Below are 42,246 nucleotides of genomic sequence, written 5' to 3'. Positions count from 1 at the left end.
CAATTGGATAACAATCAAATTGAAAGCCGGTATGGCCTTTGTCGCCAAGTTCATTTAGATGGTTGGCAATATTGTGGATATTCATATTTGTCCTTATTGACATATTATGTCTGCGTTTAAAGATACCATCTGGACATAATATGTCAATAAGGACAAATATGAATATCCACAATATTGCCAACCATCTAAATGAACTTGGCGACAAAGGCCATACCGGCTTTCAATTTGATTGTTATCCAATTGATGGCGATGTGGAAGTCTTGCAGGTTAACATTGTTGGCCGAGAAGAGATCCCGGTATTCCTATCGGTTACGGACAACCAGATCCTTTGCATCAGCTATTTATGGGGCGAGGATGAAGTGAATCAAGAGCGTCGTGCTGAGATGTTTGAGACCATGCTAGAACTCAACATCCCAATGCCACTTTCATCGTTTGCCAAGATTGATGACAAGTATGTGGTATACGGCGCACTATCAGTGCAATCAAGCATCGAAGAGATAGAACAAGAACTGTCTGTTCTGTCTGACAACTGTCTCGAAGTAATCGACGAACTCGCCGATTACCTTAAATAAAGGAGCCACATTATGGGCATTCTAAACAAGATTCTTACTGCTTTTCGCGGTGGCGCAACTGAAGTTGGCCAAGGTATTGTAGACGCAAACTCAACACGTATTTTTGAACAAGAGATCCGTGATGCAGAAAAACATCTGACTAAAGCTAAGCGTGACTTAACTGAAGTCATGGCAAAAGAGATGCAAGCGAGCCGTGAAGTTGACCGCCTAAAGCGTGCGGTTGCTGAACACGAAGGTTACGTAGCCCAAGCACTTGAAAAGGGGAATGAGGCATTAGCACTAGAAGTTGCTGAAAAAATCGCTGAACTCGATCAAGAACTTAATGACCAGCAGTCAGCCAACGACAGCTTCAGCGCACATGCTACTCGTCTAAAAGACTTAGTCCGTAAGACTGAACGTCAGCTCACTGATTACCAGCGCCAACTGACTATGGTTAAAACCACAGAAAGCGTACAAAAGGCGACGGCGACAATTACTAATTCATTTGCAGGCAGTAACTCAAAGTTACTTAATGCTAAAGATTCGCTAGAACGCATCAAAGCCCGTCAGCAGTCATTTGATGATCGCCTTAAGGCATCTGAGACGCTAGCTGAAGAAAACAGCGATAAAGCGCTACATGATAAGCTAGCGGAAGCAGGCATTGGTGAGCAAAAATCTAATGCTAATGCAGTACTTGATCGCATTAAAGCCCGCAAAGGCTAAAGGAGTATGACGTGGGATTTCTAAGGGGCCTATTTGGCAAGAAAGAGGAACCTAAACGTCAACTCGATCACCCATCAAAGCTAAACAAGGGAGATATGATCTCCCTTGATGATAGCTTTGCGCTGCCACCACAACTACGTGGGCAACAGCTAAGAGTTGAAGCGGTTAATACCTATGAGTATGAGCGCAAACAACAAACGGAATGGGTGCTTAAAGGGCACGGAAGTGACACCATCTTTCTCAGCTTAGATGAAGATGATGAAACTTACCTCGCATTGTCGTTAAAGGTTAATCGTGGTTTGGTCGAGCAGCTATTCGATTTAGAGCAATTTGGCACTATTTTTGAAGAACCTGGCAAAGCAGAACTAAGCACGAATGAATTGTCAGCGGAACTAGCAACTGAGTTTGAGCAGTGGTTATCACCTCAATATCATCAGGTCACATTTGCCGGTTTTGGGTACTTTCATCGTCAGGACTATCGTGGTAAAAAGCCACCTCAAGATGCTGACGGTGCCACAGGCGACCCCTTTGAGTCATATCAATTGCTAGATGACGATGAAGACAAAGCCATTGATATCGAAGTCTATGACGGCGGTGAAACAGATGTCATGTTGACACTTTATCGCCCTCTATCGGACATCAGAGATTATTGGCCTGGCGCATAATGAAAAGGTTCTAACGTTTTTAACGTTAGAACCTTTTTTGTTTCTAGCACTATGAGTGATAGCATTAACTTATAAAGCCGTTTCTATGGATAGGTAATACCTTACGTATGAGCAAGAAAAAGAATCCGTTGCCGGAACAGTGGCAGCAAAATCAAAAAGCCGCCAAAGCCACTCAAATTGCCTTTGATATGGATGAAAAGTTTCAATACTCCATCCGTAAAGCCGCGCTCGATACCGGTGTCAGCCCGTCAGATCAAATTAGACACATCCTTGGTTTAACTGTAACCAAGCGCCCTAAGCGCCCGCGCCTTACCGTATCTTTAAGCGCCCAAGACTATGCTTTGCTCGCTGAAAAGTACCACTTAAAAGCAGAGCAACAACTAGAAATAAAAAAGCATGTTCTAGATGATCTCATTCACTTCAGTAGCGAAAACTAAAGCCCCGAAGATTAATTTCGTTCCCGGTTTTAGGGAAAGTACCCAATAACGATGGATCGATAAATGACTAACGAAAAGCGCTGGATCATACAAGCTGAAACGCCACCAACCCCTTTTCAGCTCGCGATGATGCTACTGTCGTTGCTCTCTGTTGTTGTGGTGCTCGTGCTTACCTTTGCTAGGCTTGATAGCGAAACTAGGCGTTTACTGTTTTTTATTGATACCTGTATTTGCCTTCTTTTCATGTCAAATTTTTTCTATGGCCTATTCAAAGCTGAGAGCAAAAAAACCTACTTTAAGCATCATTGGATAGATTTAGTTGCCAGTATTCCGGCAATTGAAGCACTGAGAATGGCGCGACTTTTTCAGATCCTTCGTGTGGTCAGGCTTATTCGTATGACCCGATCCTTAATTGTGCCCATGGTCAAACAGCGTCGCCAAGCGACTCTGGCAAGCTTATTAGTGGCATTAGTGACGATTCTTACCTTTGCCTCTGTTTTGGTCTTAATTGTCGAGAGCGGGGTCGAAGGGGCTAATATTGAAACTGCCGAAGATGCCATTTGGTGGGCTCTAGTCACAATATCAACCGTGGGTTACGGTGACTATTATCCCGTCACCACAGCAGGGCATATCATCGGTGGCATTGTTATTGTTTGTGGCGTCAGCTTTTTTGGTATTATTTCTGGTTATATGGCATCTGTTTTTGTAGCCCCAGATGAAGCTGAAAAGCTTGAAATCCACAGTGAAGAGATCCGCTCAGAACTACAAATGAGTCTCGCCCGCATGGAAGCCAACCAACAACAGCTGCTTAAAGAGATTGAAGCGTTAAAATTGGAGATGAGAGACGGCAAAAAATAAGCCCACACATTGGCGGGCTTAATCATTATATATTGTTTTACAACAGCATTAACGCCAGTACGGTTCGTTCTGCATCGCACTACGGCGAGAAAACTCCATTGCCTGTACTAAACTGAGCTCCTTATTTTCAAGCCAACCACTAATATCGACATACGCTAACTCACTAATCTCTTTTAGTTGTCGGTAAGCCGCTAAGGTTCTAATGCCTAACGCAAGGTCTTGCCAAGGTGCTCTAAATTGATCACGTGATTTGTTTGAGTAAAGCTGACCATATGCCACACCGACAAACATGCTGTTATCTAATGCCTTGGCGACTGCAAGATAATCACTACTGCTCAAATCATTATTTAATGGCATAACATCCAAGATCTTTTGCCATGACTTTTCTTGTAGCTCATCGGCAAACTGCTTCAAACCAAGTGTTTTATCGATAACAACACGGCCATCACTGATTTGCATCAACAGATCGACAAGGTGTACTTGCAGTCGGCCATAGCAGAGATCATCTAGCAAGGCATCGAAATGTGCAGCGATATCGAGTTGCTGCAGTTTGGCGTTGGCAATATCCACCAAAGCATCCGACATCGATAATTTGGCGATAAGTGAGCCATTTTTTTCCACTATGGAAAAGAGACTCAACGACTCTTCAATGAAGTTAAGTCGACGTTCAATACAATCAAAGTCATCTTCAAAAGAACCAGCCAACAAGGTAAATTGCGCTAGCGTGCTTTTTAGTAAGCGAATACAGGCTCTAAGGCGGTAACAGAGCATAGGGAGTTCATGAGGATTCAGCGCAACATCAAGGATCATCGCTTCTAGCTTCTGCCATCGATCAAGACCAACTTCAAGTAGGTTAATAGCAACTTGCTTTAAGTCTTGCTCAGGCTTTAATGCAATAAAATCGAGAACTTCTAAGTTGAAAGGACTTGCTTGAGCCGCTAATTGGTAGCCTCTTTGCGCTTTACTCGCATGACCTAACCGAACCGGCACTTCTCGGCTAACGATCCCCGCTAAAACAAGCAAGGCGCTGGTATCACCTACGAGCAACTCAAACTCTAATTCGCAAATGGGTTCAGAGCGTTCATCAACAGAAATATGACCGATATCAAGCGCCACTTCCACCAAACTATCATCCACATAAATATGCCACTTCTGTCGTTCAAAATCAGTATTGAACAAACAACGCAGCTGTAGCTGCACTTGTTCAAGATCTGCACCTTGTGGCCAAATTTCTGGCGGGAATAAATTTAATTTAGGAAAATCGTGATCTATATCGACATTAAATTCAGGCCGAGAGTGGATGCCACCAACAACCTGTCCGGCGGTCTTAATTGTCTGCTCACGGTGTGTATTAACTCCCCGAACGCGCAGCCCCATGTCCCATTGACGCAAAGTAAGGTCGGGGGTTTCAAAATACCCATTAGTCAACTTCTCACTGCCTTTACTGTCGGAGTTATGTATGCTATCCAGCAGGTTTATAAGGGTTTTTCTCTCATTTTCATTGAATAAAAGTTTGAGCTCTATCTCGGCTTCCATCTCTGTACTATTCGCCTTGTCATTAAAATTTAATCAATCTGTCACTAATTATACACAGTGTAATATTTTTGTAATAAAAACGCCGTAGGATTCGCTTTGCAGTTAAGATATAACTCGTTAGAATAAAAAACTGTTTAGTTAAATTCAAAAACACAGTTTTCTTACGCGGCCGCTTGGGTTAACATGCGCCCGCTTTTTCCAATAGTGTAATAACCTAAATAGGTAAACGGCAATGCCAGTAAACTCTATTTTGGGCGTGTTTGCAAAATCGCCAATTAAGCCTCTTCAAGAGCATATCGACAAAGTATACGACTGTGCGTTGTTACTTGTCCCATTTTTCGAAGCTACAGCCTCAGGTGACTGGGACAAAGCTGTTCAACTGCGCAAGCAAATAAGCTTGGCTGAGCAAGAAGCAGATTCACTAAAACGTGAAATCCGCCTAACTCTGCCGGGTGGTTTGTTTATGCCAGTCGAGCGTACTGACTTACTGGAGCTACTAACCCAGCAAGATAAGATCGCTAACAAAGCGAAAGACATTTCTGGCCGTATTATCGGCCGAGAGCTCGTCATACCTCATGCAATCCAAGAACCTTTCATTGCTTACTTACAACGCTGTCTTGATGCAGTGGCGTTATCAAAGCAAGCAATTAACGAACTCGATGACCTATTAGAAACAGGTTTTAGAGGCCGTGAAGTGGATCTTGTCGCAAAAATGATCAGTGAACTTGATTCTATCGAAGACGACACTGATGTTTTACAAATTAAGATCCGTAGACAGCTTTTTGCTATCGAATCTGATTTTAACCCTGTAGATGTAATGTTCCTCTACAAGATAATTGAGTGGGTTGGCGACTTGGCAGATCTTGCCGAACGCGTCGGTTCCCGCCTAGAGCTGATGTTAGCTCGCGTCTAATCAAAAAGATTATCAAGGTAATAACATGGTTGATGTATTAGTCACCAACGGCCCATGGCTTATTGGCATAGCGGCTCTATTTGGTTTTTTAATGGCTTGGGGTATTGGCGCAAATGATGTAGCCAATGCAATGGGAACCTCAGTCGGTTCCAATGCGATTACAATTAAACAAGCGATTATTATCGCTATGATTTTTGAGTTTGCAGGTGCGTATTTAGCCGGTGGCGAAGTCACCAGTACAATCCGTAAAGGCATTATTGACTCAACATTCTTTATTGAACAACCTGAACTGCTGGTTTACGGCATGATAGCGTCTTTGCTAGCTGCTGGTATCTGGCTTATTGCTGCTTCAGCACTTGGTTGGCCAGTGTCGACCACTCACTCTATTATTGGCGCCATTGTTGGTTTCGCCGCAGTAGGCGTAAGTGCAGACGCGGTCGAATGGGGCAAAGTCGGTGGTATCGTTGGCTCTTGGCTCGTCACACCGGCAATATCAGGCTTTATCGCCTTTATGATATTCCAAAGTGTGCAAAAGCTTATCTTTAATACCGAGAACCCGTTAGAAAATGCTAAGCGTTATGTTCCTTACTATATGGCTCTTGCTGGCTTTGTAATGGCACTGGTTACCATTAAAAAAGGTCTGAAGCATGTTGGATTGCACTTTGGTAACTTAGAGTCTTACGCTTTGGCTCTCGCAATTGCTGCATTAGTGGGTATTGGTGGCATGATTGCTATCAAGCGCCTAAAAATGGATCACAAAGCGGATCGTCAGACCCAGTTTGGTAACGTTGAGAAAGTCTTCGCTATCTTAATGGTGGTAACGGCTTGTTGTATGGCATTTGCTCATGGCTCAAATGATGTTGCTAACGCAATTGGCCCACTAGCGGCGGTTGTTTCAATCGTTAACAGTGGTGGCGAGATCAGCAGCAATGCCGCGCTTGTGTGGTGGATTTTACCGCTGGGTGCTGTTGGTATCGTATTGGGTCTAGCTATCTTTGGTAAGCGTGTAATGCAAACCATCGGTAAGAATATTACCCACCTTACTCCAAGTCGTGGTTTTGCCGCTGAGCTTGCAGCTGCATCGACAGTTGTTATTGCATCGGGCACAGGTCTACCCATCTCAACCACACAAACCCTTGTGGGTGCTGTGTTAGGTGTCGGTATGGCCCGTGGTATTGCCGCAATCAATATTGGCGTAGTACGTAATATCGTTGTGTCTTGGGTAGTAACCCTACCTGCTGGTGCGGCACTATCAATCATGTTCTTCTTCATGATTAAAGGTGTTTTTAACTAAATACCTCGCTTGGTAGTGTCCAAAAACACTGCGATTCTATGGGGGAGTTTGATAAAATTTGTATCAAGCTCCCTTTTTGCGTTTTATCTCCCTTATTGCCACTTGCATTAAGTCCTCTAAATCCCTAGCATGTTGGCTAAATTTCATTGATGAGAATAGATTGGTGTTAAAAATTCTAACTATTGTGGGTGCGTTATTACTTTCCCCCTCTTTATTTGCAGCGAACCAAACAAGTTACATCTCTGATGATGTTTTTATCTATCTCCATGGCGGAGCTGGCACTCAGTTTCGAATTTTGGGCAGTGTAGAAGCGGGTCAAAAGATAACTTTAGTGGGTGAAGTGCAAGGTGACTACAGCAAGATAATCGATCACAAGGGTCGTGAAGGCTGGGTGCAAACAAAATTACTTAGCGCTTCAGTAAGCTTGCGGGAACAGTTGCCCGTAATTCAAGCAGAGTTGGCACAAACTAAAGCTGACTTAACCAATGCACTCTCAACAACCGATGCGAGTGTACAAGAGTTAAGCCAGATTAAGACGCAACTCGCCCAAGCAGAAAAAGCACTTGTAAGTGCTAGCCAAGCACGCGATAGCGCTCAGGTAAAACTTGCCAGCATGCAAAAGAATGAGCGTTTTGAAATGTGGAAGCAGGGTGGCTTTATTGCCGCTGGCGGCCTAATCTTGGGTATTATTTTAGTTTACTTACCACGACCACAGCGTAAACCTAAAAATCACTGGTAATTAATCCGTTATTTTTTAGTCTCTTCTAGCCAGTGTTTTCAAACGCTGGCTTTTTATTTTATAAGCTACAGCCCACACCTACCGAGGGCTAGCGCACGCAACCCTCAACACGAATCAAACACAGATCACACCACCACTCACAAAGGTGTCCCTCGTCACATTTTGCGGGTATAATCGGCCGCGCGGGGGTCTTAGATTGTATACAAAAAAAAGAACAACAAAGATCTCGTCGCATAAAACATCCTAACAATATATCTTTCGGTCAAGATGGAAGTGATTAATATGTTCAAAGCGAGTGAAGTACTAGCTGGTCGTTATGACTCAGCCGATCTCAACGAACTGTTCAAAGCGATCAGCGATAATTATATCGTTGACGAAGAACAATATTTATCAGAATTGATAAAACTGGTTCCGTCCAGCGATGAAGAGATCGACCGTGTGACAAATCGGGCACACGAATTAGTGGCTAAAGTACGTCAATACGACAAGAAAGGCCTGATGGTCGGTATTGATGCATTTTTACAACAATACAGCTTAGAAACACAAGAGGGCATTATATTAATGTGCCTTGCTGAAGCACTATTGCGTATTCCTGATGCTGCAACCGCTGATGCCCTGATTGAGGATAAACTCTCAGGTGCTAACTGGGATGAACATTTAAGCAAGAGTGACTCACTATTAGTTAACGCATCGACTTGGGGACTGATGCTTACCGGCAAAATCGTTAAGCTAGATCGAAAAACCGACGGTAGCCCAAGTAAGTTACTTAACCGCTTAGTCAATAAAGTGGGCGAGCCCGTTATCCGCCAAGCCATGCTTGCCGCAATGAAAATAATGGGTAAGCAGTTTGTTTTAGGGACTAGCATAAAAAGTGGCCTAAAAAACAGTGAAGCAAACCGAAAAATCGGCTACACACACAGCTACGATATGCTGGGGGAAGCTGCACTAACACAAACCGATGCGCTGAAGTATTATGAAGAATACTCTAATGCCATCGCAGCCCTTGGTGCGCAGAGCTATGATGAGAGTAAAGCCCCGCGCCCTACCATCTCTATCAAGCTATCGGCTCTTCATCCACGTTACGAAGTTGCCAACCAAGATCGCGTCTTATCAGAGCTCTACGACACGCTAATCAAGCTCATTAAGCAGGGGCGGCAACTCGATGTTGGGATCTCTATCGATGCAGAAGAGATGGACAGACTCGAGCTTCACTTAAAATTGTTCCAGAAGCTCTATAACTCAGAAGCTGCGAAAGGTTGGGGCCTACTCGGTATCGTGGTACAGACCTACGCTAAACGTGGCCTTCCTGTACTTTGCTGGTTAACTCGCCTAGCGAAAGAGCAAGGTGATGAGATCCCGGTACGCCTAGTGAAGGGGGCATATTGGGATAGTGAACTCAAGTGGGCTCAGCAAGCCGGCGAAGCTGGATACTCTCTCTTTACTCGTAAAGCGGGTACCGACGTCTCTTACCTTGCATCGGCGCGTTACATATTTTCTGAAGCGACTCGTGGCGCTATCTACCCGCAGTTTGCCACTCATAATGCCCAGTCAGTCGCTGCGATAATGGATATGGCTGGCGACCGCTTGTATGAGTTCCAACGTCTGCATGGTATGGGACAGGAGCTTTACGACACCTTGATCGCCGAATCACCTACAACGCGAATTCGTATCTACGCTCCTATTGGCGAACATAAAGAGCTACTGCCCTACCTAGTACGTCGTTTGCTCGAAAATGGGGCTAACACCTCATTTGTGCATAAGCTTGTCGATCCAAAGGTTGCGATTGAATCGCTAGTGGTTCATCCAATCAAAACCTTGCAACAATATAAGACGCTGTCAAATAATAAGATCGTGCAGCCAGCCGATATTTTTGGCTCATCGCGCAAAAACTCCAAGGGATTAAACATGAATATCATCTCTGAATCCGAGCCCTTCTTCGCGGCACTCGACAAATTTAAAGATACCACTTGGAATGCCGGCCCACTGGTCAACGGCGAGTTACTCGCCGGTGAAACCAATGAAATTGTCAGCCCATTCGATACCACAAAAGTGGTTGGCAAGCTCGCTTTTGCAAATGCTGAAGCGATTGAACTCGCACTCTCTGGCGCAGAGAAAGCCTTCCCGGCTTGGTGTAATACCCCAGTCGAAGAGCGTGCTTCTGCTTTGCAAAAACTAGCGGATCTACTCGAAGAAAACCGCGAAGAGCTTATCGTACTTTGTACCCGTGAAGCGGGAAAGAGCATCCAAGATGGCATCGATGAAGTCCGAGAGGCGGTAGATTTCTGTCGTTACTATGCTGTTCAGGCGAAGAAGATGATGGCGCAGCCTGAACTCCTCCCTGGCCCAACAGGTGAATTAAACGAGCTGTTTGTTCAAGGCCGTGGCATCTTCGTCTGCATCAGCCCATGGAACTTCCCACTGGCTATCTTCATTGGCCAAGTTGCTGCAGCACTCGCGGCGGGAAATACCGTTGTCGCGAAACCTGCTGAGCAAACCTCAATTGTAGGCTTCCGTGCAACGCAACTTGCTCATGAAGCTGGCATCCCTAAAGCGGTGTTACAGTTCCTACCTGGCACGGGTGCGACAGTAGGCGCTGCAATCACCTCAGATGAACGTATTGGTGGTGTTTGCTTTACCGGTTCAACGGGTACGGCAAAACTCATCAACCGTACGCTGGCGATGCGTGAAGGGGCTATTATTCCTCTGATAGCTGAAACCGGTGGTCAAAATGCCATGGTTGTAGACTCAACATCTCAACCTGAGCAGGTCGTCCATGATATCGTCGATTCATCGTTCACCAGCGCAGGTCAGCGTTGTTCAGCGCTACGGGTACTCTTCCTACAGGAAGATATTGCTGACCGAGTACTCGAAGTGATGAAAGGTGCGATGGAGGAACTCACTATTGGCGATCCTAGCTTTGTGAAGACCGATGTAGGCCCAGTTATCGATGCCGCTGCACAGGCTAATTTGAATGCCCATATCGACCATATCAAACAGGTCGGCACACTGCTTAAGCAGTTGGAATTGCCAGTGGGGACTGAAAATGGTTACTTTGTTGCGCCAATGGCCGTTGAGATTGACTCCATCAAGGTGCTGGAAAAAGAGCACTTCGGGCCCATCCTACATGTTATTCGATATAAAGCCGCTGATCTATCCAAGGTAATCGATGAGATCAATAGCACTGGCTTTGGCTTAACACTCGGTATTCATAGCCGTAACGAAGGCCATGCGCTGGAGTTGGCCAGTAAGATCAACGTCGGTAACGTCTATATCAATCGCAACCAGATTGGCGCTGTCGTTGGCGTGCAGCCATTCGGTGGTCAAGGCCTATCAGGTACAGGTCCCAAAGCAGGTGGCCCACACTACCTCACGCGTTTTATCACAGAAAAAACGCGAACCAACAATATTACTGCCATTGGTGGGAATGCCACACTGTTATCTTTAGGTGATAGTGAAGATTAATATCTTTAGGCATTATTGCCTAAATCATTAATATTGAACTCTAAGAAGTCAGGTTTTTAACCTGGCTTTTTTTATGCGGTTCTTCCCATCAAGGCTCCACATCAAGCTCATTAGTAAGGTCATCCTCTCAAGCTTGAACTTCTACACCGCGATTATCATTAAAAACGCTCCTCAAAAGAGTGACCGTTAATTCAAGGCTGTGAACTTAAACATCATTTTTAACTAAAGCTTCTGTGTCCTCTCAAGTACAATCACCACAAATCTCAACTAAAGCCATGACTTCAAAGCGTATTTAACTATTTTCATACAATATAAAACACCTTAAGTAACCATAACCCCACATCGAATAAAAAACAGACTCATGACATTAACAATCAAAAGAAAAATTCAAATCGCGATCCTACTGACTTGTGCGTTTATCAGCGCTGTACAGTCATATATTTCAATCTCACAACTCATTGAAGAGACAACCAACACCATTACTCATAGAATCAATGAGACCAGTATCGCCACCAGTAACCTTATTGCGACCAATATTAAGCTAGGCGCTAACTTGCTACTGGCCAACGAAGATCTCATTAGCAGTAGCGTTGATGTTGAACGCGAAATGTTACTGACATTACGAGCGGGTGGATTTATGTCTGTCTATGCCGGTCTTGATAATGGTGATGTCGTTTATGGTAATCAAGATGAAGTGTGGCCGAGCGATTATGACCCTACTTCTCGTCCTTGGTTCCAACAAGCAAAGCGCAGCCAGCAGCTGATCTTCACCGACCCCTACCTCGATTTTGATGGCAGCATCGTTGTTACCATGGCCAAAGCCTTCTCCGGAAAAAACAGCGGTGTGGTCGCTGCGGATATGACAGTCGATGACATCACCAAGCAAGTTGAACAACTACAACTGCCCAATAATGGCTTTGCCTTTCTAATCGACGGTAGTAACCAAATACTGGCGCATAATGATCATCAGCTACTGTTTAAGTCCGCCACTGAATTGAGTTCAAATTTTAACTCCCGCTATGTCGAACAAACCCGCGTTGCAGGCCAGCTACTCACCTTGAATTGGCGCGGTGATGACCAAAGTCGGCTGGTACAATTAACAGCCATTCCTGGAACAGATTGGACCTTAGGTATCGTAGAAGATGAAGATTTAGCCTACGCCGGCGTTCGCAGCCAAATTACCCGAGTGATCGTTATTATGTCGGGACTCTTTATCCTGATTTTAGTATTGGCTACGTTCGCATTAAACCGCATGTTTGCTCCACTGCATAAGCTAACCATAGCGTTAGAGAATTTATCCAAGGGAGAAGGCGATTTAACCCAAAGATTTGAGATTAAACATGCCGATGAAATTGGCACCCTTTCATTGCATATGAACGCCTTCTTGCAATCACTGCAACAGATGGTAGCCGCGCTCGTTAACAATGCAGCAGAGCTCACCAAGCAAGCTAACGACTCCTCGTCATTAGTCAGTTCCACCAGTGAGCAGATTGACATTCAGCACCGAGATATCGACCAGATAGCCACTGCGATCCATGAGATGTCAGCCACCGCTGGAGAAGTTGCTAACCACGCTGAAACGACAGCCAGCGCCGCCAGTGTTTCTGCTGATAACTGTCAGCAAGGTCAATTGATCATTCGCCAAAGCAATACCTCGATTAATCAGTTATCACATCAACTAGCGCAAGCATCTAGCGTTATCACCGAGCTGGAACAAAACACCACTGCCATTAACTTGGTGCTTTCGACAATCCAATCTATTGCCGAGCAAACCAACCTACTGGCGTTAAATGCGGCGATTGAAGCTGCGCGAGCGGGTGAACAGGGACGCGGGTTCGCCGTGGTTGCAGATGAAGTACGGGTGCTCAGCCATCGCACTCAAGACTCTACCGAAGAGATCCGTAACATGATTGTCACCCTGCAAAAAAATAGCCAACTGGCTGTACGCAATATGCAAACCAGTACTGACATCGCGGTTGAAAGCGTTACTAACTCAGAGAAGGCCTTAGAAAACTTAGAGCTTTTAACCCAGTCGATTACTGATATTTCTGACATGGCAACGCAAATTGCTGGCGCCGCTGAAGAGCAGCGAGCGGTGTCAGAAGACATTAGCCGTAATACTGAGGCTGTTAGAGAGGTGTCGGATCTACTGACCACTCAAACCAATAGTGTGGCCAGTAATGCTGATGAACTGCTTAGTATAGCGGCTGAGCTAAACGAAAGAGTGGCCAAATTTAAGATCTAATCTAGCAACTCGAGTACTTTTCTACAGCAAAAGTGCAACGGTAATATCGATTATCGTTGCACTCGCTTTATAAAATCTATCAGCAGCTTAGGCTAATGTTCGATATAGGCTGGCGTAATAACTATCTTCTTTGAGTAATTGTTGATGAGCACCTGAGCAGCGGATTCTTCCTTGTTCCATCAAATGAATCGTATCCATGCTCGCCATTGCCGTTAACCGATGGCTAATCATCAGCACAGTTTTATCACTGGCAAACTCAAACAATAATGACAAAATTTCTCGCTCAGTCTTTTTATCTAGCCCTTCCGTTGGTTCATCCAGCAGTAACATCGGCGCGTCTCTAAGCAGTGCTCTAGCGACGCCAATCCTACGCTGCTCGCCACCGGATAACTGCCGTCCACCGTCACCAATCCAGTTGTCTAGTGGCTTATCACCTGTAAGCAATTCACTCAAACCCACTTTGTCTAAGACTGCAATCAGCTTAGCGTCATCTTTACGGCTAGGATTATCTAAAGCGATGGCTAGGTTGTCTCTCAATGTACCACTAAATAGATAAATACGCTGGCTCACCACCGACATGGATTTCCGCAAAGCATCCTCAGAATAGGCACTGGCCTCGCGCCCATCCAGCAATACTTGGCCACTTTGAGGCAACCACTCGCGAGTAATGAGTGATAATAAACTCGACTTTCCACAACCCGTTTGCCCCAGTAAAGCCACTTTACTGCCCGCCGGAATGACTAAGTTCAGCTGTTCAAGTACGCAGTGCTCAGCATCATAACCAAAGTTGATATTGGTGAGTTCAACGCGCCCCGCTGTGACATGCAGATCAGGATTATCTGCAAAGGTCACCTCTGGAGATTGCTCTACCACTTGGTTGAGTCGGGTCGCCGCTGAGCTGCATGCTGAAAGGTGCTGGAATGCTCCCGCCAGTGGCATCATCATCTCTATGGTCGCCATCGTCATAAATACAATCATGGCCAATTTTGGCCCTGGTGGCACAGACTCCCCTACTCCAGCGGCAGCCATATACAACATGACTAGCACCGCAAAGCCATGGCAGAAGATGAGGCATGCTTGGCTTAATGCTGTTACTCGATTCATGCGGTTTTGACTGGCAATCATAGCGCTCTCGGCACCGTTCAGCCGTTGGCGATATAGGTCTTGCGCAGCAAATAAAGTTAACTCTGCTTGGCCTTGTAAATACTCAAGTAACTGCACTCGCAACTGACGCTTAGTGTCGAGTTGTGCAATACCCGGTTTGCGGCCAAGAAAGTAAAACGCCGTTGGGAGTAGCAACCATACGGCTAACAAAATACTGCAGAGTGTTAATGCCAGTTTGGCATCAAACCATGAAACGAAGCAATACAGCCCAACTAACATCAGCAGTGAAGCTAATAGCGGTGTCAGTAAGCGCAAATAAAGATGATCTAAGGTATCGATATCTGCCACTAAGCGATTAAGCAGATCGCCGCGGCGGATCCCTTGCAGGTTTTTGGCACTGAGTGGCATCAGCTTATTCCACACCCAACAACGCAGATCGGTTAACAGACTAAACGTGGCCTCATGAGTCGCTAAACGTTCGCCATAACGGCTTGCGGTGCGCACAATTGACAGCAAACGAACCCCACCCGCTGGGGTGAAATAGTTAAACATCTGCGCCGTAGCTATGGTTAAACCAGCAACAGCTGCAGCGGATAGGAACCAGCCAGAAAGGGCTAACAAGCCAATGCCAGCCATTAAGGTCGTCACGCTTAAAAATAGGCCAACAAACATCATCAACCACTGGCTTTTAAATCGCTTAATGTAAGGTAGTAGCGCTCTCATTACAGCTCTCCCTCTGGTTCTATATCAACAGCCGCAGGTTCTATAGCAACAGGCGCAGAATCAACTAACATCTGCTTAAATGCCCCTTCAGCTGCGCTAAGTTCGGCAAATGTGCCCTGCTGTACTAATAAACCTTTCTCCATCACCAGAATGCTATCCATCGAGCTTAGCGATCCCAATCGGTGAGTCACCATCAAGCAAGCTGTATCTTGCATGGCTCGAGCCAATGTCGCTTGTACCGCTTGCTCGCTCAAACTATCAAGGCTGGCGGTAGGTTCATCCAAGATATAGAGTTTCGGTTGCTGAGCGAGTGCTCTAGCAAGGGCGATACGTTGCGCTTGTCCAACAGATAAGCCTGCGGTTTGCTCCTGTATCGGATGGTCTAGTCCTAGCGGTTGCGATTCAACAAAATCGAGGATGTGAGCTTGCGCTAATAATGCCTTGATAGCATCATCTGACAAAGCTGAATCTGGCGTTAACTTTCCGAGGGCGACGTTTTCACGCACTGTGCCACAGAACAGCTGTGGCTCCTGACCCAGCCAAGCCAATTTTTTTCGCCACTGCGACAGCGATAATTGACTTAACTCAATACCATTGATCTTAAGTTGGCCTTGATATGGCAAGAAACCTAGCAAAGCACTAAGCAAACTTGTCTTGCCCGCGCCGCTCGCCCCCACCACCGCTAAATGCTCACCTTGTTGCAAGGTAAAACTAATAGGCCCAAGTAGCTGGGTGCCATCAACGCTATACACTTTAAGATCTATGGCTTCGATGTGTATATCAGTCTCTAGGGTGTCACCCGCATCCCGCTTTTCTCCTGAGTTTGCATCAGGATGGTCGAGCAGTTTCATTAGCTGCTCTGCGGCGCCTATCGCCTGTGCTTTAGCATGGTAATGGGTGCCCATATCGCGCAGGGGCTGATAAAACTCAGGGGCTAAGATAAGAATAAACAAACCGGTGAATAAACTGATTGAGGTACCGTAATGACCAAAATCTAAATGGCCTAAATAACTAAAGCCAAAGTACACCGCTAATACTGCAATCGATACGGCGGCAAAGAACTCGAGTACTGCCGAGCTTAAAAACGCCATTCGCAACACGGACATGGTGCGCTCTCTGAACTCTTCTGACGCCTTCTCTATCGCCTTAGCTTCTTTGGCGCCTTGATTAAATAGCTTTAACGTCGATAAGCCTTTAAGCCTATCCATGAAGTGACCACTTAAACGAGCCAAGGCACCAAAGTTTTTCCGGTTGGCATCAGCGGCCCCCATACCCACTAAGATCATGAACATAGGAACAAGCGGTGCGGTTGCCAGCAAAATCACACCTGCCGCCCAGTTTATAGGGAATACCGCCACTAAAATGATCAGCGGAATAAAGCCCGCAAGCACGATTTGTGGCAAATAGCGGGCATAGAAATCTTGTAGGTCTTCCACTTGTTCAAGCACTATGCTCGCCCAGCTCCCTGCGGGCTTGCCTTGAATAAATGCTGGGCCTAATGCCGCGAGTTTATCCAGCACCGCCGCACGCATATGTACCCGCAGCTGCGCGCCCGCTTTAAAACTTGAGCGCTCTCTAGCAAATGCCAGTACACCTCTAAAAATAGTCAGCAACAACAATAACCAGAAATGATCAGCAAAAGCGACTTTTGGCAGCTCATCGATAATGATGCCCTGTAATATGGTCGCAATGAGCCATGCCTGACACATCAAGCTAATACCGGTTAACACCCCGAAGAGAATCGACAAATTTAAGTAATAACCACAGGCTGATTTTTGCAGCTTGAGCCAGTGAGTGAGCTTTTTCTCTACGGTTTTATCCATTGGGTCCCAGATTTACTGTACATGACAGATAAGCTTAATAAATTAACGGAGTAAGGCGCCTGAAGGAGTGTGAGTATCGCAAGCATTAACCGCAGAATAAAACGCCAGTTACGTATTTGCTATGAGACTCACAAAAATTGAGCTAGATCAAAAAACAGGGTAGGTATTACTCAGTATCATTACCAGTGATAACTCATTTTTAGCCACAAAAAAACCGCGAAAGCTGTGCTTATCGCGGTTAATGTTATCTGTTGCTTACATTAAGTGTAATAACACTTAGCAAGTTAGCCTTGCTATTAACGTTCTGCGTCTGAACCGTAATCAAGGTTATCGTCATCAGAATTTCTTTCAGCTGCCGCTTTTTCATCACGAGCAGCGCGCCATACATCAGCTGCAAGCTCTTTCTCTTCAGCCGCTTTATTACGCTCTTCACGTCCCTTAGCTTTACGTTCGTTACGCTTAACAAGGTTTTCTAAGAATGATTTCAGCTCAGTTTCGCCCCATGCTATCGCCTCAGCTTCAGTTTCAAAACCTTTTTGGGTTTTTGAAACGACAATTTTTCTAGCTGATTGACGACGAGTGATCTGGCCAGTCCAAGTTGTTTTATCTTCAACAACGCGAAAATCATACTTCTTTGTTTGTGTCATGTTACTTATTTTCCTAACAATAATCGTAATACTTTGAGCTTAATGCGTAAATGATCCAGCTCAATCATAAGTAACAGCAATCGCTTTTGCTTTGCTGCTACCTTCAATATTCTTTCAGCGTAATCGCGCCTAATTGTCTTGCCAAATCATAGTCGTTAATACAATGTCTGACTCATCAATTCGCCTATTAGCGATGACTTCAGTTTATTGGCCATGTCGAATTCACATAGTTTACATGTGAGTTTATACCCGAGCATAGACTTTCTACCGCCAGTGCTTGTCACCCAACCACGGTTTTCCCAAGGTGGACGATGGCGCACATGCTGCTTATGACCACAAGCTAACTCTGCAACCCAATGTTGTTCATCATCTTGATGATAATTAATAATGGCTTGTAGCAAGGCTATACAACTTAAATTGGCCAAAAGGGATTGGCTAAGTTTGGGTTGAGGTCGATAGACAAACTTTCAGGGGCGCGAGATTAACACGTGCGGACTCGAAACAACATCTTTTAAACGACTAAAAATCACACAATTGCAAAGTTTAGCTCAATTAGTTGGTTTTCTCAGCGGTGAAGTCGAGTTTATTGCTAGCGTCAGCCGCTCAAAAGTGGCGATTTACTGCCATACTTTAGAGGATGAAAATTATAGGGCTATTGTTTATTAAATAGCGCTTTTTAGGCAGATCCTGTAAGCTGCACGCCCGCCAGCATTAGCCGGCCCTTCTATAAACTGCAGTCAGCGCGCTTTACGCCAGCTTGGCTGGTCGAAATGAGATCAATCTATGAGTTTTGCTTCACTGGGCTTATCAGCCCAAATTTTGAAAGCTGTCGCCAGTAAAGGCTATGACACTCCATCTCCAATTCAAGCACAAGCTATTCCAGCGGTACTTGAAGGTAAAGACGTCATGGCCGCCGCCCAAACCGGAACAGGCAAAACAGCAGGCTTCACTTTGCCGCTGTTAGAACTTCTTTCAAAGGGCACCAAAGCGCCTGCAAAACAAGTAAGAGCCTTAGTATTAACCCCTACCCGCGAACTTGCGGCTCAAGTGGGTGAAAGCGTTGAAGTATACGGTAAGTATTTACCCCTTAAATCAGCGGTTATTTTTGGTGGTGTGGGTATTGGCCCGCAAATATCTAAGCTTAGCCGGGGTGTCGACATTCTAGTCGCAACACCAGGACGTTTACTTGACTTGTATAATCAGCGCGCGGTTAACTTTAGCCAGCTCGAAGTACTCGTATTAGATGAAGCCGATCGCATGCTAGATATGGGCTTTATCCACGATATTAAGAAAATCCTTGCTGTTTTACCTGCTAAGCGCCAGAACTTAATGTTCTCGGCGACCTTCTCAGATGATATTCGCAAACTCGCTAAAGGCTTGGTTAACAATCCGGTAGAGATCTCAGTAACACCTCGTAATGCTACAGCCAATACCGTAACGCAGTGGATCTGCCCAGTCGATAAAGGCCAAAAAGCAGCCGTACTGGTCAATCTTATCAAGCAACATGACTGGCAACAGGTACTGGTTTTCAGCCGTACTAAACATGGCGCCAACCGTCTTGCTAAAAGCCTAGACGCTAAAGGCATTACTGCAGCGGCTATTCACGGTAATAAAAGCCAAGGTGCACGAACTAAAGCCTTAGCTGAGTTTAAGAGTGGCGGCGTTCGCGTATTAGTTGCCACTGATATCGCCGCACGCGGCTTGGATATCGACCAACTTCCACAAGTAGTCAACTTCGATCTACCAAACGTGCCTGAGGATTATGTTCATCGTATCGGACGTACCGGCCGCGCTGGTGCAACCGGCCAAGCCGTTTCACTGGTTAGTGATGAAGAAGTTAAATTGCTGCGTGATATCGAACTACTGATCAAACAAAACTTAGAGCGCAGAGTCATTGAAGGGTTCGAGCCCACTCATAAGCTGCCTGAGACCGATTTAACCGGTAAGTCTCACGGACAAAATAAAGGCCCACGTAATAGTAACTCTCGTGGTTCAAACCAGAGACGTTCTAATTCAAGTGGCAAACCGGCTAATCGCAGTCAAGGTAGCGGCCAACAGAATAGTGCTGGAAAGGTCGAGCATAAAGATGGACAACGCAGCGGAGAAGCCGCCCGTGGCCATAAGCCAAATGATAAGAATCCAAGACATGCCAGATCAAGCAACCCTGGATCAGCGCCATTATCAGGGCAGCGCCGCAGTCGTCGTAACGAAAGTGGCCCTCAAGGCTAACATTTTCTGTTTTAGTCACTGATAAAAAGAATTAAAAAGCCCCGATACTTATAGGTATTGGGGCTTTTTTTAGCGCTATATTCCTTACCTACTAGCGGTAGCAATCTAATTGCTTTGCACCCGAAAGTGCATTATGGCTATGCGGAATCATCGCCTGGTTATAATGACTTCTTATGAAATGCATCAATACTGGCTACTTTCTGCTGTTGTTTAAATTCAGCAAATGCCGCATCTTTAAACTCAGTGCCACGCAGTTGTACTACCACACGACTGAGTTTTCCTTCGGTATTAAGATCGCTGTATAACGCTTGTACATCAGCTAAGGTCACTTCCTTCACTGCTGCGATTAATTGTTGCTGACTGATAAAATCAGTTTTGCGTTCAAGCCAATCTTTATAAAGTGGCCAAGCTTCTTCTCTGATGTTTTTCGGCGGTTGAATTAGCCCCACTAAAACACTATCTCTAATCGCAACAATACTTTCCTCTTTAGTTGTCGCAAGCTCTTTGTCGAATTGGTTTTTAAATGCATTGAAACGATTCAGAAGTTCATTGGGACCTTTAACGGGAGATTGAATGTACATTGCCATCAACACATGCTCACGCATCCTCTGGCTAAAGAAACCTACCGAGTAGCCCAATTGCTCCTCTGTTCGCAACTGTTTGTGCGCCCCAGGCTGAATAAGTTTCTGTAACACCATAGCGGTTGCTGCGGCCTTTGGCGTTAACGCTGTAAAACTCGCATCAACTAAGCCAACATCAGTCATGTCAACATCCGTTTGCAGGTTAACCACTGATGCAGCAGATAACTCAATTAACGGTGAAAAATAGACAGGTTCAATAACTCGCTTTTTCGGTAGAACATCCACAAGCTGCTTAACCGTTTTGGTTAACAATGCCTCTTGGTAATTACCAAATGCAAAAAATCGCGGCTTGCCACTTGCAAATAACTGGGACTTAAATACATTAAGTTCACTCGGCGTAATTGAGTCGATGGCCGAAAGTAGACTTGAATCTTCAAACTCATCAGCATTAAGTAACTTATTAAACGTTTGAAAAGACTGTTGAATAACAATCTGTTTTTGGTTGCTTCGTAGCTCCGCGGCGTAGCTAGCTTTCAAATTAGCGAGCTCAGCATTACTCACCTCATAGCGTTGCAGTTTATCAAATACCGTTAGTAGTAATTCAGCTTGCTTGTCTGTAAAACCTCGAACCCATGCAGACAGGCCATTATCAATCCCTACCGAGAGGTACATTCCTGCTGCTCGAGATTCGCCATAAACCGCCGGTAGTACGTTATTCTCCCACGACTTAACGAGCAGTTGTGCCATCACCTGTTGCTTTGCGGTCTGCTTGTCGATATCACTATTAAACTTCGCCGCCAAATAGCCTTTAGGTTGACTAAACTGCTGTGAATGAGTCAAGTAAACTTCAACTTCTTTACTATCAAGGATCAGTTTTGGAGAGGTATATTTGGCTTTTACGACCTCAAAGTTTTCCGGCATTAAACGGTTAACACTTGGCAGTTTTAACTCAATATCGTTAGCTTTTGCTTGCCAAATATTACGCATAGAATCATCTATCGTTTCTACCTTATATCGACCTTTAAAGTACTCCATGTCAGTATCGACTGATTGAGCTTGATCGATATACAGCACCCGCGAGTTTTCTACTGTTAGCTGCGATAACACCTTGTTGATCTCGGTCGCGTCAAAGCGATCGTATTCATAAGCATAATTTAATACCGATTGTGGCTCATACTTTTGTAGTGTTGCAGCAATTCGCATTGCATAGGCGTAATCGTTATATTTCTCCACAAACCTAAAGTCATTATCTAGCGATTGCTTTATCTCTTGGTAATATTGCTCATCAACGCCTTTACTTTGCAGTAATGCAATGTATTTAAAGATAAGACCTACAATCAAATCTCTATTTTCTAGACCACCTGCTGTTAGCTCAGAAGTAATCGTGAAGCTGCCTTGGCTGCCATATTCACTTGGATCAGCACTAGCATATAGGTTTTCTATTAAACCTAATTCTCGAAGTTTAGCAGACAGGGTATCAGGCATTTCGCTGCCGATAAGGTGTGCTAAATATTCATTTGGTTTAACCTGAAATTTCGACAGGTTATTAGCAATAACAAATTTGACTTGCAGCTGATTGAGTTCAGTTTGTGGAACATAACGAATAAGCTTGTTCACGTTACTTGGTGTTGCTGCTAGCGCTTTTATAACTGGCTTATCGATACCATTATTTGGGATCATGGAAAAGTGCTTCTTCGCCAGCACTTCCATCTCATCAAGAGAGCGATTGCTAATTAAACTCGCTTTCATTAGGTTTGCGGAGTAGTACTTATCAAAGAAAGCCAATAACTCTTTTTGCAGTGTTCGCTCACCTTTATCCGACAGTGAATTGAGATTTCCCCAGTTAAACTGTGAAACTGGATGATTTTTATTAAGTGTTAACCCGTCCAGAGCCCCCATGATCACATAGTCATTAGGCCCTTTCATACTCCACTCTGAATGCACCGCATTACGCTCTTTATCTGCGTATTTGGCATCGAGTAAGGGTTCATAAAAGAAGCCTGAAAAGCGGGCTAGTGCTTCGTTATAAGCGCCATTGTTAACCGCAATCATGTAGTTGGTATGATCGAGTTGAGTGTACGCATTGATAGTACCGCCATTTTTGCTGACAAAATCGGCATATTCACCCACTTTAGGGTAGGTCTCAGTACCCAGAAATAGCATGTGTTCCAAATAATGAGCTAGGCCGCCAAACTCTATAGGCTCTTGATATGAACCGACCCCTACGCTCAATGCCGCTGCAGACTTTTCAATACTGGGGTCAGATACCAGCACCACCTCTAACTCGTTATCCAGAGTAATGACACGGTAACTACGTTCGTCATTAACACTTTTCTTAATTTCGTTTGAGTCGACCACACTGGAGGCGCTTGCGACAACGGAACTTGTTTGCTCAGCAACTGATTGCTGTTGACCACAGCCGCTGCTAATCACTGCGATGGCACATAAACTCATCGTTAGGCAAAGGTACTTTTTAGATCTCATATATCTTCCTTGAACTGTGACTAATTAAAATAAATCAGTTCAAGGTATACTTTATACTTAGGTTAAATGCAAAGCGCTCACTCAACACGTAAAATCACAAGGCACTATCAAGACTATAAAAAAGGCTCCTTAATCGGAGCCTCTTTTATTTCATCATTCGATGAGATTTATTTGAGTTCTTGCTCGAAAAGCTTATGTATACGGCGATATTCATCTAACCAGCTTGATGGTTGGCGGAAACCATGGGGCTCAACCGGATAGATCGCAGTTTCAAACATCGGCTTCTCAAGCTCAATCAAACGTTGTACTAAACGCACACTGTCTTGAAAAAACACATTGTCATCCAATACGCCACTCATGATCAATAATGGCTTTTGTAACCCTGCCGCATGCTCAATTGGCGAGCTACGCTCATAAGCGATTGGATCAACATCCGGAGTATTTAAGATATTGGAAGTATACGGCGCATTATAATGAGCCCAATCAGAAACTGGACGCAGAGCAGCACCCGCTTGGAATAGTTCAGGCTCGTTAAAGAGTGCCATAAACGTCAAGAAGCCACCGTAAGAGCCACCGTAAGTCCCCACTTTGCCTGCATCGACATTAGCATTCGCCGCCATCCAGCTCACACCGTCTTTAAGATCTTCAACTTCCGGTGTGCCCATTTGACGGTACACAGCAGTACGCCAATCTCGGCCGTAACCTTTTGAACCACGGTAATCCATATCCATGACCACATAGCCTTGTTGCGCTAGTAAGTTATGGAACATGAACTCTCTAAAGTAACCAGAGAAGCCGTAGTGAGCATTTTGCAGGTAACCAGCACCGTGGTTAAAAATAACCGCCGGATACTTGTCAGCGTTGTCTTTGCTGTACCCTTGTGGCAAATAAACTCGAGCATACACGTCGCCGGCACCATGAGTAGATGGAACGGCGACGACTTCTGGCGCTTGCCATGGATAGTCTTTAAATGCAGCGCTAGTGTGATCAGTAAGCTGTTTTATCTCGCCGCCAATCGGTTGCACAAAAAGTTCAGCGGGTTTAATGCGGGTAGATGCGTTTAGCAGTAACTGAGCGCCATCTGGACTCAACTTGTAATCGAGCTGACCTTGCCATTGGGTTAACTGCTGGTCTTTACCGGTTGCGATCTCTACCCGATAAACATTATCGATACCAGGATGACTCTTATTGGCTTTGTAATAGATGAACTGCGCTTTGGGCCCTAAGGTAATATCACTGACGACATATTGACCTTGGGTTAGCGGCTTTGCTTTTTCACCACTGGCTTTTAGGTAGAGATGTGAATAACCGGTCTCTTCAGACAAGTAATACAAGCTGTCGCTATTGGGTAACCAGCCATACTGATTAAAGTTGTAGTTTATCCAGGCATCATCGTGCAGACGGTGCTCGGTCTTCAAACTACCTTTAGTGAGATCAATCGTCGCAATCCAGCGATCTTTGTTATCAACGGCTTCTAACATCACAGCGACTTTATCGCCACTTGCTTGCCATTGGATAGCACTTTGCGACCAGCCCCAATCTTGAATTCGCTGCACTTTACGTGGCGAGTTCTCACTTTGATAGCTTTCACCTTTTGCCTTGGCATTCTCAGCTTTAACGCTAGCAAGTACATCCTCATCAAAGCCCGTTAAGCCTTCGATGGTGATATCTTTTTTAGTGTGAGTTTGCAGATCAAGAACGACTAAGCGCTCACCGGCTGGTGTATCTTCAGCAACACGGGCGCGCGCAGGCACAGCATCGACATAACCATCTTTACCTAAGTAGTTCGGCATGATGTCGTGTTCGCCGCGCCAGCTGTAATCTTTGTCACGCAGTGACAGTAATACGTAGCGTCCGTCCGGAGACAAACTCAGCTCGGTAACAACTTCGCTATTGCCTAAATACCATGTCTTGGCTGACATAGTAGGATCGGCTTTAGCTAAGTCCGCTTTATACTGCTCTTTAGATTTAGCGTTACTCTGCTGCAGTGCTACGTACTCGATAAGGCGCTGCTGCTGTTTAGCGATGTAAGTTGCAGGCTCTTGGACACCTTTTGGCTCAGCGGCCATTTTAATATGCGCTATCTGCACCGATAAGCCTGAATTACGGTTGATAGTATAAATATCTTCGCCTTGCCAATAAGCGATATCACCGTTGTTTAAAAAGCTAACACCATCTACTTTGGTATTTTGGCGGGTTAGCTGAGTGATCGCTTTTGAAGCGAGATCTTTGACAAACAAGTTACCTTGATAGAGATAGGCTTTACGGGTCTTATCATTATCCAACACGCCGTACTCTTGATCCGCGGCATGTAGCTGGTTTAATGCTAGCTCGCTAGCTGCAGAACCGGTCAGATCTTGTTGATAATAATTACGCGTCGGGTTGCCATGAGCTTGGCGAGCGAAGTAGATAGATTGGCTATCGTCACTCCAATAAGCGCCTTTGGCAAGCAATCCCATCCAGTCGGGATTAGCCATTATTTGCTTAAGCGTAAGTGCTTGGTCAACTTGTGGTGGTGCTGACAAAGTGACAGCGTTTGCTGAAGTCACTGGCTCAGGTGTAACTGTGGTATTAGTTGTTGAGCAGCCCGCTAAAATAGCAACTGTTAGAGCACTCAATCCGATATGACGAATGACGCTTTTCATTATCCATCCCTTTTATTATTGGTATTTTTGCGGACTTTTATATCACACTTTATCAACGGGATTGATTTAAAACGCAGTTAATTTGTAACAGATAGTAGCGGTTTAGGTAATTTTGATGAAGTTGGCTAACAAGTTATGCCCTTGCTCTGTCAAAACGGATTCGGGGTGAAACTGCACTGAATAAATTTTGTGTTCAGGATTGCTCATTGCCATTATTTCACGGCCGTGCACTGGGTCATCATACCAGGCATCCAAAACAAAACCTGTTGGGACTGCATCGATTAATAAGGAGTGATATCGGGTCACAGTAAGTGGATTATTCAAGTGTAGAAATAGCCCCTTACCTGAATGCACTATGTTGCTGGTCTTTCCATGCATGACACGTTTAGCCTTTACCACATTGGCGCCAAATACTTGGGCAATAGCTTGGTGCCCTAAGCAAACACCTAAGATAGGCAATTTACCCGCAAACTGCTTAATGATTGCAAGCGATAGACCCGCTTCATTTGGCGTGCAAGGCCCTGGTGAGATGACTATATGGCTGGGGTTAAGCAACTCAATTTGCCCAAGGGTTATCTCATCATTACGCCTAACCGTGATGTTTTGTTCCAGCTGCTGGAAGTACTGCACCAAGTTATAAGTGAAAGAGTCGTAGTTATCGATCATTAAGATCATAAGAGCGCCGGAGCCTGTATATCACTTGCTTCATCTATTACGAATAGAATTCCGATAACCATCGGGATAATCGCACTAAATGTTGCTTTGCATTGAGTTTAAGTATCGTTGGGCGCTGATGCTATCACAGTGACCCTAGATCTTCACTTATAGAGTGGAGTGGATGAACGATACCCCCCTGTCATTTTGTAGTGAATTTTTCCCAATAAAAAAGCCAGTCAATGACTGGCTTCTCTTTCGGGTTACAACCTATTTCACCAAGGTCAGATGACTACGGCGTTTAGGTTCCTTAACCTCTTCTTTGGTCTCTTCAGGCTCACTGACTTCAACAGGCTCTTTTACTACAGAAAGCCCTGTCTCTTCAGCGTCATCTATCTCGTAAGATTCTTCTAAATCGAAAACCGTACCAGCGCCATTTTCTCTGGCGTAGATAGCAACAATTGCAGCCATAGGCAGCAACACCTGCTGAGGAACACCACCAAAACGCGCACTGAACTCAATAAACTCATTAGTGATCTGTAAGTTACCTACAGCACTTTCAGTAATATTAAGTACAATTTGACCATCTTTAACATATTCTTGTGGTACTTGTGTGCCAGGCACATAGGCATCAACAACAACATGGGGCGTTAACTGATTATCCATTAACCAGTCATAATAAGCCCGCAACAAGTATGGACGATTCGGGGTAAGCTCTTTCATTAGATACCCATGCGCATTTCGCGCTCAGTCTCTGTTAAAGAAGCTTTAAAAGATTCACGATCGAATAAACGAGTCATGTAAGCTTTAATATCTTTGGCAGCACGGTTATCTAGCTCAATACCCAATACTGGTAGACGCCACAATAGTGGGCCTAAGTAGCAATCCGCTAAACCAAACTCTTCGCTCATGAAGTAAGGCACTTCACCGAAGATAGGGGCAATAGCCGTTAAGCTTTCAGTCAACTCTTTACGAGCAGCTTCAGCACGGTCGCCTTTTCTAATACGTTCTACAAGTGCATACCAATCTTCTTCGATGCGGTGCATCCAAAGACGAGTTTGACCACGTGAAACCGGATAAACAGGCATTAATGGAGGATGAGGAAAACGCTCATCTAGGTATTCCATAATGATGCGAGAGTTATAAAGTACTAACTCTCTGTCTACCAATGTTGGCACAGTGTTGTACGGGTTAAGCTCGATCAAATCTTCAGGGATCTCATTTGGATCAACCTGCAGTACGTCAACCGTTACTCCTTTCTCAGCAAGAACGATACGTACTTGATGACTATAAAGGTCATCGGCGCCTGAATACAGGGTCATGATTGAGCGTTTGTTGGCAGCAACAGCCATTGATACCCTCCGGGATTCACAATTCAAAAAGCAAAAAATGCACAAGCAAACGAGGAGCATAGCTCCCCGTTTACAATATGCGGATAATACATTCTACCCTTTAATAGGGCTTAGTGTACATCTTTCCAGTATTCTTTCTTTAAGAGGTAGGCCACAATAAAGAAAATAAATAGGAAGCCCATCACCCACCAACCTAAGCTTTCACGCTCAAGTTTTACTGGGTCGCCAGAGTAAACCAAGTAGCCAGTGATATCACGGACGTATTGGTCATACTCCTCAGCAGACAGTGTACCGCCAGTCGCAACGAGTGTTCCATCTTCCTGTTTAACTGCTAGGCCCTGAAGTTCTTGCAGAACATGGGGCATACCAACTGATGGGAAAACAGTATTGTTTACACCAAATGGGCGATTTTCATCTTTATAAAAACCCTTAAGGTATGTGTAAACCCAATCTTCGCCACGAACACGGGCAACTAATGTTAGGTCTGGAGGCGTTGCACCAAACCACTTAGCAGCGTCTGTTTCAGGAATCGCATTTTCCATGAGCTCGCCAACTTTGGCTTCTCCATGGACATATTTAGCGCTCATAACATCTAGCGGAATAGCGAGATCATTTGCCACTCGCTCATAACGCTGATACTGAGTGCTATGGCAACCGGCACAGTTGTTTTGGAAGTGATCCAAACCACGCTGCAGTGACTCTTGATCATTAAGATCTATGTTAGCGTCTTCAAGGTGGGCACCGCCACCTGAAGCCATAGCCAACGTTGGAACCAATGCGACTAATGCAATCAATAATTTCTTCATTAGTGTGTCAACCTCTCTGGTACAGGCTTAGTCTTCTCATTCTTACTGTATATCCACAGCAGTAAGAAGAAGCCGAAGTAAGTCACCGTAAAGAAACGTGCCACATAAGTCAGGATTTCCGTTGTAGGAACTGCACCTAAGTAGCCCAATACAATAAATGATACGGCAAACTGACCAATGTTCAGCTTGTGAGTCATGCTGCGATAGCGAACTGACTTAACACTACAACGATCTAACCAAGGCAGAACAAACAACACAGCAATGGCTAAGCCCATGCCGATAACGCCGATTAACTTGTCAGGGATCGCACGCAAGATTGCATAGAAAGGTGTGAAGTACCAAACCGGTGCAATATGCTCTGGCGTCTTCATCGGGTTCGCCGCTTCAAAGTTCGGCCCCTCAAGGAAGTAACCACCACCTTCAGGCATAAAGAACAATACATAACAGAAGACAATCAGGAATCCTGCGACACCCATAATATCTTTCACTGTGTAGTATGGGTGGAATGGAATGCCATCTTTCGGCCAACCGTTCTCATCCTTATTCTTCTTAATCTCGATACCGTCTGGGTTGTTTGACCCAACTTCATGCAAGGCAATTAGGTGTAGGAATACCAACACAACTAATACCAGCGGCAATGCGATAACATGCAGTGCAAAGAAACGGTTTAGGGTTGCGCCGGAGACGACAAAGTCACCGCGGATCCACAATGTCAGGTCATCACCGATAAAAGGAATGGCGCCAAACAAAGAGATAATTACCTGTGCGCCCCAGTAGGACATCTGTCCCCAAGGCAGCAGGTAACCCATAAACGCTTCAGCCATCAACACGAGGAAGATCAGCATACCGAATAGCCATAGCAGCTCTCTAGGCTTCTGGTACGACCCGTAAATAATGCCACGGAACATATGAAGATAGATGACGACAAAGAAGGCTGATGCACCGGTGGAATGCATATACCGCAGCAACCAACCGTACTCCACATCACGCATGATATATTCGATAGAAGCGAACGCACCTTCCGCAGTCGGAACGTAGTTCATTGTTAACCAAATACCCGTAAGCAGTTGGTTGACCAGTACTAACATGGCTAATGAGCCAAAAAAGTACCAAAAGTTAAAGTTGGTCGGCGTCGCATATTGACCAACATGACGGTTATAGGTTGCCGTCATCGGGATACGCTCATCAATCCAATCAATGATATTTTTAACCATTACGCAGCTCCTTTATCAACACCGATAATCACGGTGCCATCATCAATATATTGATGTGGAGGGATGACTAGGTTCAATGGTGCTGGTACACCCTGAAATACGCGACCAGCCATATCAAACTTAGAACCGTGACAAGGACAGAAGAAGCCAGATGCAACACCTTCTACCTGCTCACCAAATGTATCTGGTAAGTAAGTTGGAGAACAACCTAGGTGAGTACATAAGCCAACGGCTATGAAATACTCGGCCTTAATTGAACGCCCTGTGTTTTGTGCGTATGCAGGCTGTTGTGGTTCAACAGAATCTGGATCGCGAAGCTGTGCGTCAATTGCAGGCAGACCATCTAAGATCTCCTTGGTACGACGAACAACCCATACAGGCTTACCACGCCATTCAACTCGAATAAGTTGACCTGGCTCGACTTTACTAATATTTACTTCAACCGGCGCACCTGCTGCTTTCGCTTTGGCACTCGGATTCCATGACTTTATAAACGGAACCGCTACAGCAGCGGCACCAGCACCACCTACTACGGCGGTTGCTGCGGTCAGAAATCTGCGACGTCCGGTATCGACTGGCGCATTGCTCATCCACTTATCTCCAGAGAGTGTTGGAATTCTTGTTTTATTCAAGTTTCTTAAAATCTGACTTAAGTCAGTTAATAAAAATATAAATTTGAGGCGGGGCTCATTATAGCCAAAAATCAGAACCAGATCATAGTTAAAACACATAACTAAGTTAACTATGTTGCTTTTAGTGCCGATTATGCACAAAAAGAAAGCATTAAGACTAACAATATTGTCAAATAAGCTCAATAGAACATTAAAAAACACTTTATTTAAACAGAGCTAAATTAGACACTTACGTTCTGAGATGCTGGCTTATTATTGCTATTAATGAATAGTTGACGGAATAGGTGGGAATTAGAAAAAGGCGGTGAAATTAATTATTTTACCTACAAAAAAGGCCTAACATTTGTTAGGCCTTTTTTTATCGAGTGACAAACTTACTTACCAGTAGAACTCTTCATATATCTAAAGAACTCGCTATTCGGTTCAAGTACCATCACATTGCTGTCACCAGAGAAACTCGCTTTATAAGCTTCTAAACTACGTACAAAGCTATAAAACTCAGGATCTTTAGTGTATGCATCTGCATATATCTTGGCGGCTTCAGCATCACCTGCACCACGCAAAGTTAGCGCTTTACGCTCAGCTTCAGCGGTCTGAATCGTAACACTAGCATCTGTCTTAGCGCGAATGATCTCGGCTTGCTCTTGCCCTTGAGCACGATGCTCTTTGGCTACAGCTTGACGTTCTGCACGCATACGTTGATAGATACTGGTGCTAACGTTAGCCGGTAAGTTGATCTGCTTAACTCGGACATCAACGACTTCAATGCCTAAGTCGGCGGCACTTTCTGAAGCATTTTTAAGTGTGTCAGATTGCAGTTCATCACGGCTACCAGAAACGATCTCTTTAATCGTACGACGACCAAACTCAGTGCGAAGATCGTTGTTGATTTTGCGTTGTAGCAGAGATTCCGCGTTCGCTTTAATGCCACCATTAGTCGACAAATAGTAACGTTCAAAATCCAAGATACGCCACTTCACATAAGAGTCGACCATAAGGTCTTTCTTCTCAGAAGTCACAAAACGGTCCGCAGCACCATCCAAGGTTTGAACGCGAGAATCCAAAAACTTGACCTTATCAAGCATAGGGATCTTTATATTCAAACCAGGGCTGTAAACGCGCGTAACACCGTCATCTTTTAAGACTTTACCAAAACGTGAAACGATTGCGCGCTCGCCTTCATGAACCACTAGAATAGACGACAAACTGATAGCAATAAGTACCGCTACTATTACTGCAATAAATTTACCCATGATTTAATTCCTCCCCGTACGATCTCCTCTTGATGGGCGACCATCAAGAGGCATACTGCTATTATTTGTCGTGCTGTTCACCGACATTATAGGCTGTGCGGGTTGGCGATTAACGCTGGTAGATTTACCAGATTGGCTATTTTGCATCAGCTTATCTAACGGTAAATACATCAAGTTACCACTACTTTTTGCATCAATAAGCACCTTACTGGTCCCACTCATCACCTCTTGCATTGTATCGAAATACATACGCTCTCTAGTGACTTCCGGTGCCATTTGGTATTCAGGTAGTAACTGCTCAAAACGAGCAACTTTACCTTGGGCTTCAAGCGTAACTCTTTGCTTGTAAGCTCTAGCTTGTTGACCCATACGCTGCACAGTACCTCGAACCTGAGGTTCTAACTGACGAGAGTAAGCTTCTGCTTCACGGATAAAGCGCTGCTCATCCTCTTGCGCGGCAATTGCGTCATCAAAGGCGTCTCTCACCTCTTCTGGCGGACGGGCAGGCAAGAAGTTAACGTCAACAATGACGATACCAAGGTTATACCTTTCGATGATACGTTCAATCTCATCCCAGGTATCACGACGAATCTTATCTCGACCCGTGGTCAAGATATCATCCATCGTATTGTGGCCAATAACGTAACGTAATGCACTGTCAGTTGCTTCGCGCAAACTGGCATCGGCATTGACTACACTATAAAGATAATTCTTCGCATTATTCACTCTATATTGAACGTCAAGTTGCACTAATACCACGTTTTCATCCGCTGTAAGCATACTGCCAGAAGCTGGAATTGAACGAACAGTTTGCACATTCACTGGAGTCACTTCATCAATGAAGGTTGCTTTCCATTGAAGGCCAGGATCAACTTCACCAATATAGCCACCAAAACGCAGTGCTACACCCTTCTCAGCTTCTTTAACTGTGTAGAAGCCCGATAAGCCCCACACAACAACGGCAATTGCTAAAACGATAACCAAGCTCATTGCGCTTATGCCACCGCCAGAACCTTTGCCGCCAAAGCGCTTAGAAAGGTTGCGAAAAACTTCATCTAAATCAGGTGGTCCTTTATCGTTACCACCTTTTTTCCCCCAAGGGTCTTGACCCTTGTTACCGGGCTCGTTCCAAGCCATTTAGTACTCCATAGTGTATGAAATAAGCGAGATTACTAAAATAACAATTTATACGACGACTTCATCGACGATAAAAGTTTCTATTTCACCAAGGCTCTGCTTCACCAGTCGACGCCAATCCGCCTCTAACAAGCGCACAGAGATCATACAGTTCCCCAGATCGTCATACTCTTTCTGCTGTATTACATCCAGTTTATAAAACTGGCCCAGATAATGTCCTGCCGAAGCGGGAATTTGCAAGGTTAGTTCTTTGACAGCTTTACCAACTAAATCGTTGATAGCTTCTTGAACTAGCTCCAAGCCTTTTTGCTGCTGGGCAGATACCCAGACTCTAATTGGATTCCCCTCATCATCGTAATCGATGCGAGGTTTCACCTCATCCAGCAGATCGATTTTATTACAAACGATCAATTGTGGAATTTCGTCAGCGTCGATCTCTTTGAGCACATTCTGCACTTGCTCAAAATTATCCGCCATGTTCTCATCAGCGCTATCCACGACATGTAATAACAAGTCTGCTTGTCGCGTTTCCTGCAATGTAGCTTTAAATGCTGCAACAAGATCATGAGGCAAATGCCTAATAAACCCTACAGTATCAGCTAAAATAACATGTCCATCTGGTAACTCTAATTTTCGCAATGTTGGATCTAACGTTGCGAAAAGCTGATCAGCCGCGTAAACATCTGAAGATGTTAATGCATTGAATAATGTCGACTTTCCGGCATTGGTATATCCGACCAAGGACACTGTCGACATATCACTTCGCACTCTAGCTCTACGACTTTGATCACGCTGTTTATCTACTTTAGCTAAACGTCTATTAATAGTACGAATTCGCGCTCTTAACAAACGTCTATCTGTTTCTAGTTGGGTTTCACCTGGTCCGCGAAGACCAATGCCCCCTTTCTGCCTTTCTAGATGCGTCCAACCCCGAATTAGGCGCGTTGACATGTGGCGCAATTGCGCTAGCTCCACTTGCAACTTACCCTCAAAGGTTCTCGCTCTTTGAGCAAAAATATCAAGGATCAAAGCTGTTCTGTCGAGCACTCGACATTCACACAGATGCTCCAAATTTCGCTCTTGAGCGGGGCTCAAAGGATGGTTAAAGATAACCACATTAGCATCTGTAGCTGCAACCATCGCAGCTAACTCTTCCGCTTTTCCCGAACCAATAAAAAACTTACGATCCGGAGCACGACGACTTCCTGTAATGACTCCGATTGACTGGGCACCAGCAGACTCAACTAAAAGTTTGAGCTCCTCTAGATCCTCTCGGCTATCCTCATCGGAGAAGTCGATATGGACAAGTACCGCTTTTTCTCCTGCCTCATAACGATCAAACAAAAAGCAATCTCCTTAAAAACTTACTTCTCATCACTTTCATCGTGTTGAGCGTTATAACCTGCTTGAGCATTCGTCGCTTGGTGGTTACTCACGTTAAATGGACGTGACGGTACCACTGTTGAAATGGCATGCTTGTAAACCATCTGGCTGACCGTATTTTTAAGCAAGATAACAAACTGATCGAAAGACTCAACTTGCCCTTGTAGCTTAATGCCGTTAACAAGATAAATAGATACTGGAACGCGTTCACGACGCAATGCGTTCAAAAACGGGTCTTGTAAAGATTGCCCCTTTGCCATTTTCTAATTTCCTTTTTTATGTAATATCAATAGTAATTCGAATACTATAAAATTTATTCTTTGGTTTTAGTATTATACAGCGACGGCCAATAAGCTAGCGACTATATCGCATTACTGTAGCAAGATTGCTTTCAGCTCCGCTTTCTAGCCAGATTAACTCTGGCCAACCACGTAACCATGTTAATTGACGCTTAGCTAATTGCCTAGTAGCAACAATAGCTTTTTCAACCATAGTTTCATAGTCAAATTCACCATCTAAATGCTGCCAGCATTGTCGATAACCTACACATCGCATTGATGGCAGGTCTAAATGTAAGTCACCGCGAGCCTTTAGATTTTTTACTTCTTCTACAAATCCTTGACCTAACATCGACATAAAACGAGTTTCTATCGCTTTATGTAACACCTTTCTGTCGTTCGGCGCAATCGCAAATTGCACTGCTTCGTAAGGGAATGCATCTAATTTGGTTTTCGTTAACTCTGTTAACGACTTGCCACTGATCCGAAATACCTCTAATGCTCTGGCTAATCGCTGCGGATCATTAGGGTGAATACGTTCAGCCGATACCGGATCAATTGTTCTAAGTTCGTCATGTAATGCTTGCCAACCAAGAGTGTCTGCTTCTGCAGCTATTTGCGCGCGAATGGCTTCGTCTGCCGCAGGAAGAGGTGATAAGCCCTCAATCAAGGCTTTGAAATACATCATAGTCCCCCCCACAAGCAAAGGCGTTTTACCACGACTAATGATCTCTTCTATTTGGCTCAGTGCATCTCTTCTAAAATCTGCAGCTGAATAACTCTCCACCGGGTCAATAAGATTGATCAGGCGATGAGGAGCTTCGGCTAACTCTGCGGCGTCGGGTTTAGCACTTCCAACATCCATCTGCTTGTAGATCAATGCAGAGTCCACAGAAATAATTTCGCAGTCATGGTTTTTGACAAGCTCAATGGCCAACGCCGTTTTACCTGAAGCTGTTGGGCCCATTAAGGTGATAACTTTATGCTTTTTCTTGTCAGTCACTCTGAGATTCTTTCATCCATTGCTGCCAAGGTAATACTTGGCTTTGATTATAAAGTGCGCTTATAACACTCTCATCGAGCGTATTAAAAGCTAACCACGCCTCGGCGCTGGCAGTAAAATGATCTGAGGATTGCTCAGCAAGCCAACTAATTAATGCTGCATCACAGGGCAATTCAAAGCGGATCCATTGTAATAACTCAGGGATCAACGAAGCCAATTGGCTGTCCCTCAGATATGGGGGCACTTTTTTGATAATCAACTGCCCAAGTCGAATAGATAGCTCAATTCCTAACTTTCGCAGTAACTGTTCTCTACTTTCTATGATCTCACTCCAGACCTTATCAACAGGTACAGCAACTGGCATGAGCAAAGGTTGACCCACCAATCCTTGAGCAAACTTTAACTTTATCTCTTCACGTACAGTCGCATTAATGACATCAGCGATACTTAGCAAGCTCAGCGTATCTTGTTTCGCTATCAGCCAATATTTATCTGCTAATACCGGCGGCATGTTTACCGCTGCGCCAGCCACTGCATTGGTGTTTCTGTTGCTTGCCACATTAACAGTGGGGCTTTTAGTGGTACTAAGCAAACTCCCATAAGCATCTAAGCTGCTTTGTGTGGGTAAACTCACTTCCGGGCGATGAGTAACGGGCCTTAATGGCGCTCTGTAGCTCGACTGGGGATCACTGTTACTTTGTGATGCTGCAGCTGGACGCTCGCTGACACTAAAAGATGCCGATGGCTTATTGCTGGCTTCAGCATAGCCTTGAGAAGCTGCTATTGATGCACCGTTCGCAGATGGAGTTTGATCCACAAAGGTATTATTTTGTAATTCACTGACTTCTGGCTCCACTTGCAACCCAAGCTCGGCAGATTGCGTCATCGCTGATTGCAACGCTTGCAGAATATAATCATGTATATAACGGCTTTGATGGAAACGCACCTCATGTTTTGCAGGATGCACGTTAACGTCCACCTGATGAGGGTCAAGTTCGAGCATGAGTACGTAACCAGGTGAAACGCCGATGGCAAATTCAGAAAATGCTTGTCTCACCGCGTGGTTAACCAGTCTGTCTTTAACCAAGCGACCGTTCACGTAAAAGTACTGTGTTTCGCAATAGCCGGATGCGGCATTGGGTGCTTGAAGGTAGCCACTTAACGTTAAATCGTTGTGCTGACAATTAATATGCAAGCACGTTTCCGCAAACGCTTTACCACACACTTGCCCTAAACGCTGTAGATACTGAATTTCGGTATTCGCCGGACGGTAATTACGGACACTTTTACCATTATGCTTAAGGGTAAAGTGGATATCACGCCTGACTAGTGCGATGCGCTTTAGCCATTCGTCTATATGAGTAAATTCAGTTTTATCACTTTTTAAGAAGCGACGCCTAGCCGGTGTATTGAAAAACAGGTCGATGGCTTCGATTGTTGTTCCAACGGGATGCGCTGCGGGTAATATTTGCACCGCCATCTCCGTGCCTTCAGCCTTGGCTTGCCATGCTTCTGTTTGCTCAACCGTCCTTGAGGTTAAGGTAAGCCGAGAAACAGAACTAATACTGGCTAATGCTTCCCCTCGAAATCCAAAGCTCATAATCGCTTCTAGATCATCAAGAGATTTGAGCTTAGAAGTGGCATGCCGAGATAACGCTAGCTCAAGATCCTCCTTTGGGATCCCTAAACCATTATCTCTAATACGGATAAGTTTACTACCGCCTTTATCGATTTCGATATCAACTCTGGTTGCACCGGCATCTAGGCTGTTCTCGACCAGCTCCTTGATAACGGAAGCGGGTCGTTCAACAACTTCCCCAGCCGCTATTTGGTTAGCAAGCTGAGGAGGTAACTTTTCTATGGCCATTATTTACTCTTTAACTGCAACATGATTACGCCCGCGGAATGACTAACGTTTGCCCAATTCTCAATGTATCAGATTTAAGCTTATTGGCTTTTTTCAAGCCGCTTATCGTGATCTGATAACGATGGGCAATAACCGATAATGATTCACCACTGCGTACTTTGTGCTTGGTATTACTTTTACTGGCGAGTAACGAATTAACCGGAGGATTGGCTGCAAAATACTTAACCACGCCCTTATGTACGGCTTTGGCAATATTATTTTGATGCTCTCGTTGGGAGAGTAACCGCTCCTCCCTATGATTTGAAATAAATCCAGTCTCTACCAATATCGACGGAATATCTGGAGATTTAAGCACGGCAAAACTGGCCGACTCTGGCTTATATTTGTGTAGTTTAGTCACCTTGCCTAGGTTAGATAAAACATCACCAGCAATATTGTGACTAATCGCCATTGAGCGATCCATCGACATATCGAGTAAGGTCATCGCCAAATACTGTTCATTATCGGTATTTTGAATAATTTCACCGGCACCACCGAGCAGCTCAGAATGTTTCTCTTTCTGCTCTAACCAACGACCAATTTCACTGTTGGCACGACGCATAGACAATACCCAGACTGAAGCACCTCTAGGTTGTGGCGAGGTAAACGCATCAGCATGAATAGAGATCAACAGATCAGCCTTACTATTTCTGGCTATCTCTGAGCGGCGATTCAAATTAACAAAATAATCACCGGTACGGGTCATCACCGCTTTCATTCCCGGTGTTGCATTAATTTTTTGTGCGACTTTTTGGGCTATCTGCAAGACAACTTTCTTTTCATACATTCCTGTCGGACCGATAGACCCGGGGTCGTCCCCACCATGTCCCGCATCAATAGCCACGATAACATCGCGCAATGCGCGCACTGGCTTACGTGTGGGTTTAGAGCTTCCGCTATCGAGATCAACAACCAATCGATTTCCGTACGGAGCCGTTGGAGGCAGCGCAAACAAGCTCGCTTTTAGTGGCTTAACTAAATCAATTACAATCCTGAGCGTGCCTTTCTCTGGCGGAGAACTCTTTCTAATTTTCTTAACCAGCTTACTGTTGTTAGCAATTTTAGATAGGTTGACTTTGTTGGATGAGTTTTTCAAATCAACAACTAATCGATAGGGGTTGGTCAAGGTAAAGTGCGTGTAATTCGGCGATTGACTTAAATCAAAAACAATACGTGTTGACTCGGGTGCAGCCCATACTCTTACGCCTTCGAGTTTATTAGCACTCTGCGCAAAAAATGAAGCACCAAAGGTAAGAAGTAGTAGAACTAGCTTAAATATATTATTGTTTATTATCATTATTATTCAAACACGCCAATATTTGCTCACCCTTTGTAGAGAGAGCCTGTAATTCTATTTGTCGTCCAGTATTAACATATTTAATGCCAATGTGTATATCCGCTGGCGGTAATAGGCCGTGGCCGCGATCAGGCCATTCAACAATACATAGGCTACGTTCAGTAAAATAATCTCGTATTCCCATGAACTCAAGTTCTTCGGGATCATATAGCCGATACAAATCAAAATGAAAAACGTCAATTCCGTCCAACTCGTATGGCTCAACCAAGGTGTAGGTAGGGCTTTTTACGGCTCCATCATGGCCTAAGCTTTGGATTAGTCCTCGGCTAAATGTGGTCTTGCCAGCGCCTAAATCACCACTAAGGTAGAGCGTTAAAGGCGGTGTAATGAGTGCCGATAACTTGGTCCCTAAACTTACAGTCTCTTGCTCATTATTAAGATCTAAGGTAATTGTTTGCATATTCATATTAATTTAAAAAGCTGTCCTAGTAACACATTGGCTAGAATGCGTTACTTTAACCTAATCATCTCGATTTCTAAACTAGATTTCATTAACCAGCTGATGAATATAGGGCATTAAATCACTGGCTAGCATACCTCTTTCACCGTTTTTAGCCGCTAGATCGGCTGCGTCACCATGAATGACAACCGCGAGATAAGCCGCTTCCATGTTGCTAAAACCCTGCGCTATCAATGCACCAATGATCCCTGAGAGCACATCACCGCAGCCACCGCTGGCAAGGCCAGGGTTTCCAACCGGCGCTACAACGCAGTCATACCCATCATAAATAAGGGTTCCTGCACCTTTTAAAACAATGACTCCACCATACTTCTCATGCAAGCTACGAACGGCCTTAAAACGATCTTTCTCTATTTCTGCAGTGCTCACCCCGAGTAATCGTCCTGCTTCACCAGGGTGTGGAGTTAACACCCAATGCTTATTCGACTGGGGGAAATGACACAGTAGGTTTAACGCATCGGCATCGATCACACTGGGTTTGTCAGCCAAATCGACCGCCTTAAGTAGATTGTATCCCCAATCCGTAGTTCCTAGGCCGGGGCCGATAACCAACACATCTGCCCAGCCCAATTTAAGATAAACTTCCATATCGACTAACTCACAACCCCAAAACATCAATTCAGGTCGAGTGGTACAAACTACCGTGTGATGTTCCGGTCTAGAAATTACGGTGACCAGTCCAGCACCCGCTCTCAAACATGACTCAGAAGCCAGCCTCACTGCGCCAGACATGCCGATATCTCCACCAATAACGGAAACTTTACCGTTATTGCCTTTGTGGGAATCCCTTCTTCTCGGCAGGAAAATGTTCGGCAGATCTTCGCTGATTAATCTTTTAACCTTGCTTGGAGGAAGAAATGACTCCAAGCCAATATCTGCCAGTAATAATTGACCGCAAAAGTGTCGAGCTTGGCTGGTTAATAAACCTTGCTTAATCGCTCCAAAGGTCAGGGTCATATTCGCGTCTATAGCAACTTGCTTCGATATTCCTGTATCAGGCTCAATTCCAGATGGAACATCAAGTGACAACACCCACGCATCGCTGCGATTCACCGCACTAATCACCGCAACTAGCTCATCACTCAGTTCACCTTTAGCCCCTGTACCTAATAGGCCATCAACAATCACCTCTGCTGTAGCGATGCTATCGCTACAGAAAAGAGTCGCTTTACCCCCTAGGTTTTCAAAACATGCAATCGCAAGTAGCAATTCTTCTGATGGGCTATGGGCGGCAGAGGCTTGCAAAATGACAGTTCGTCCCGCTTTAATCAGCATAGATGCCGTAACATAAGCATCGGCACCATTGTTGCCATGACCCGCCAAAATCAAAATAGATTGAGAGTCTGGCTTTAAGGTTTGAAGTTGCTCAGAGGCTGCTAATGCGGCCCGCTCAACTAAATCATAAAGGCTTATTTCGCCACAACGGACAGCGTCAACCTCAGCGTCCCTCACTTGCTGGACAGAATATAATGATAATAATGAAGACAGATACTTTTCGCTCATTTAGGCTTTTCCAAAACAGAATCATGACTAACTTAGAATGTTAGTCATTCAGACTTAAACACAAATGAATTGTTCATCCTGAAGAGACTTAAATCACCATAAGTTGATCTAACACAAGTATAGCCATGCTGTCGTTATGCGGAAGATCAAAAAAGGCACCTCTTGGTGCCTTTTCAGTAGAGAAAATCTTGCGACTAGATATCGTCCATGCGGATACTACTATGCACCAAACGCTGCTGTTGAATATTTTCAACCCTAACGAGATCTTCAAGTGCACCTTTTGTGTCTGGGGATGCTGATGAAAGAGCTGTCTTTTCAATTAATCCGATCAGCTTATTATCGAGCTCTAAATGCAGCTCCAAAATATCATCTTCACTCATGTTTGCTGGCATAGTTTGCTTTAGACAAAGAGTGATGAAATCTTCAAAGACGATATCTTTATACCAAGTATCAAGTATTTTCTTAGGAGCTTCATCGATATAGTTTTCCAGCTTCTCAGCGGTCTGCAGCTCATGCTGCTTGAAATACTCTAGCATTAGCTTTACACGTGTTGAATCAGCTTGCGTGTGTAAACGGCTATATAGCTGTGCCATTTCACGACGACAAGTTGCTACATAATCTAAAAGCTCACTAAGTTGTTGAATACGCATTTACAGCTCTCCTATCGCTCGCATTTTAGATGACAAGCCAAAAATTAGTCTGCTTGTATTATGAGCTAAATACGCTACCGAATATTTGAGGGTTGTCATACTTTGCCCATTAGGAAATCGCTTACTTTAGAGATAGTGAAAGAAACAAGCGCTTGATCACGTAATTGTTGCCATAGATCCTGACCTATACCTTGGCAAAAAAGGGTATCAACTATTGCTATAAACACAATTGAGCTAGGTTTTGGAGTTTTTACTAGAGGAAGATTGCAGCGAGCTATTGATTTAAACAAGAGTGGTTCGAACTGATGACCTATACCTCGGCAAAAAAACGGTATCAACTATTGCTATAAACACAATTGAGCTAGATTTGGAAGTTTTTGCTAGAGGAAGATTGGAGCGAGCTGTTGATTCAAACAAGAGCGGTTCGAACTGATGACCTATACCTTGGCAAAAAAGCGGTATCAACTCTTTCTATAAACACAACTGAGCTAAGGTTTTGGGTTTTTACTAGAGGAAGATTGCAGCGAGCTGTTGATTCAAACAAGAGCGGTTCGAACTGATGACCTATACCTTGGCAAAAAAACGGTATCAACTATTGCTATAAACACAATTGAGCTAGGTTTTGGAGTTTTTACTAGAGGAAGATTGCAGCGAGCGATTGATTCAAGCAGGAGTGGTTCGAACTGATGACCTATGCCTTGGCAAAAAAGCGGTATCAACTCTTTCTATAAACACAATTTAGTTAGGGTTTTGGGTTTTTACTAGAGGAAGATTGCAGCGAGCGATTGATTCAAACAAGAGCGGTTCGAACTGATGACCTATACCTTGGCAAAAAAGCGGTATCAACTATTGCTATAAACACAATTGAGCTAGATTTGGAAGTTTTTGCTAGAGGAAGATTGCAGCGAGCGATTGATTCAAGCAGGAGTGGTTCGAACTGATGACCTATGCCTTGGCAAAAAAGCGGTATCAACTCTTTCTATAAACACAATTTAGTTA

Annotated in this window: 34 protein-coding genes and 1 pseudogene; 11 read left to right on the top strand and 24 right to left on the bottom strand. The window is 44.6% G+C overall.

All coding sequences use genetic code 11. The features are described from left to right. Positions 1-85, bottom strand: a pseudogene (locus tag L2755_RS17255) (DUF2170 domain-containing protein); the annotation flags it as partial. Positions 86-158: 73 nt separating this feature from the next. Between L2755_RS17255 and L2755_RS17250 the strand changes: the two are divergent. From L2755_RS17250 to L2755_RS17230, 5 genes are all read left to right on the top strand, one after another. Continuing rightward, entirely contained in the window at positions 159-572 is a 414-nt protein-coding gene (locus tag L2755_RS17250) for a YjfI family protein (RefSeq protein WP_248981917.1), read from the top strand. A 12-nt stretch (positions 573-584) separates the two neighbouring features. Then, positions 585-1,274 carry a PspA/IM30 family protein gene (locus tag L2755_RS17245; RefSeq protein WP_248981916.1) on the top strand — a complete coding sequence of 230 codons (690 nt, stop codon included), beginning with the start codon at positions 585-587 and terminating at the stop codon, positions 1,272-1,274. Positions 1,275-1,285: 11 nt separating this feature from the next. After that, entirely contained in the window at positions 1,286-1,939 is a 654-nt protein-coding gene (locus L2755_RS17240; protein WP_248981915.1) for a DUF4178 domain-containing protein, read from the top strand. Positions 1,940-2,046: 107 nt separating this feature from the next. Further along, positions 2,047-2,376, top strand: coding sequence for a hypothetical protein (locus L2755_RS17235; protein WP_248981914.1), 330 nt, complete (start codon positions 2,047-2,049; stop codon positions 2,374-2,376). 63 nt (positions 2,377-2,439) lie between these two features. Continuing rightward, positions 2,440-3,234, top strand: coding sequence for a potassium channel family protein (locus L2755_RS17230; RefSeq protein WP_248981913.1), 795 nt, complete (start codon positions 2,440-2,442; stop codon positions 3,232-3,234). Positions 3,235-3,282: 48 nt separating this feature from the next. Here the strand turns inward: L2755_RS17230 and L2755_RS17225 are convergent, their stop codons facing one another. Further along, the gene (locus tag L2755_RS17225) at positions 3,283-4,770 is read right to left on the bottom strand and encodes a CYTH domain-containing protein (protein ID WP_248981912.1); all 1,488 of its coding nucleotides are present in this window, start codon (positions 4,768-4,770) and stop codon (positions 3,283-3,285) included. Between the two features lie 232 nt (positions 4,771-5,002). Between L2755_RS17225 and L2755_RS17220 the strand changes: the two genes are divergently transcribed. From L2755_RS17220 to L2755_RS17200, 5 genes are all read left to right on the top strand, one after another. Then, on the top strand, positions 5,003-5,683 hold the full coding sequence (locus L2755_RS17220; RefSeq protein WP_248981911.1) for a TIGR00153 family protein: 681 nt from the start codon (positions 5,003-5,005) through the stop codon (positions 5,681-5,683). A gap of 25 nt (positions 5,684-5,708) precedes the next feature. Continuing rightward, positions 5,709-6,977, top strand: coding sequence for an inorganic phosphate transporter (locus L2755_RS17215; protein ID WP_248981910.1), 1,269 nt, complete (start codon positions 5,709-5,711; stop codon positions 6,975-6,977). Between the two features lie 163 nt (positions 6,978-7,140). Continuing rightward, a complete protein-coding gene (locus L2755_RS17210; RefSeq protein ID WP_248981909.1) occupies positions 7,141-7,716 on the top strand; it encodes a TIGR04211 family SH3 domain-containing protein in 576 nt (191 codons plus the stop codon). Positions 7,717-7,983: 267 nt separating this feature from the next. Then, on the top strand, positions 7,984-11,178 hold the full coding sequence (putA, locus tag L2755_RS17205; RefSeq protein ID WP_248981908.1) for a bifunctional proline dehydrogenase/L-glutamate gamma-semialdehyde dehydrogenase PutA: 3,195 nt from the start codon (positions 7,984-7,986) through the stop codon (positions 11,176-11,178). A gap of 361 nt (positions 11,179-11,539) precedes the next feature. Further along, complete coding sequence (locus tag L2755_RS17200) at positions 11,540-13,423, top strand: methyl-accepting chemotaxis protein (RefSeq protein WP_248981907.1); 1,884 nt, start codon at positions 11,540-11,542, stop codon at positions 13,421-13,423. An 87-nt stretch (positions 13,424-13,510) separates the two neighbouring features. On the opposite strand, the gene cydC is transcribed toward L2755_RS17200, so the two are convergent. The 4 genes from cydC to L2755_RS17180 all read right to left on the bottom strand — a co-directional run bounded on the left by cydC (position 13,511) and on the right by L2755_RS17180 (position 18,121). Next, positions 13,511-15,250, bottom strand: a complete 1,740-nt coding sequence (gene cydC / locus L2755_RS17195) for a heme ABC transporter ATP-binding protein/permease CydC (protein ID WP_248981906.1) — start codon at positions 15,248-15,250, stop codon at positions 13,511-13,513. Further along, entirely contained in the window at positions 15,250-17,073 is a 1,824-nt protein-coding gene (gene cydD / locus L2755_RS17190; protein ID WP_248981905.1) for a heme ABC transporter permease/ATP-binding protein CydD, read from the bottom strand. The genes cydC and cydD overlap by 1 nt, the downstream gene beginning before the upstream one ends. Before the next feature lie 296 nt (positions 17,074-17,369). After that, positions 17,370-17,720: a DUF3622 domain-containing protein gene (locus tag L2755_RS17185; protein ID WP_248981904.1), complete on the bottom strand. Its 351-nt coding sequence runs from the start codon at positions 17,718-17,720 to the stop codon at positions 17,370-17,372. A gap of 155 nt (positions 17,721-17,875) precedes the next feature. Continuing rightward, complete coding sequence (locus tag L2755_RS17180; RefSeq protein WP_248981903.1) at positions 17,876-18,121, bottom strand: DUF3565 domain-containing protein; 246 nt, start codon at positions 18,119-18,121, stop codon at positions 17,876-17,878. 382 nt (positions 18,122-18,503) lie between these two features. Between L2755_RS17180 and L2755_RS17175 the strand changes: the two genes are divergently transcribed. Continuing rightward, positions 18,504-19,949 carry a DEAD/DEAH box helicase gene (locus tag L2755_RS17175; protein ID WP_248981902.1) on the top strand — a complete coding sequence of 482 codons (1,446 nt, stop codon included), beginning with the start codon at positions 18,504-18,506 and terminating at the stop codon, positions 19,947-19,949. 158 nt (positions 19,950-20,107) lie between these two features. On the opposite strand, the gene L2755_RS17170 is transcribed toward L2755_RS17175, so the two are convergent. From L2755_RS17170 to L2755_RS17085, 18 genes are all read right to left on the bottom strand, one after another. Then, entirely contained in the window at positions 20,108-23,014 is a 2,907-nt protein-coding gene (locus tag L2755_RS17170) for an insulinase family protein (protein WP_248981901.1), read from the bottom strand. Positions 23,015-23,181: 167 nt separating this feature from the next. Further along, positions 23,182-25,659: a S9 family peptidase gene (locus L2755_RS17165; RefSeq protein ID WP_248981900.1), complete on the bottom strand. Its 2,478-nt coding sequence runs from the start codon at positions 25,657-25,659 to the stop codon at positions 23,182-23,184. A gap of 102 nt (positions 25,660-25,761) precedes the next feature. Beyond that, positions 25,762-26,334, bottom strand: a complete 573-nt coding sequence (locus tag L2755_RS17160; protein ID WP_248981899.1) for an anthranilate synthase component II — start codon at positions 26,332-26,334, stop codon at positions 25,762-25,764. Positions 26,335-26,583: 249 nt separating this feature from the next. Beyond that, positions 26,584-27,036, bottom strand: coding sequence for a ClpXP protease specificity-enhancing factor (locus L2755_RS17155; RefSeq protein WP_248981898.1), 453 nt, complete (start codon positions 27,034-27,036; stop codon positions 26,584-26,586). Then, positions 27,036-27,665, bottom strand: a complete 630-nt coding sequence (sspA, locus tag L2755_RS17150; protein ID WP_202286408.1) for a stringent starvation protein SspA — start codon at positions 27,663-27,665, stop codon at positions 27,036-27,038. The genes L2755_RS17155 and sspA overlap by 1 nt, the downstream gene beginning before the upstream one ends. A 110-nt stretch (positions 27,666-27,775) precedes the next feature. Further along, the gene (locus L2755_RS17145; RefSeq protein WP_248981897.1) at positions 27,776-28,471 is read right to left on the bottom strand and encodes a cytochrome c1; all 696 of its coding nucleotides are present in this window, start codon (positions 28,469-28,471) and stop codon (positions 27,776-27,778) included. After that, positions 28,471-29,685 (bottom strand): cytochrome b, encoded by a 1,215-nt coding sequence (locus L2755_RS17140; protein ID WP_248981896.1) that lies wholly within the window; start codon positions 29,683-29,685, stop codon positions 28,471-28,473. Before L2755_RS17140 ends, L2755_RS17145 begins: the two co-directional genes overlap by 1 nt. Then, positions 29,685-30,275: a ubiquinol-cytochrome c reductase iron-sulfur subunit gene (petA, locus tag L2755_RS17135; RefSeq protein ID WP_248981895.1), complete on the bottom strand. Its 591-nt coding sequence runs from the start codon at positions 30,273-30,275 to the stop codon at positions 29,685-29,687. The genes L2755_RS17140 and petA overlap by 1 nt, the downstream gene beginning before the upstream one ends. A 416-nt stretch (positions 30,276-30,691) precedes the next feature. Beyond that, entirely contained in the window at positions 30,692-31,570 is an 879-nt protein-coding gene (gene hflC / locus L2755_RS17130) for a protease modulator HflC (protein WP_248981894.1), read from the bottom strand. Positions 31,571-31,573: 3 nt separating this feature from the next. Continuing rightward, complete coding sequence (gene hflK, locus L2755_RS17125) at positions 31,574-32,707, bottom strand: FtsH protease activity modulator HflK (protein ID WP_248981893.1); 1,134 nt, start codon at positions 32,705-32,707, stop codon at positions 31,574-31,576. 48 nt (positions 32,708-32,755) lie between these two features. Then, entirely contained in the window at positions 32,756-34,051 is a 1,296-nt protein-coding gene (gene hflX, locus L2755_RS17120) for a ribosome rescue GTPase HflX (protein WP_248981892.1), read from the bottom strand. Between the two features lie 20 nt (positions 34,052-34,071). Next, positions 34,072-34,350: an RNA chaperone Hfq gene (gene hfq / locus L2755_RS17115; protein ID WP_202286414.1), complete on the bottom strand. Its 279-nt coding sequence runs from the start codon at positions 34,348-34,350 to the stop codon at positions 34,072-34,074. 94 nt (positions 34,351-34,444) lie between these two features. Further along, a complete protein-coding gene (miaA, locus tag L2755_RS17110; RefSeq protein WP_248981891.1) occupies positions 34,445-35,371 on the bottom strand; it encodes a tRNA (adenosine(37)-N6)-dimethylallyltransferase MiaA in 927 nt (308 codons plus the stop codon). Then, complete coding sequence (mutL, locus tag L2755_RS17105) at positions 35,364-37,238, bottom strand: DNA mismatch repair endonuclease MutL (protein WP_248981890.1); 1,875 nt, start codon at positions 37,236-37,238, stop codon at positions 35,364-35,366. Before mutL ends, miaA begins: the two co-directional genes overlap by 8 nt. 25 nt (positions 37,239-37,263) lie before the next feature. Continuing rightward, positions 37,264-38,574, bottom strand: a complete 1,311-nt coding sequence (locus L2755_RS17100) for an N-acetylmuramoyl-L-alanine amidase (RefSeq protein WP_248981889.1) — start codon at positions 38,572-38,574, stop codon at positions 37,264-37,266. Further along, positions 38,558-39,034: a tRNA (adenosine(37)-N6)-threonylcarbamoyltransferase complex ATPase subunit type 1 TsaE gene (gene tsaE, locus L2755_RS17095; RefSeq protein WP_248981918.1), complete on the bottom strand. Its 477-nt coding sequence runs from the start codon at positions 39,032-39,034 to the stop codon at positions 38,558-38,560. Before tsaE ends, L2755_RS17100 begins: the two co-directional genes overlap by 17 nt. 81 nt (positions 39,035-39,115) lie before the next feature. Further along, positions 39,116-40,597: an NAD(P)H-hydrate dehydratase gene (locus L2755_RS17090; protein WP_248981888.1), complete on the bottom strand. Its 1,482-nt coding sequence runs from the start codon at positions 40,595-40,597 to the stop codon at positions 39,116-39,118. Between the two features lie 194 nt (positions 40,598-40,791). Continuing rightward, complete coding sequence (locus L2755_RS17085) at positions 40,792-41,247, bottom strand: hypothetical protein (RefSeq protein ID WP_248981887.1); 456 nt, start codon at positions 41,245-41,247, stop codon at positions 40,792-40,794. Between the last annotated feature and the right edge of the window lie 999 nt (positions 41,248-42,246).

The organism is Shewanella abyssi (genome assembly GCF_023284025.1).
Lineage (GTDB): Bacteria > Pseudomonadota > Gammaproteobacteria > Enterobacterales > Shewanellaceae > Shewanella > Shewanella abyssi.
Note: the sequence above shows the minus strand (reverse complement) of the source record. Positions and strands in the feature narration are given on the sequence as shown.

What these genes read in the sequence shown, in the direction of transcription:
- L2755_RS17160 (WP_248981899.1), bottom strand. Translation starts at nt 26,334, where the DNA reads ATGATCTTAATGATCGATAACTACGACTCTTTCACTTATAACTTGGTG.
- hflC (WP_248981894.1), bottom strand. Translation starts at nt 31,570, where the DNA reads ATGGGTAAATTTATTGCAGTAATAGTAGCGGTACTTATTGCTATCAGT.
- tsaE (WP_248981918.1), bottom strand. Translation starts at nt 39,034, where the DNA reads ATGCAAACAATTACCTTAGATCTTAATAATGAGCAAGAGACTGTAAGT.
- L2755_RS17090 (WP_248981888.1), bottom strand. Translation starts at nt 40,597, where the DNA reads ATGAGCGAAAAGTATCTGTCTTCATTATTATCATTATATTCTGTCCAG.
- putA (WP_248981908.1), top strand. Translation starts at nt 7,984, where the DNA reads ATGGAAGTGATTAATATGTTCAAAGCGAGTGAAGTACTAGCTGGTCGT.
- cydD (WP_248981905.1), bottom strand. Translation starts at nt 17,073, where the DNA reads ATGGATAAAACCGTAGAGAAAAAGCTCACTCACTGGCTCAAGCTGCAA.
- petA (WP_248981895.1), bottom strand. Translation starts at nt 30,275, where the DNA reads ATGAGCAATGCGCCAGTCGATACCGGACGTCGCAGATTTCTGACCGCA.
- L2755_RS17200 (WP_248981907.1), top strand. Translation starts at nt 11,540, where the DNA reads ATGACATTAACAATCAAAAGAAAAATTCAAATCGCGATCCTACTGACT.
- L2755_RS17185 (WP_248981904.1), bottom strand. Translation starts at nt 17,720, where the DNA reads ATGACACAAACAAAGAAGTATGATTTTCGCGTTGTTGAAGATAAAACA.
- L2755_RS17170 (WP_248981901.1), bottom strand. Translation starts at nt 23,014, where the DNA reads ATGAGATCTAAAAAGTACCTTTGCCTAACGATGAGTTTATGTGCCATC.
- L2755_RS17100 (WP_248981889.1), bottom strand. Translation starts at nt 38,574, where the DNA reads ATGATAATAAACAATAATATATTTAAGCTAGTTCTACTACTTCTTACC.
- mutL (WP_248981890.1), bottom strand. Translation starts at nt 37,238, where the DNA reads ATGGCCATAGAAAAGTTACCTCCTCAGCTTGCTAACCAAATAGCGGCT.
- L2755_RS17165 (WP_248981900.1), bottom strand. Translation starts at nt 25,659, where the DNA reads ATGAAAAGCGTCATTCGTCATATCGGATTGAGTGCTCTAACAGTTGCT.
- L2755_RS17145 (WP_248981897.1), bottom strand. Translation starts at nt 28,471, where the DNA reads ATGAAGAAATTATTGATTGCATTAGTCGCATTGGTTCCAACGTTGGCT.
- L2755_RS17140 (WP_248981896.1), bottom strand. Translation starts at nt 29,685, where the DNA reads ATGGTTAAAAATATCATTGATTGGATTGATGAGCGTATCCCGATGACG.
- L2755_RS17235 (WP_248981914.1), top strand. Translation starts at nt 2,047, where the DNA reads ATGAGCAAGAAAAAGAATCCGTTGCCGGAACAGTGGCAGCAAAATCAA.
- L2755_RS17175 (WP_248981902.1), top strand. Translation starts at nt 18,504, where the DNA reads ATGAGTTTTGCTTCACTGGGCTTATCAGCCCAAATTTTGAAAGCTGTC.
- hflK (WP_248981893.1), bottom strand. Translation starts at nt 32,707, where the DNA reads ATGGCTTGGAACGAGCCCGGTAACAAGGGTCAAGACCCTTGGGGGAAA.
- L2755_RS17250 (WP_248981917.1), top strand. Translation starts at nt 159, where the DNA reads ATGAATATCCACAATATTGCCAACCATCTAAATGAACTTGGCGACAAA.
- cydC (WP_248981906.1), bottom strand. Translation starts at nt 15,250, where the DNA reads ATGAGAGCGCTACTACCTTACATTAAGCGATTTAAAAGCCAGTGGTTG.
- L2755_RS17155 (WP_248981898.1), bottom strand. Translation starts at nt 27,036, where the DNA reads ATGAAAGAGCTTACCCCGAATCGTCCATACTTGTTGCGGGCTTATTAT.
- L2755_RS17085 (WP_248981887.1), bottom strand. Translation starts at nt 41,247, where the DNA reads ATGCGTATTCAACAACTTAGTGAGCTTTTAGATTATGTAGCAACTTGT.
- L2755_RS17220 (WP_248981911.1), top strand. Translation starts at nt 5,003, where the DNA reads ATGCCAGTAAACTCTATTTTGGGCGTGTTTGCAAAATCGCCAATTAAG.
- sspA (WP_202286408.1), bottom strand. Translation starts at nt 27,665, where the DNA reads ATGGCTGTTGCTGCCAACAAACGCTCAATCATGACCCTGTATTCAGGC.
- hfq (WP_202286414.1), bottom strand. Translation starts at nt 34,350, where the DNA reads ATGGCAAAGGGGCAATCTTTACAAGACCCGTTTTTGAACGCATTGCGT.
- L2755_RS17245 (WP_248981916.1), top strand. Translation starts at nt 585, where the DNA reads ATGGGCATTCTAAACAAGATTCTTACTGCTTTTCGCGGTGGCGCAACT.
- L2755_RS17215 (WP_248981910.1), top strand. Translation starts at nt 5,709, where the DNA reads ATGGTTGATGTATTAGTCACCAACGGCCCATGGCTTATTGGCATAGCG.
- L2755_RS17230 (WP_248981913.1), top strand. Translation starts at nt 2,440, where the DNA reads ATGACTAACGAAAAGCGCTGGATCATACAAGCTGAAACGCCACCAACC.
- L2755_RS17225 (WP_248981912.1), bottom strand. Translation starts at nt 4,770, where the DNA reads ATGGAAGCCGAGATAGAGCTCAAACTTTTATTCAATGAAAATGAGAGA.